The organism is Dactylosporangium sp. NPDC050688 (genome assembly GCF_040654515.1).
Classification (GTDB): domain Bacteria; phylum Actinomycetota; class Actinomycetes; order Mycobacteriales; family Micromonosporaceae; genus Dactylosporangium.
The window spans coordinates 1-53,939 of the sequence record NZ_JBFAIC010000064.1 but is presented as its reverse complement, the minus strand read 5'-3'; the positions used below and the strand labels follow the sequence as shown (position 1 = coordinate 53,939).

61 protein-coding genes and 3 pseudogenes (1 of these 64 running past the window's edge) are annotated in these 53,939 nt (G+C 72.3%); 19 read left to right on the top strand and 45 right to left on the bottom strand.

All coding sequences use genetic code 11. From position 1 onward, the window contains the following. Positions 1-601, bottom strand: the 5' portion of a protein-coding gene (locus AB0H83_RS40750; protein ID WP_360105358.1) for a redox-sensing transcriptional repressor Rex. Its footprint begins 146 nt before the window's first position; 601 of the gene's 747 nt are visible here — the first part of the coding sequence; it begins with the start codon at positions 599-601; the stop codon falls past the left edge of the window. Positions 602-1,005: 404 nt separating this feature from the next. On the opposite strand from AB0H83_RS40750, the gene AB0H83_RS40745 reads away from it, so the two are divergent. Then, a complete protein-coding gene (locus tag AB0H83_RS40745; protein WP_360105355.1) occupies positions 1,006-2,298 on the top strand; it encodes a sensor histidine kinase in 1,293 nt (430 codons plus the stop codon). Positions 2,299-2,357: 59 nt separating this feature from the next. Here the strand turns inward: AB0H83_RS40745 and AB0H83_RS40740 are convergent, their stop codons facing one another. From AB0H83_RS40740 to AB0H83_RS40725, 4 genes are all read right to left on the bottom strand, one after another. Next, positions 2,358-3,011: a response regulator transcription factor gene (locus AB0H83_RS40740; protein WP_360105352.1), complete on the bottom strand. Its 654-nt coding sequence runs from the start codon at positions 3,009-3,011 to the stop codon at positions 2,358-2,360. 85 nt (positions 3,012-3,096) lie between these two features. Further along, the gene (locus AB0H83_RS40735) at positions 3,097-3,726 is read right to left on the bottom strand and encodes an HAD hydrolase-like protein (RefSeq protein WP_360105349.1); all 630 of its coding nucleotides are present in this window, start codon (positions 3,724-3,726) and stop codon (positions 3,097-3,099) included. Beyond that, positions 3,723-3,968, bottom strand: a complete 246-nt coding sequence (locus tag AB0H83_RS40730) for a glutaredoxin family protein (RefSeq protein ID WP_360105346.1) — start codon at positions 3,966-3,968, stop codon at positions 3,723-3,725. The genes AB0H83_RS40735 and AB0H83_RS40730 overlap by 4 nt, the downstream gene beginning before the upstream one ends. Then, positions 3,965-5,473, bottom strand: coding sequence for an AMP-binding protein (locus tag AB0H83_RS40725; protein WP_360105343.1), 1,509 nt, complete (start codon positions 5,471-5,473; stop codon positions 3,965-3,967). Before AB0H83_RS40725 ends, AB0H83_RS40730 begins: the two co-directional genes overlap by 4 nt. Before the next feature lie 522 nt (positions 5,474-5,995). On the opposite strand from AB0H83_RS40725, the gene AB0H83_RS40720 reads away from it, so the two are divergent. The 3 genes and pseudogenes from AB0H83_RS40720 to AB0H83_RS40710 all read left to right on the top strand — a co-directional run bounded on the left by AB0H83_RS40720 (position 5,996) and on the right by AB0H83_RS40710 (position 9,147). Continuing rightward, positions 5,996-6,874 carry a sigma-70 family RNA polymerase sigma factor gene (locus AB0H83_RS40720; protein ID WP_360105403.1) on the top strand — a complete coding sequence of 293 codons (879 nt, stop codon included), beginning with the start codon at positions 5,996-5,998 and terminating at the stop codon, positions 6,872-6,874. Positions 6,875-7,043: 169 nt separating this feature from the next. After that, positions 7,044-7,907, top strand: a pseudogene (locus AB0H83_RS40715) (DUF5667 domain-containing protein); the annotation flags it as partial. A 397-nt stretch (positions 7,908-8,304) separates the two neighbouring features. Then, positions 8,305-9,147, top strand: a complete 843-nt coding sequence (locus AB0H83_RS40710) for an HAD-IB family hydrolase (protein WP_360105400.1) — start codon at positions 8,305-8,307, stop codon at positions 9,145-9,147. A gap of 234 nt (positions 9,148-9,381) precedes the next feature. On the opposite strand, the gene AB0H83_RS40705 is transcribed toward AB0H83_RS40710, so the two are convergent. The 9 genes and pseudogenes from AB0H83_RS40705 to AB0H83_RS40665 form a co-directional block, all read right to left on the bottom strand. Beyond that, the gene (locus AB0H83_RS40705; protein ID WP_360105340.1) at positions 9,382-10,428 is read right to left on the bottom strand and encodes a lysophospholipid acyltransferase family protein; all 1,047 of its coding nucleotides are present in this window, start codon (positions 10,426-10,428) and stop codon (positions 9,382-9,384) included. Next, entirely contained in the window at positions 10,425-11,480 is a 1,056-nt protein-coding gene (locus AB0H83_RS40700) for an NAD-dependent epimerase/dehydratase family protein (RefSeq protein ID WP_360105337.1), read from the bottom strand. The genes AB0H83_RS40705 and AB0H83_RS40700 overlap by 4 nt, the downstream gene beginning before the upstream one ends. Positions 11,481-11,703: 223 nt before the next feature. Next, a complete protein-coding gene (locus AB0H83_RS40695; protein WP_007465623.1) occupies positions 11,704-11,805 on the bottom strand; it encodes an AURKAIP1/COX24 domain-containing protein in 102 nt (33 codons plus the stop codon). A gap of 122 nt (positions 11,806-11,927) precedes the next feature. Next, positions 11,928-12,143 carry a helix-turn-helix domain-containing protein gene (locus AB0H83_RS40690; protein WP_033363444.1) on the bottom strand — a complete coding sequence of 72 codons (216 nt, stop codon included), beginning with the start codon at positions 12,141-12,143 and terminating at the stop codon, positions 11,928-11,930. Between the two features lie 140 nt (positions 12,144-12,283). Continuing rightward, the gene (locus AB0H83_RS40685) at positions 12,284-13,468 is read right to left on the bottom strand and encodes an ABC transporter permease (RefSeq protein ID WP_360105333.1); all 1,185 of its coding nucleotides are present in this window, start codon (positions 13,466-13,468) and stop codon (positions 12,284-12,286) included. Beyond that, positions 13,468-14,139, bottom strand: a pseudogene (locus AB0H83_RS40680) (ABC transporter ATP-binding protein); the annotation flags it as partial. The pseudogene AB0H83_RS40680 and the gene AB0H83_RS40685, both read right to left, overlap by 1 nt. After that, positions 14,136-15,494: an HlyD family efflux transporter periplasmic adaptor subunit gene (locus tag AB0H83_RS40675; RefSeq protein ID WP_360105331.1), complete on the bottom strand. Its 1,359-nt coding sequence runs from the start codon at positions 15,492-15,494 to the stop codon at positions 14,136-14,138. The gene AB0H83_RS40675 and the pseudogene AB0H83_RS40680, both read right to left, overlap by 4 nt. Before the next feature lie 35 nt (positions 15,495-15,529). Then, positions 15,530-17,443, bottom strand: a complete 1,914-nt coding sequence (locus tag AB0H83_RS40670; protein WP_360105397.1) for a basic secretory protein-like protein — start codon at positions 17,441-17,443, stop codon at positions 15,530-15,532. 91 nt (positions 17,444-17,534) lie between these two features. Next, positions 17,535-18,455 carry a proline dehydrogenase family protein gene (locus AB0H83_RS40665; RefSeq protein ID WP_360105328.1) on the bottom strand — a complete coding sequence of 307 codons (921 nt, stop codon included), beginning with the start codon at positions 18,453-18,455 and terminating at the stop codon, positions 17,535-17,537. A 78-nt stretch (positions 18,456-18,533) separates the two neighbouring features. Here AB0H83_RS40665 and AB0H83_RS40660 point away from each other — a divergent pair, with 78 nt between their 5' ends. Further along, positions 18,534-19,121, top strand: a complete 588-nt coding sequence (locus AB0H83_RS40660) for a CGNR zinc finger domain-containing protein (protein ID WP_360105325.1) — start codon at positions 18,534-18,536, stop codon at positions 19,119-19,121. A 202-nt stretch (positions 19,122-19,323) separates the two neighbouring features. After that, positions 19,324-19,524 carry a cold-shock protein gene (locus AB0H83_RS40655; protein WP_033363450.1) on the top strand — a complete coding sequence of 67 codons (201 nt, stop codon included), beginning with the start codon at positions 19,324-19,326 and terminating at the stop codon, positions 19,522-19,524. 104 nt (positions 19,525-19,628) lie between these two features. Here AB0H83_RS40655 and AB0H83_RS40650 read toward each other — a convergent pair whose 3' ends face one another. Together AB0H83_RS40650 and AB0H83_RS40645 are read right to left on the bottom strand one after the other, a co-directional pair. After that, entirely contained in the window at positions 19,629-20,429 is an 801-nt protein-coding gene (locus AB0H83_RS40650) for a sugar phosphate isomerase/epimerase (RefSeq protein ID WP_360105322.1), read from the bottom strand. A gap of 40 nt (positions 20,430-20,469) precedes the next feature. After that, entirely contained in the window at positions 20,470-21,399 is a 930-nt protein-coding gene (locus AB0H83_RS40645) for a Ppx/GppA phosphatase family protein (RefSeq protein ID WP_360105320.1), read from the bottom strand. 43 nt (positions 21,400-21,442) lie between these two features. On the opposite strand from AB0H83_RS40645, the gene AB0H83_RS40640 reads away from it, so the two are divergent. Continuing rightward, on the top strand, positions 21,443-22,276 hold the full coding sequence (locus tag AB0H83_RS40640) for a hypothetical protein (protein WP_360105317.1): 834 nt from the start codon (positions 21,443-21,445) through the stop codon (positions 22,274-22,276). A 72-nt stretch (positions 22,277-22,348) separates the two neighbouring features. Here AB0H83_RS40640 and AB0H83_RS40635 read toward each other — a convergent pair whose 3' ends face one another. After that, the gene (locus AB0H83_RS40635; RefSeq protein WP_360105314.1) at positions 22,349-22,564 is read right to left on the bottom strand and encodes a hypothetical protein; all 216 of its coding nucleotides are present in this window, start codon (positions 22,562-22,564) and stop codon (positions 22,349-22,351) included. Positions 22,565-22,656: 92 nt separating this feature from the next. Between AB0H83_RS40635 and AB0H83_RS40630 the strand changes: the two genes are divergently transcribed. Next, positions 22,657-23,304 carry an acyltransferase gene (locus AB0H83_RS40630; RefSeq protein ID WP_360105311.1) on the top strand — a complete coding sequence of 216 codons (648 nt, stop codon included), beginning with the start codon at positions 22,657-22,659 and terminating at the stop codon, positions 23,302-23,304. 44 nt (positions 23,305-23,348) lie between these two features. After that, positions 23,349-23,978, top strand: coding sequence for a PilZ domain-containing protein (locus tag AB0H83_RS40625; protein WP_360105308.1), 630 nt, complete (start codon positions 23,349-23,351; stop codon positions 23,976-23,978). A gap of 44 nt (positions 23,979-24,022) precedes the next feature. Here the strand turns inward: AB0H83_RS40625 and AB0H83_RS40620 are convergent, their stop codons facing one another. Both AB0H83_RS40620 and AB0H83_RS40615 read right to left on the bottom strand, forming a co-directional pair. Continuing rightward, complete coding sequence (locus AB0H83_RS40620) at positions 24,023-24,706, bottom strand: response regulator transcription factor (RefSeq protein WP_360105305.1); 684 nt, start codon at positions 24,704-24,706, stop codon at positions 24,023-24,025. Positions 24,707-24,783: 77 nt separating this feature from the next. After that, on the bottom strand, positions 24,784-25,872 hold the full coding sequence (locus tag AB0H83_RS40615) for an ATP-binding protein (protein WP_360105394.1): 1,089 nt from the start codon (positions 25,870-25,872) through the stop codon (positions 24,784-24,786). Positions 25,873-26,065: 193 nt separating this feature from the next. Here AB0H83_RS40615 and phoU point away from each other — a divergent pair, with 193 nt between their 5' ends. Then, complete coding sequence (gene phoU / locus AB0H83_RS40610; protein ID WP_360105302.1) at positions 26,066-26,722, top strand: phosphate signaling complex protein PhoU; 657 nt, start codon at positions 26,066-26,068, stop codon at positions 26,720-26,722. Between the two features lie 60 nt (positions 26,723-26,782). Here phoU and AB0H83_RS40605 read toward each other — a convergent pair whose 3' ends face one another. Further along, positions 26,783-27,535 (bottom strand): phosphoglyceromutase, encoded by a 753-nt coding sequence (locus AB0H83_RS40605; RefSeq protein ID WP_360105299.1) that lies wholly within the window; start codon positions 27,533-27,535, stop codon positions 26,783-26,785. Positions 27,536-27,717: 182 nt separating this feature from the next. On the opposite strand from AB0H83_RS40605, the gene AB0H83_RS40600 reads away from it, so the two are divergent. Both AB0H83_RS40600 and AB0H83_RS40595 read left to right on the top strand, forming a co-directional pair. Beyond that, on the top strand, positions 27,718-28,983 hold the full coding sequence (locus AB0H83_RS40600) for an MFS transporter (protein WP_360105296.1): 1,266 nt from the start codon (positions 27,718-27,720) through the stop codon (positions 28,981-28,983). A gap of 32 nt (positions 28,984-29,015) precedes the next feature. Further along, positions 29,016-29,342: an STAS domain-containing protein gene (locus AB0H83_RS40595; RefSeq protein WP_360105293.1), complete on the top strand. Its 327-nt coding sequence runs from the start codon at positions 29,016-29,018 to the stop codon at positions 29,340-29,342. A 79-nt stretch (positions 29,343-29,421) separates the two neighbouring features. On the opposite strand, the gene AB0H83_RS40590 is transcribed toward AB0H83_RS40595, so the two are convergent. From AB0H83_RS40590 to mshA, 4 genes are all read right to left on the bottom strand, one after another. Then, a complete protein-coding gene (locus AB0H83_RS40590; RefSeq protein WP_360105290.1) occupies positions 29,422-30,456 on the bottom strand; it encodes a chlorophyllase in 1,035 nt (344 codons plus the stop codon). A gap of 323 nt (positions 30,457-30,779) precedes the next feature. Further along, positions 30,780-32,237: a glycosyltransferase family 39 protein gene (locus AB0H83_RS40585; RefSeq protein ID WP_360105287.1), complete on the bottom strand. Its 1,458-nt coding sequence runs from the start codon at positions 32,235-32,237 to the stop codon at positions 30,780-30,782. A 13-nt stretch (positions 32,238-32,250) separates the two neighbouring features. Then, positions 32,251-32,748 (bottom strand): YbjN domain-containing protein, encoded by a 498-nt coding sequence (locus AB0H83_RS40580; RefSeq protein WP_360105284.1) that lies wholly within the window; start codon positions 32,746-32,748, stop codon positions 32,251-32,253. Next, positions 32,745-34,061, bottom strand: coding sequence for a D-inositol-3-phosphate glycosyltransferase (gene mshA, locus AB0H83_RS40575; protein ID WP_360105281.1), 1,317 nt, complete (start codon positions 34,059-34,061; stop codon positions 32,745-32,747). Before mshA ends, AB0H83_RS40580 begins: the two co-directional genes overlap by 4 nt. Positions 34,062-34,190: 129 nt before the next feature. Between mshA and AB0H83_RS40570 the strand changes: the two genes are divergently transcribed. Together AB0H83_RS40570 and AB0H83_RS40565 are read left to right on the top strand one after the other, a co-directional pair. Continuing rightward, a complete protein-coding gene (locus AB0H83_RS40570; RefSeq protein ID WP_360105278.1) occupies positions 34,191-34,946 on the top strand; it encodes an SDR family oxidoreductase in 756 nt (251 codons plus the stop codon). Next, complete coding sequence (locus AB0H83_RS40565) at positions 34,946-35,698, top strand: class I SAM-dependent methyltransferase (RefSeq protein WP_360105391.1); 753 nt, start codon at positions 34,946-34,948, stop codon at positions 35,696-35,698. Before AB0H83_RS40570 ends, AB0H83_RS40565 begins: the two co-directional genes overlap by 1 nt. A 7-nt stretch (positions 35,699-35,705) precedes the next feature. Here the strand turns inward: AB0H83_RS40565 and AB0H83_RS40560 are convergent, their stop codons facing one another. Then, positions 35,706-36,749 carry a UDP-N-acetylmuramate dehydrogenase gene (locus AB0H83_RS40560; protein ID WP_360105275.1) on the bottom strand — a complete coding sequence of 348 codons (1,044 nt, stop codon included), beginning with the start codon at positions 36,747-36,749 and terminating at the stop codon, positions 35,706-35,708. A 65-nt stretch (positions 36,750-36,814) separates the two neighbouring features. Here AB0H83_RS40560 and AB0H83_RS40555 point away from each other — a divergent pair, with 65 nt between their 5' ends. Further along, on the top strand, positions 36,815-37,573 hold the full coding sequence (locus AB0H83_RS40555; RefSeq protein ID WP_360105272.1) for a maleylpyruvate isomerase family mycothiol-dependent enzyme: 759 nt from the start codon (positions 36,815-36,817) through the stop codon (positions 37,571-37,573). A 135-nt stretch (positions 37,574-37,708) separates the two neighbouring features. On the opposite strand, the gene AB0H83_RS40550 is transcribed toward AB0H83_RS40555, so the two are convergent. Genes AB0H83_RS40550 through AB0H83_RS40540 form a run of 3 tightly spaced genes read right to left on the bottom strand, consistent with a single transcriptional unit; the run spans position 37,709 to position 39,104 of the window. Continuing rightward, positions 37,709-38,512, bottom strand: a complete 804-nt coding sequence (locus AB0H83_RS40550) for an EI24 domain-containing protein (protein WP_360105269.1) — start codon at positions 38,510-38,512, stop codon at positions 37,709-37,711. A gap of 56 nt (positions 38,513-38,568) precedes the next feature. Beyond that, positions 38,569-38,919, bottom strand: a complete 351-nt coding sequence (locus AB0H83_RS40545; protein ID WP_360105267.1) for a hypothetical protein — start codon at positions 38,917-38,919, stop codon at positions 38,569-38,571. Further along, positions 38,919-39,104 carry a hypothetical protein gene (locus AB0H83_RS40540; protein WP_360105264.1) on the bottom strand — a complete coding sequence of 62 codons (186 nt, stop codon included), beginning with the start codon at positions 39,102-39,104 and terminating at the stop codon, positions 38,919-38,921. The genes AB0H83_RS40545 and AB0H83_RS40540 overlap by 1 nt, the downstream gene beginning before the upstream one ends. 125 nt (positions 39,105-39,229) lie before the next feature. Between AB0H83_RS40540 and AB0H83_RS40535 the strand changes: the two genes are divergently transcribed. After that, positions 39,230-39,637, top strand: a complete 408-nt coding sequence (locus AB0H83_RS40535) for a GntR family transcriptional regulator (protein ID WP_360105261.1) — start codon at positions 39,230-39,232, stop codon at positions 39,635-39,637. 113 nt (positions 39,638-39,750) lie between these two features. Here AB0H83_RS40535 and AB0H83_RS40530 read toward each other — a convergent pair whose 3' ends face one another. The 11 genes and pseudogenes from AB0H83_RS40530 to mtfM form a co-directional block, all read right to left on the bottom strand. Further along, the gene (locus AB0H83_RS40530; protein ID WP_360105258.1) at positions 39,751-40,485 is read right to left on the bottom strand and encodes an alanyl-tRNA editing protein; all 735 of its coding nucleotides are present in this window, start codon (positions 40,483-40,485) and stop codon (positions 39,751-39,753) included. A 200-nt stretch (positions 40,486-40,685) separates the two neighbouring features. Next, entirely contained in the window at positions 40,686-41,573 is an 888-nt protein-coding gene (locus tag AB0H83_RS40525) for an alpha/beta hydrolase (RefSeq protein WP_360105255.1), read from the bottom strand. Between the two features lie 10 nt (positions 41,574-41,583). Next, entirely contained in the window at positions 41,584-41,910 is a 327-nt protein-coding gene (locus AB0H83_RS40520) for a DUF2516 family protein (protein WP_360105252.1), read from the bottom strand. A 107-nt stretch (positions 41,911-42,017) separates the two neighbouring features. Continuing rightward, positions 42,018-42,545: a hypothetical protein gene (locus tag AB0H83_RS40515; protein ID WP_360105249.1), complete on the bottom strand. Its 528-nt coding sequence runs from the start codon at positions 42,543-42,545 to the stop codon at positions 42,018-42,020. A gap of 77 nt (positions 42,546-42,622) precedes the next feature. Then, positions 42,623-42,955: pseudogene (locus AB0H83_RS40510) on the bottom strand (helix-turn-helix transcriptional regulator); the annotation flags it as partial. A gap of 69 nt (positions 42,956-43,024) precedes the next feature. Continuing rightward, the gene (locus tag AB0H83_RS40505) at positions 43,025-43,972 is read right to left on the bottom strand and encodes an asparaginase (RefSeq protein WP_360105246.1); all 948 of its coding nucleotides are present in this window, start codon (positions 43,970-43,972) and stop codon (positions 43,025-43,027) included. Then, positions 43,965-44,801 (bottom strand): 3-keto-5-aminohexanoate cleavage protein, encoded by an 837-nt coding sequence (locus AB0H83_RS40500; RefSeq protein WP_360105243.1) that lies wholly within the window; start codon positions 44,799-44,801, stop codon positions 43,965-43,967. Before AB0H83_RS40500 ends, AB0H83_RS40505 begins: the two co-directional genes overlap by 8 nt. Positions 44,802-44,809: 8 nt before the next feature. Further along, positions 44,810-45,877, bottom strand: a complete 1,068-nt coding sequence (locus AB0H83_RS40495; protein ID WP_360105240.1) for a folate-binding protein — start codon at positions 45,875-45,877, stop codon at positions 44,810-44,812. Between the two features lie 3 nt (positions 45,878-45,880). Next, positions 45,881-46,306 (bottom strand): transcriptional repressor, encoded by a 426-nt coding sequence (locus tag AB0H83_RS40490; protein WP_360105237.1) that lies wholly within the window; start codon positions 46,304-46,306, stop codon positions 45,881-45,883. 54 nt (positions 46,307-46,360) lie between these two features. Beyond that, positions 46,361-46,945 carry an FABP family protein gene (locus tag AB0H83_RS40485; protein ID WP_360105235.1) on the bottom strand — a complete coding sequence of 195 codons (585 nt, stop codon included), beginning with the start codon at positions 46,943-46,945 and terminating at the stop codon, positions 46,361-46,363. Then, a complete protein-coding gene (gene mtfM, locus AB0H83_RS40480) occupies positions 46,942-47,046 on the bottom strand; it encodes a small membrane protein MtfM (RefSeq protein ID WP_360105232.1) in 105 nt (34 codons plus the stop codon). Before mtfM ends, AB0H83_RS40485 begins: the two co-directional genes overlap by 4 nt. 12 nt (positions 47,047-47,058) lie before the next feature. On the opposite strand from mtfM, the gene AB0H83_RS40475 reads away from it, so the two are divergent. Beyond that, on the top strand, positions 47,059-47,433 hold the full coding sequence (locus AB0H83_RS40475) for a DsrE family protein (protein WP_360105229.1): 375 nt from the start codon (positions 47,059-47,061) through the stop codon (positions 47,431-47,433). Between the two features lies 1 nt (position 47,434). On the opposite strand, the gene AB0H83_RS40470 is transcribed toward AB0H83_RS40475, so the two are convergent. The 6 genes from AB0H83_RS40470 to AB0H83_RS40445 all read right to left on the bottom strand — a co-directional run bounded on the left by AB0H83_RS40470 (position 47,435) and on the right by AB0H83_RS40445 (position 51,731). Beyond that, positions 47,435-48,220 carry a hypothetical protein gene (locus tag AB0H83_RS40470; RefSeq protein ID WP_360105226.1) on the bottom strand — a complete coding sequence of 262 codons (786 nt, stop codon included), beginning with the start codon at positions 48,218-48,220 and terminating at the stop codon, positions 47,435-47,437. Between the two features lie 176 nt (positions 48,221-48,396). Then, positions 48,397-48,708, bottom strand: coding sequence for a DUF1416 domain-containing protein (locus AB0H83_RS40465; RefSeq protein WP_360105223.1), 312 nt, complete (start codon positions 48,706-48,708; stop codon positions 48,397-48,399). Positions 48,709-48,721: 13 nt separating this feature from the next. After that, positions 48,722-49,573 carry a sulfurtransferase gene (locus AB0H83_RS40460; protein WP_360105220.1) on the bottom strand — a complete coding sequence of 284 codons (852 nt, stop codon included), beginning with the start codon at positions 49,571-49,573 and terminating at the stop codon, positions 48,722-48,724. A gap of 214 nt (positions 49,574-49,787) precedes the next feature. Continuing rightward, the gene (locus AB0H83_RS40455; RefSeq protein ID WP_345006453.1) at positions 49,788-49,862 is read right to left on the bottom strand and encodes an Ms5788A family Cys-rich leader peptide; all 75 of its coding nucleotides are present in this window, start codon (positions 49,860-49,862) and stop codon (positions 49,788-49,790) included. A gap of 70 nt (positions 49,863-49,932) precedes the next feature. Further along, positions 49,933-50,703: a DUF2993 domain-containing protein gene (locus AB0H83_RS40450; RefSeq protein WP_360105217.1), complete on the bottom strand. Its 771-nt coding sequence runs from the start codon at positions 50,701-50,703 to the stop codon at positions 49,933-49,935. An 89-nt stretch (positions 50,704-50,792) separates the two neighbouring features. Beyond that, positions 50,793-51,731 carry a hypothetical protein gene (locus AB0H83_RS40445; RefSeq protein WP_360105214.1) on the bottom strand — a complete coding sequence of 313 codons (939 nt, stop codon included), beginning with the start codon at positions 51,729-51,731 and terminating at the stop codon, positions 50,793-50,795. Positions 51,732-52,003: 272 nt separating this feature from the next. On the opposite strand from AB0H83_RS40445, the gene AB0H83_RS40440 reads away from it, so the two are divergent. Together AB0H83_RS40440 and mshD are read left to right on the top strand one after the other, a co-directional pair. Then, on the top strand, positions 52,004-52,705 hold the full coding sequence (locus AB0H83_RS40440) for a response regulator transcription factor (RefSeq protein WP_360105211.1): 702 nt from the start codon (positions 52,004-52,006) through the stop codon (positions 52,703-52,705). 14 nt (positions 52,706-52,719) lie between these two features. Next, complete coding sequence (gene mshD / locus AB0H83_RS40435; protein ID WP_360105208.1) at positions 52,720-53,670, top strand: mycothiol synthase; 951 nt, start codon at positions 52,720-52,722, stop codon at positions 53,668-53,670. Positions 53,671-53,939 lie beyond the last annotated feature (269 nt).

Sequence of the window (53,939 nt, the reverse complement as noted above, 5' to 3'; positions counted from 1 at the left end):
GCACGTCGACGCCCTCGGGAACGTTCAACACACATGGTGCGAAGTTCAGGACACTGGTGACGCCGGCGGCGACGAGGCGGTCCGCCACGTGCTGCGCGGCGTGCGCCGGGGTGGCGATGACGGCGATGGAGATGGACTCCTGCTCGACGACTTCGGGCAGGTCGTCGACGTGGCGCACGATGAGGCCGTTGATGTGCTCGCCGACGCGGCCGTGGTCGGCGTCGAAGAGCGCGGCGATGCGGAAGCCGCGGGTGCCGAAGCCGGCGTACCCGGCGAGGGCGTGACCGAGATTACCCACGCCGACGAGGGCGACGGCCCTGCGGTGGGTGAGGCCGAGGACCTGCTCGATCTGGTCGATGAGCAACGTCACGTCGTAGCCGACGCCGCGGGTGCCGGTGCGGCCGAGGTGGGAAAGGTCCTTGCGGAGCTTGGCGGAGTTGACGCCGGCGGCCGCTGCGAGGCCCTCCGAGGAGACCGTGTCGTGCCCGTCCTCCGCGAGGTGGTGCAGGGCACGTAGGTACTCCGGAAGCCGGGCGACGGTCGCCTCCGGAAGGTCCGGAAAGTCCGGTCCGTCGGTGGGGCCGGTGCGCTGCTGGCTCATGAGTCTCCGTGACGACGACGGTATGCGAGGCCGCTCGCGATGGCTGTGACCGCCTGTGCTAGCGGGGTTCGTCGTTGCAACAGAGTAGGCGCTTGTGAAGCCGTGCACAAATCGCGATCTTGATGGGTCCACGCCAACCATGCAGAGGTCAGCGCCCGCCCGTGCGGCCCACGTACCCGTGAAATGCCCCCGCGGCACCTGTGTGCCCCTCTCCCCGGACCAGACCGGCAGCGGGCGGGCGCTCGATTGAGTATCGCCACAAAACCGGGCATAACGCCGCCGACACGCTGGAGTCGTTTTCTCCACCGGTAGGCAAACTACACGTGCCGGTAGGGTTGCCCCTACCGCCGAGTGGCCGGGCGGCGGGATGGGACGGGAGCAGCGTCGTGCATAGCGTCGATGACATGACAACGACCATCACCCCCCGCCGCAGCGGCATCTTCCGTCAGCTCGCCGTAGACACCCAGTACGTGCTGCTCGGCTTCCCCCTGGGCCTCGTGACCGTGGTGCTGTTCCTCGTCGGCTTCAGCCTCGGCGTGGGGCTGCTCGTGACCGTGCTCGGCTTCCCGATCCTGGTCGCCACCCTGTTCCAGGCCCGTGGCTTCGCCACGGTCGAACGCGCCCGCATCGGGCCCGTCCTGCGCACCCGGCTACCACATCCGTACTACAAGAAACCCGACCCGGACGACGGCTTCTGGCGCAAGATGCTGGTGCCGCTCAGCGACGGGCAGTCGTGGATGGACCTGCTGCACGGGATCCTGCGCTTCATCCCGAGCACGATCGCCTTCGCGTTCGTCATCACCTGGTGGGCCGGCGCCCTCGGCGGGGTCACCACCATCCTATGGGACTGGTCGATCCCCCGCCCCCCGGACAACACGGACCTCAACGAGCTCATCGGCCTGGGCAGCGGTGACGACGTGCGGATCCTGCTGTACACGGGGATCGGTGTGGTCTTCGCGCTGACCCTGCTGCCGGTGGTGCGCGGCGCGGCGCAGCTGGAGGCGCAGTTCGCCCGGGCGCTGCTCAGCGGCGTCAACGAGCTGCGGGAGCGGGTCGCGGAGGCCGAGGCCGGCCGCGACGCCGCCCGCGCCCAGCGGGAGGCCGCCGTGTCCGCCGAGGCGACCGCGCTGCGCCGGCTCGAACGCGACATCCACGACGGCCCGCAGCAGCGCCTGGTGCGGCTCGCGATGGACCTCGGCCGGGCCGACCTGCAGTTCGAGTCCGACCCGCAGGCGGCGCGGGCGACGGTTGCCGAGGCCCTCGCCCAGACCCGGGAGACGCTCGACGAGCTGCGCGCCCTGTCGCGGGGCATCGCGCCACCGATCCTGGTCGACCGGGGGCTGCGGGCCGCGCTGACCGCGCTCGCCGGCCGCTCACCGGTCCCCGTGGACCTGGACCTGCCGAAGGCCGACGACCGGCTCGCCGAGCACGTGGAGACCACGACCTACTTCGTCGTCGCCGAAGCGCTGACGAACGTGGCGAAGCACAGCGGCGCCCAGGAGTGCCGGGTGCGGCTGCAGCGCTCCGCGTACGGGCTGCTCATCACCGTCGAGGACGACGGGACCGGCGGGGCGAGCCTCGCCAAGGGCCACGGCCTGACCGGCCTCATGGACCGGGTCAAGGCCGCCGGCGGCGAGATGACCGTCACCAGCCCCGCCGGCGGCGGCACCCGCCTCACCGCGATCCTGCCCGCTTAGCGCTCTGACCACGCACGTTCACGGTGGTCCGGCCGGCGCGGGGAGCCACCGACACAGCCCTAGCTCTGCAGGTACGTCAGCACCGCCAGCACCCGGCGGTGCTGCTCGTCGTCCGGGGGCAGGTCGAGCTTCGTGAAGATGTTCTTGACGTGCTTCTCCACGGCGCCGTCGGTGACGACGAGCTTGCGGGCGATCGCCGTGTTGGACCGGCCCTCCGCCATGAGCCCGAGCACCTCCCGCTCGCGCGGGGTGAGGCTGCGCAGCGGGTCGTCGCGGCGGCGGCGGACCAGCAGCTGCCCGACCACCTCCGGGTCCAGGACGGTCGCGCCGGTCGCGACCCGCTGCATCCCGTCGAGGAAGTCCGCGACCTCCGACACCCGGTCCTTGAGCAGGTAGCCGACGGCGCCGGCCCGGTCGGCGAGCAGGTCGTCGGCGTAGGAGACCTCGACGTACTGGGACAGCACGAGGATCGGGGTGCCCGGCACCCGGCGGCGGGCCTCGACGGCGGCGCGCAGCCCCTCGTCGGTGTGCGACGGCGGCATCCGCACGTCGACGATCGCGACGTCGGGCCGGTGCTCGACGACGGCCTCTACGAGGCTCGGGCCGTCACCGACGGCGGCGACGACCGTGTGGCCGCTCTCGGTGAGCAGCCGCACCAGCCCCTCCCGCAGCAGCACCGCGTCATCCGCGACAACCACCCGGAGGCCGCTCATGCCGCCACCTCCGCTGCGCTCCGGCGCCGACCTGAGCCCCACCCTGAGCTGCTGATTCGCAGCCCTCCGCTGCGCTCCGGACCGCTCATGCCGCCAGCTTGATGGCTTCGAGCAGCGTGGACGCCACCGGCAGGCCGGTCGCCTTGAGCAGGGACACGTCGGTGAAGCCGCCCGCGTACAGGACGCAGGAGGCGCCGAGGGACGAGGCGGCCTCGCCGTCGTCGACGGAGTCGCCGACGAGGACGACGTCGGCGGGGTCGAGCTGGAGGGCCTGCAGATGCCGCTCCAGGTACGCGGCCTTGCGGTGGCCGCCGACCGTGCCGGGCAGGCCGTCGACGCGGACCAGGTGGGCGCCGAGGCCGTGCCGCTCGACCTCGATGAGCAGCTCGTCGTGGAAGAACATGGACAGCAGCGACTGCGTGCCGGCCCAGCGGCCGATCGCCGCCATGGCGTCGGGGGCGAGCCGCACGTCGGCCATGCCCAGCCGGTACGCGTCGTGGAACGCGTCGTCGAGCAGCTGGAACTCGACCTCGTCGACCGGGCGGGCCAGCACGTGGGCGTAGTAGTCGAGGATCGGGCGGCGGAAGTCGCGCCGGTGGTCCTCGGCGGTGATCACCGGCCCGCCGACGATGGCCAGGCAGACGTTGGTGGCGTCGACGACGAGCTTCAGGTCGTCGAGGAGGGTGCCGTTCCAGTCCCAAACGAGGTGCTTCACCCGGGTGAGGATAGCCGTATGTCGCGCAGCAGCCGGTCCTCCTCCACCCGCCAGTAGCCGTGCTCCTTGCCGTCGAGCATGACCACGGGGATGCGGAAGCCGTACTCGTCCTCGAGGGCCTCGTCGCCGGTGATGTCGATCTCGGTCCAGTCCTCACCGGTGGCGGCCGCGACCCGCGCGATCGCCTCCTTCGCGACGTCGCACAGGTGGCAGCCGGGCCGGGTGTACAGGGTGAGCCTCATTGCAGCGCCGCCTTACGGATCTTGCCGGTGGCGGAGTGGGGCAGCTCGTCGACGAACTCGACCGCGGTCGGGCACTTGAAGCGGGCGAGGTTGCGTTCGCAGTGCGCGATCAGCTCCTCCGCGGTCACCTGCGACCCGGGGCGGCGCACGACGATCGCCTTGACGGTCTGGCCGGTGTACGGGTGCGGCACGCCGACCGCCGCCGCCTCCACGACCGCGGGGTGCCCGGCGAGGACGAGCTCGACCTCGTGCGGGTACACGTTGAACCCGCTGACCAGGATCAGCTCGCCGAGCCGGTCGACGATGAACAGGTCTCCGTCCTCGTCGGCGTAGGCGACGTCGCCGGTCGCCCACCACCCGTCGGGGTCGGGCGCGCCGGACCGGTCGGGCCAGTACCCGTCGAAGAGGTTCGGACCGCGCACGACGATCTCACCCGGGTCGGTGCGGACCTCGTCGTCCTCGTCGAGCAGGACCTCCTCGCCGCCGGCGTCGACGAGCTTGAGCTCCACGCCGGGGATCGGGCGGCCGATCGAGCCCGGTTTCACGGCGCCGCCGGCGAGGGTGCTGGTGAGGACGGGCGCGGCCTCCGTCAGCCCGTACCCCTGATGCACCGGCTTGCCGGTCGCCTCGGCGAAGCGGCGCTCGGCGGCGGGGTCGAGCGGCGACGCGCCGCAGACGGCGAGGCGGACCCCGGCCCAGGCGGCGGCGAGCCGCTCACCCATCAGCGACCAGGCGACGAACATCGGCGGGACACCGACGATGCCGGTGACGCCGTGCCGCTCGATGACCTCGAGGGCGTCGGCGGGGTCGAAGCGCTCGACGAGCACGCCGCACGCGCCGTGGTAGGCAACTGCGCCGAGGCCGCTGTTGAGCCCGTACGCGTGGAAGAGCGGCACGGCGAGCAGCAGCACGTCCTCGGGGCCGACGGGCGGCGGGTCGATGGCGGCGAGCTGCTCGTGGTTGGCGAGCAGGGCCCGGTGCGACAGCATCGCGCCCTTCGGGGCGCCGGCGGTGCCGGACGTGTAGAGCAGGATGGCCAGGTCACCGCCGCGACCGTCGGGGCCGGCGGGGCCGGCGGCGGGCGGGGTGAGCAGCTCCTGGAGGTTGCCGCCGAGGGTGTACTGCCGGGCCGGGCCGCCGGCGCCGACGGCGCTGATGACGGCCTGGGTGCCGACGAGGACGGCGGCGCCCGAGTCGGCGAAGACGTGGGCGAGCTCGCGCGGGGTGTAGGCGGGGTTGACGGGGACCGCGACGAGCCCGGCGCGCAGGATGCCGAAGAACACAGCGGCGAACTCGGGCACGTTGGGCAACGCGACCGCGACCCGGGCCGGGCCGAGGTCGTCGGCGGGCAGGCCAAGCCCGGTGAGCTGGGCGGCGACCGCGTCGACCTGCCGGTCGAGCTCGGACCAGGTGATCAGGGTGGCGTGTGATCGCAGGGCCGGTCGGGCGCCATGGGAGGCGGCGGCGCGCCGGACCAGATCGGCGAAATTCGTGACGTCCTGCACGATCGATCAGTCTGCCACGCCGAGGGTGAGTTGCCGTCAACAGAGAGATCACCCGTCACCAATCACCCTCGGGTCACCTGGCCTTGTGCCAGGGTGCTTACGCATCCGACACGCCCACTGAGTAAAGGTCCACCCGTTCGTGTGGGTCCGGCGTGTCGTGCCCGAGTAAGACCGGCGCGTGTACGTCCCGTTTGCCCAGATAATCGGCGTGTTGCACGGCGTGTTGTGAGCAAGTGACGGACAGCATGTGCGCCGGGACGTCCCCGATCTGTGGGAAGAATTGTGCCCTCACGCCAGAGACTGCCCACATGCGGGTGACGCCGGACCTATCATCACCCAAGTCAGCTCACCCCATTTGTTGCGAGTTGACACCCCTCACCCCGAGGAGGCCGAAGTGCCCGTGATCGCGCCGAATAAGCCGTGTGGTCTGGATTGCGACGCATGACCGCGATCCAGCACGTGTTCGACGCCGAGCACGCACTCGCCGATGGGCTGTCGATGCTGCGCGACTCGATGCGCGACATGTTCAGCACGGTGATCCGCGGTGAGGGCGGCAGCGTCCCACGTACCCGAGGCCGCCCCCACACCAACGAGGCACCCACCCGTCAGGGTGCCGGCCAAGGTTCCGGCACAAACGTCAGACCGAATGCGGGCACCAACGGCAAGCCCGTGCCCGGCACCGGCCTCATCGAAGAGGACACCGTCCCGATCTCGAAGGTCGCCGTGACCGGCACGCTCGTCGACGCCTGCCCGCCCGGCGGGACCGGCCAGCCTGGCGAGCCTGGCCAGCCCAGCGCGCAGGAGCCGGCGAAACCGGCCCGGCCGGACCGCAGCGACCCGGCGTCGGAGGTGTGGGCGCTCATCGAGCGTGCCCAGGCCGGCGACGGCGCGGCGTTCGGCCTGCTGTACGACCGGTACTTCGACACCGTCTTCCGGTTCGTGTACTTCCGGGTCGGCAACCGGCAGCTGGCCGAGGACCTGACCGCCGACACGTTCCTGCGGGCGCTCAAGCGGATCGGCAGCTTCACCTGGCAGGGCCGCGACCTCGGCGCCTGGCTGGTGACGATCGCCCGGAACCTGGTCGCCGACCACTTCAAGTCCGGCCGGTACCGCCTGGAGGTCACCACCGGTGATGTCCTGGACGCGGACCGCCCGGACCGGGGCCCGGAAGGCAGCCCTGAGGCGGCGGTCATCGACCACATCACGAACGTGGATCTGCTCAAAGCGGTCAAGCAGCTCAACCCCGAGCAGCAGGAGTGCATCGTGCTGCGCTTCCTGCACGGGTTCTCCGTCGCCGAGACCGCCCAGGCCATGAACAAGAACGAGGGCGCGATCAAGGCGTTGCAGTACCGCGCGGTCCGCGCCCTCGCGCGCCTGCTCCCCGACGGATTCCAGCCGTGACCGCTGTCACCTTCCGTTGCAGTGCCCCCTCCGGCGCCGTAACCAGCCTCCGCTCTGCACCGTTGGTCCGGGTGCGACCGTCGGCTTGGCGCACGGCGGACGCGGTGGCACACCATCCCGCTACCCTGCCGCGCCTGAGTGACGCGATCAGCGAAGGGGGGTGCCTCAGGTGATCGGCTCCGTCTTCCACCGTCGCCGGGCTGAGCGTTTCGCGCAGCTCGTGGACGAGGCGGCAGGAGCCCGCAGGCACCGCATGAGGTCCACGCTCGACGACTCCCTGACCGACCTGGTCTCAGTCAGCCAACGGCTGACTGACCTGCCGGTCAAGGTGGAGACGCAGCAGGAGTTCAAGGACGGACTGCGGGCCATGCTCCTGGCCACAGCAGAACGCGAAGGCATCGGCATCACCGCCAAGGACCCTGAGCCCGAGGTGACCCGCAGAGGGCTGAGCTCCCTGCGCCGCCCGGCGGGCAGCAGGCCCGCGGTCAGCCGCCGGACCCGCACCCGCGGCGCGATCGTCGTCGGCCTCGCCGCCGGCACCCTCGCGCTGTCGGGCATGTCCGCGGCGAGCGGCGACGCCATCCCCGGCGACGCCCTCTACACGGTGAAACGGTCCACGGAGAAGGCCCAGCTGGCGCTCGCCGGCTCGGACATCAGCCGGGGCCAGCTGTACCTGGAGTTCGCCCGGACCCGGCTCGACGAGGCCCAGGCGGTGAAGGACCCGGGCGGTCTGACCGCGGTCCTCGACGACATGGACAGCGAGACGCTCGAAGGCGTGCGCCTGCTGACCTCGACCGCCGTCAGCCGCAAGGACCCCGCCGCACTGGACGCCATCGACGCGTTCACCAGCACCCAGCGCGCCGGTGCCGAGAAGCTCCGGGCCGGCGTCAACGGCGACGCCAAGGCCCGCGCCGCCCAGTCCGTGACCCTGCTCGACGAGATCGACCGGCGGTCCAAGGCGATCCGCCCGCTGATCAAGTGCGGCTCCGCCGCGGTCTCCGCCGCCGACCAGCTCGGGCCGGTGCCCAACAGCACCGCGTGCAAGCCGGCCGGTCAGAAGACCTCGGGGTCCACCACGCAGCAGCCGGGCAACACCCAGCAGCAGAACAACCCGGGCCAGACCGGCGCCCCGGCCGGCCAGCGTCCCGTCCCCAGCGGCTCGGCCGACGCCGGTGCGACCGAGTCCGCACCGGCGGCACCCAGCGAGGGGCCCACGCCTTCCCCCACGAAGAACCAAGGTCTGCTCGACTGGCTGTTCGACTGAGCTGCACATCATGCGAAAGGCCCGGTGTCGGACACCGGGCCTTTCTCGTTGTTCATGCCGGTACGGTTGGTCAGTCCGGGGGAAAGCAGAGGGGGTTTCGCGCATGCCGATCCGACCTTCGACCGCCGCGCTCGCACTGCGGCGCCGCCGGCAGTCCGGCCGCATCATGGCGTCCTCAGCCGGCTGGGCCGTCGCCGAGGTCGAAGCCGCCCTCGAGGTCCCCGCCGACCCGTCCGCCGCCGCCTTCTTCGACGTCGACAACACGATGATGCAGGGCGCGTCGATCTACTACTTCGCCCGCGGCCTCGCCAAGCGCAAGTACTTCACCAGCGGCGACCTGGTCCGCTTCGCCTACCAGCAGGCCCGCTTCCGCCTCCTCGCCTCCGAACACGCCGGCACCGTCGCAGGCGCCAAGTCCACGGCGCTCGCGTTCATCGCCGGCTGGCAGGTCGAGGACATGGAGCGCCTCTGCGAGGAGATCTTCGACGAGCTGATGGCCGACCGGATCTGGTCCGGCACGCGCGCCCTCGCCCAGCTGCACCTCGACGCCGGCCAGCGCGTCTGGCTCGTCACCGCCGCCCCCGTCGAGCTCGGCCGCATCATCGCGCAGCGCCTCGGCCTGACCGGCGCCATCGGCACCGTCGCCGAGATCTGCGACGGCGTCTACACCGGCCGCCTCGTCGGCGACCTCATGCACGGCCCCGAGAAGGCGGCCGCGATCACCGCCCTCGCCGAGGTCGAGCGCCTGGACCTGCAGCGCTGCGCCGCCTACAGCGACTCGGTCAACGACACCCCCATGCTGTCCACCGTCGGCTACGCCGTCGCCGTCAACCCCGACCCCGCCCTGCGGCGCGAGGCCCGCAAGCGTGGCTGGGAGATCCGCGACTTCCGCACCGGCCGCAAGGCCGCGAAGATCGCCGTGCCGGCGGCGCTCGCGACCGGCGTGCTCATGGGCGGGGTCGCGACGGCCGCCGCCCTGCGCCGCCGGCGCCGCGTGCCGACCACCTGATCACTGCCGGCGGTGGGCTGGCGCTTCGGTGCGTGCGCGCCAGCCGGACCACCGTGGTGGTCCAGTCGTGTCCTGGTCATCTGGACGACCACGACGCGACTTCGATCAACCGGGCAAGGTCACAAGTGAGCCAGTCGCGACCGCGACGGAACACCCTCACCGCCCTCACATCGATCCGCCGGGCCCACCCGGACGGCGGCCTGACCGACACCGTGCGCGTTCGTGGTCAGCGCATCAGCTGGAGAAGGCGTCCGGCCGGCGGTCGAGGAGTTTGTACAGGGTCTGCTGGATCGTCTCGCGGACCTGGTCGGCGAGGTTGAACACGACCATCGGGTCGTCGGCGGAGTCGACGAAGTCGGCGGTCGGGATGGGTTCGCCGAACTCGATGAGCCACTTGCTCGGCAGGGGGACCATGCCGAGCGGGCCGAGCCAGGGGAACGTCGGGGTGACCGGGAAGTACGGAGCGCCCAGCAGGCGGGCGAGCGGCCGCAGGTTGCCGATCAGGGGGTAGATCTCCTCCGCGCCGACGATGGAGACCGGGACGATGGGGGTGCCGGTGCGCACGGCGGCGGAGACGAAGCCGCCCCGGCCGAAGCGTTGCAGCTTGTACCGCTCGGCGAAGGGCTTGCCGATGCCCTTGAAGCCCTCGGGGAAGACGCCGACGAGCTCGCCCTCGCCGAGGAGGCGTTCGGCGTCGGGGTTGCAGGCGAGGGTGGCGCCGGACTTGCGGGCCATCTCCGACAGCACGGGCAGGCGGAAGACCAGGTCGGCGCCGAGCAGGCGCAGGTGGCGGCGGGCGGCGGTCTCGTCGTGGACGGCGACGGAGAGCATCAGGGCGTCGAGGGCGACGGTGCCGGAGTGGTTCGCGACGACGAGGGCGGGGCCCTCCTTGGGCAGGTGCTCGACGCCGAAGACCTCGGTGCGGAACCACTGCCGGTACAGGGGGCGCAGCAGCGGCAGGAACACGCCGTCGGTGAGGTGGCGGTCGAAGCCGAAGTTGTCGACCTCGTAGTCGCCGGTGAGCCGCTCGCGCACGAAGGCGAGCGCCCCGGCCACCCGGTCGTCCCACTCGTCAGGGAGACCGGCCTCGGCGGAAGCGCCGCCGCCGGCGTCGCGGGAAGCACCGCCGCCGGCCTCGCCGGAAGCACCGGCGTCGCGGGAAGCGCCGCCGGAACGGTCGGCGTCGCCGGAACGGTCGGCGTCGCCGGACGGCGCGGACGGGGCCGGCTCGGGAAGACCAGGATCAGGCAGACCAGGGTCGAAGCGACCAGGGTCGGTCATTTGCCCGCCTCCAACGCGGCGCGTGCCGCACGGGTCCGTCGGAAGCCTTCGAGCAGGGTCTGTTCGAGGGCGCGGATGCGCTCGGCCGGGAGTGCCTCGCCGGAGCGGCGGCTGCGGACGAACTCGTCGAAGGCTTCAGCGGTGGTGCGCGGGGTGAAGCCGAACTCGCGGATGAGCCTGCTCGTGTCGACGACCCGGCCGTGGACGAACAGGTCGAGCTGGTCGAACGACACGTTGCCCCGGCCGAGGCCGGCGGCGGCGCCGAGGCCGGGCTCGACGACGGGGAACGTGATCCGGCCGGCGCGGCGGACGGCCTGGGACAGCGTGAGGGTGCCGCCGCCGGCGACGTTGAACGTGCCTGGGTGCGACTCGGCCACGGAGCGGTGCAGGACCTCGAACGCGTCGTCGACGTGCAGGAACTGCAGCCGCGGGTCGCGACCGAAGACGGTCGGCACGACGGGCGCGGCGAAGTACCTGGTGAGGCTGGTGTCGACGGTCGAGCCGATGAACGGCGCGAAGCGCAGCACGGTGGCGGCGACGTCGGGGCGGCGCCGGCGGAACCCGCGGACGTAGCCCTCGATGTCCAGGACGTCCTTGGCGAAGCCGCCGCGCGGGATCTCGCGCGGCTCGGTGTCCTCGGTGAAGATCGCCGGGTCGCGGAACGACGCACCGTAGGCCGCGGTGGAGGAGCGGACCACCAGCTTGCGCAGCCGGGACGCCTGCTGGCAGGCGGCGAGCAGCTGCATCGTGCCGATGACGTTGAGTTCCTTCATCGCGGCGCGGCCGCCGTGCTGGTCGGCGGCAGTGGTCACGGCGAGGTGCGCGACCGCCTCGACACGGGCGTCGACGAGCACCCGCAGCACCCCGGGGGTGCGCAGGTCGATCTGGTGCACGTCGACGTCGTTGAGCACCGCGGCGAGCTCGCCGGACGGTGCCGTGCTGTCGATGCCGACGACCCGCTCGATCCGGGGATCGGCGGCGAGCCGGGCGGCCAGATGTGCGCCGAGATACCGGCCGACCCCGGTGACCAGGACGACCCGTGGCGTGTTCACGCCGTCACCTCCGCTGCGCTCCGGTGCCACCGCGAGCCGAACTGCGCCCATGGTTCGCGGCTCCTCCGCTGCGCTCCGGCCCGCTCACGCCATCACATCCGCGGCGCCGCCCCCGAGCGGGCCCGCACCTGTGGTGCCGGCCCGGACTCGTGGTGAGCGACCGCAGCGTTGCGCTGCTGTGGATGCGAGTGCGAGCGAACCGGGGTGGATCGCCGACGCGCTGCTACTTGCCGAGACGACGACGCTGGACGCGGGTCTTGCGCAGCAGCTTGCGGTGCTTCTTCTTGGCCATACGCTTGCGGCGCTTCTTGACCACCGAGCCCATACGGGTATCTCCTCGAAACAGCGGAACGCGTGCCATCGCTGGCACGCCGAAGACATGGTTAGCGGCTCCAGCGTAGCCGCACCCCCGCGTGATCGGAAAAGCGGGCCCACCGGTGGTGGTGATCAGGCCGTCTCGCGGAACGCTTCGCGTAGGTATGCGTCGACCGCGTGCTCCGGCACCCGGAACGACCGGCCCACCCGGACGGCGGTCAGGTCCCCGGCGTGGACCAGGCGGTACACGGTCATCTTGGACACCCGCATCAGGGTTGCCACCTCGGCGACCGTGAGAAACCTGACCTCGCCCAACCGGCCTTCGGTGGTATGTGGCGTGCTAGACATCGCGACCTCCGACCAGCGTGCGCGCCGAACTGATGAATCAGCGTGTTATCAGTACGGTAACGGTACTGCTGTGACTTGCGCCCTGGCTTCGTCGGATTCTTTCCTCCCCAAGGTCAAGTCGGCGCCCCGCCGGAGCCGGATCACTCCGTGCGCAGCGCGACGACGGGGTCCAGGCGCCCGGCGCGCTGCGCGGGGACGACGCCGAAGATGATGCCGACGGCCGCGGAGACGCCGAAGGCGAGCGCGAGGGACCACCAGGTGATCGCGGCCGGCACCGGGGACAGGGCGGCCACGACGAGGGCGGCGCCGATGCCGAGGGCCATGCCGACGCACCCGCCGAGGGTGGTGAGCAGCACCGCCTCGAGCAGGAACTGCACGCCGATGTCGCGGGGCCGGGCGCCGACGGCCTTGCGCAGCCCGATCTCCTTGGTCCGTTCGCGGACGGAGACGAGCATGATGTTGGAGACGCCGACACCGCCGACGAGCAGGGAGATGCCGGCGATCGCGGCGAGGACGCCGGTGAGCACGCCGAGGATGTCGCCGAGCACGCCGAGGATCTGCTCCTGGGTGACGGCGCTGAACTCGGTGCCGGGGTGGCGGCGGGCGAGCTCGGCGATGATGCGGCCGCTGAGATCGTCGATCTCCGCCCGGTTCGGGGCCTTGATCGCGATCCCGTCGACGCGGTTGGTGCCGAGGAGGCGCTGTGCGGTGGTGATCGGGACGTGGACCTCGTTGTCGCGGTCGACGCCGAGGCTCTGCCCGAGCTGGGCGAAGACGCCGATGACGCGGAAGCGGACGCCGGCGATGGTGATCTGCTGGCCGACGGCGTCGCGGTCGCCGAAGAGGGTCTTGGCGACGCTCCAGCCGAGCACGGCGACGCGGCGTTGCGTGTCGACGTCGCTGCGGCTCAGGTACGTGCCGCGGGCCAGGCTGCGCACGAACACCTGCGGGGTGGTCTCGATGACGCCGTTGATCGTGGCGAACGTGTCGACGGTGCCCGCGGCGACGGTCTCGCCGGAGGCGACGGTGACGGCGACCCGGTTGCGGTCCCCGACGATCTTCGCCACGGCGTCGACGTCGTCGAGGTCCATCCGCGACACCGACGGTGCCGAGCCGAGGCTCACCTGCCCGGGCAGGACGATGAGCAGGTTCGAGCCGAGGCCCTCGACCTGCCGTTCGATCTGTTGTTTGGTACCGGTGCCGATGGCGACGAGCACGACGACCGCGGCCACGCCGATGATCACGCCGAGCATGGTCAGCGTGGAGCGGAGCCGGTTCGCGCGCAGCGCGTCGATGGCGACCCGCCAGGCCTCGGCGAACCTCACGACACGATCTCGCCGTCGCGCATGACGATCTTGCGGTGGGCGCGGTCGGCGACCTCGTTGTCGTGGGTGACGATGACGAGGGCGACGCCCTGCTCCCGGTTGAGCGCCTCGAGCAGGGCGAGGACCGCCTGGCCGTTGCGGGTGTCGAGGTTGCCGGTCGGCTCGTCGGCGAGGAGCACCTGCGGGTCGGTGACGAGGGCCCGGGCGATCGCGACCCGCTGCTGCTCGCCGCCGGACAGCTGGTTGGGCCGGTGGTCGAGGCGGTGGGCGAGGCCGACCCGCTCCAGCATGGCCGCCGCGCGGCGGCGCCGCTCGCCGGCCCGCACGCCCCGGTACACCAGCGGCAGCGCCACGTTGTCGACGGCGCTGGTGCGGGCGAGCAGGTGGAAGGACTGGAAGACGAACCCGATCGTCTCGTTGCGCAGCTTCGCGAGGGCCTGCGGGTCGAGGTCGGCGATCTCGCGGCCGCCGATGCGCAGCGAGCCGGCGGTCGGGCGGTCCAGGCCGCCGAGCAGGTGCATGAGCGTCGACTTGCCCGACCCGGACGGGCCGATGATCGCCACGTAGTCGCCGGCGTCGATGGTGAAGCTGACCCCGCGCAGCGCCGGGACGGTGACGCCGTCGAGGGCGTACTCCCGGGTGACGTCCCGCGCGACGAGGGCCGCGGTCATCGGGGCAGGTCCATGCCCTGGGTGACCTTGTCGGTGCCGCGGACCACGACCCGGTCGCCGTCGGCGACGCCGCTGAGGACCTCGACCCGGTCCTGGCCGGCGACGCCGATGCTGACGGTGGCCTGGACGGCCTTGCCGTCGCGGACGAGCCACACGACGTCCTTGCCGCCGACGTTGAACACGGCCGCGGCGGGCACGGTCACGGCGTCGCGGATCTGGCGGACCTGCAGGTGTGCGACCGCGTTCATGCCGGGGCGCGGCGCCGGGGCGGGGCGGCCGTCGGCGAAGGTGCCCTTGCCCAGCGTGAGCCGCGACCGGTACGACACGCCGCCGCGCGCCGACGTCGACGGCAGCACGTCGGCGGAGGTGACGGTCGCCTCGTAGGTGGCGCCGGGTGCGGCGTCGAGCTCGACCCTGGCGGTGACGCCGGGCTGGACGAGCAGGACGTCGGTCTCGTCGACCTCGGCCATCAGCCCCAGCTCGGACACGTCGACGACGGTGAGGATGGCGGTGCCGGCGGTGACCTGCCCGCCGACGGGCACGGCCGGGTCGACGCCCGGACCGGCGGCGCCCCCGGCGGCGGTGGCGGCGCCGGCCGCGGCGGGCGCCTGGCCGCCGGCCGCGGCGCCGAGCAGGTCCGTGATCGACGGTGCCGCGGCGGCGGAGGTGCCGCCGAGCTGCACGATGCCGGCGACGGGGGCGCGCAGCGTCAGCGCGTCGACGGTCGACTTCGCCAGGTCGTACGCGGCCTGTGCCTGGCTGCGCTGGGCGGCGGTCAGCGCAGCCATCGCCTTCGTGACGCTGGCCAGGCCGCGCTGGACGGCGGCGATGACCGCCCGGGCGGACGCGGCGGCCTCCTGGTAGGACTTCTCGGCGAAGTCGATCTGGGCGAGGAGCCCGGCCCGTACCCCGGCGTCGGCGATGACCTGGGCGGCCTTACGGGCCTCGCCGAACGCTTTCGCGGCGGCGGCGTCGGTCTTCTGCTGCGTCGCCGAGAGGTTCTTGACGCCGCCTCCCCCGCCGCCGGCGCTCCTGAGCGCGTCGAGGGCCTCCTCGGCGCTGCGCAGCCGCTGCTGCGCGGACGGGGAGTCGACGACGGCGAGGACCTGCCCGGCCTGCACCGTGTCGCCGGGGCGCACGGCGAGGGCAGCGAGGGTGCCGTCGGCGGCGGCCGTCAGGGTCGCCGCGGCCCGCGCGGTGACGGTGGCGGGGGCGTCGACGACCTCGACCACGTCGCCGCGGCCGGCGGTGCCGAGCCCGATGTCGTCCTGCTCGTCGCCGCAGGACGCGCCGGTGAGCGAGAAGACGGTGAGGACGGCGACAAGCAGCTGGACACGCGGGGGGACGCGATGCACGCCCGCAAGTCTGCCACGCCGTGCACGGGCGTCGATCAGGCGTGGCTGCGCACGTACTTCACGCAGTCGGTGGCGACGCCGTCCCAGGACACGCCGTAGACCTTCATGGCGGCGTCCTGCAGGGCGTCACCCTGCCGGGCGGTCCGGTCGAAGAACTCGAGCATCTTCTGCTCGCCGAAGCGCTCCGCCATCCGGTTGACCGCCAGGTAGGCGATGCCGTACCGGCCACTGACGTCGGCGGCCGTGCTGCCCTCCGGCGGGTCGTCCATCGCGATCTCGTTCTGCCAGCGGCCGCTCTGCACGTACTTGCGCACCGAGGCGACGTCGTCGAAGCGGCCGCCGAGGCCCTGCACGCGCACGTACTCGGCGATGCCCTCGACGAGCCACCACGTCTGGTCGTAGGCGCGCTGCACGGTGGCGAGGGTCACCACGTGCGTGAACTCGTGCCGCAGCACGTCCAGGGTCTCCTTCGTGTCGACCCGGTTGGCGTTGAGCACGATCTCGGTGGCGTCGGCGGTCAGCGGCAGCGCGAAGCCGGCGACCCAGCTCTCCTGTTTGATGCCGTACCAGGTGGACCACTCCTCCGGCCCGGCGAGGTACACGACGTACCGGGACGGCGGCGGGCTCCACTTCGCGTAGCGGTCGGCCAGCTCGGCGGCCTTCTCCGCCGCCGAGAGCAGGGTGCCCAGCCGCGACGCGTATTTCGGGGTGGTCGCCATGATGACCCGCTTGCCGACCGAGACCCGCAGCTCGCTGCGCTCCCAGGGGCGCGGGCCGAGGTCCTCGGCGACGCCGAACTCGAGCAGTTTCACGCCGGCGCCGGTGACGTTCCACTTCGTCTTCGACTCGATGTTCATCGGGTCGCAGGTGGTCACGACGTAGCAGTACTTGACGTAGACGATCACGTCGGCGGTGTTGTCGGCGGCGACCTCGACGGCGTCGAGGACCGTCGGCTCCCACACCTTGACCTGCAGCTGGCGCAGCGAGTTGAACCGCCGGGTGAGCTCCTCGCGCAGGGCGCCCGCGGACGGGTCGACGGCGGCGACGAACCCGGCGGTGTCGCCGCTGAGCAGCGCCTTGCCCTGGTCGGCGAGGGCCTGCTTGACCTTGCCGTCGACGGACGCCGGCGCGGAGCCTTTCGGGGTGCCGCTGGTGCCGGGCCGGCCGCCGGTCTCGCCAGCGGCCTTGCCGCCCGGGTCGACGCCCTGGGCGGTGCCGGCCGCGGTCCGCTCCCGGCGCACCGTCTCGAACGCGATCGCCGCCGGCGGCGTGACCAGCACCAGTGCGAGCGCGACGAGCAGCGCGGCGCGCAGCCCGGTGATCTTGGAGCGCCGTGGCGGGGCCGGCGGCGGGTAGGGCTGGTAGCCGCCGAACCCTGGATAGGTCTGCGGCGGATACGGCGGTCCCGGGTACGGCGGCTGCGGCCGGTACGTCTGCGGCCCGGGCTGCGGCGGGTACATCTGCGGCCCGGCCTGCGACGGCACGCCGAGGTGCGGCCCGGCCGGGAAGGCCCCGGTCTGCGGCGCCCCGCCCGGCGTCGGCCGAACGGGCTCGCCGGGCATCGGCTGCGGCGGTGGGTGGCCCGCAGAGGTCCGCGGCTGGACGACCGGGTGCTGGCCGGTGTCGCCGACCCGGGGCCGGACGATCGGCTGCTGGCCGGTGTTGCCCATCCGCGGCGGGAACGGGCCGACCGGCGGCCACGGCGCGACCGGCTCGGCGGAGGTCGCCGGTCGCAGGGGCGTGGACGGCTGCGGCGCGGACGGCTGCGGCGCCGGCGGCGCCCAGGTCCACGGGGTCGAGGTGGGCGCCGCGACCTGCTCGGCGGGCTGCTCTGCGGGGGTGCGCTGCTGCGGCAGCGGGGCGCGGGCGGGCGCCACGGAATCCGCCACCTGGCCCGGTGCGGTGTCCGGTCCCGGGTGGCGGGTCGCGTCAGACTCATCCCCCTGCATCACTGCCGGAACGTACGCGACCCGGTCAAGGTGCCGCGTCGCCCATACGGACGAGATGCTGGGTAAGCCCGTAACCTCCGGCTATGTCCGTCTAGCCGCGCGAGGAGACCGCCCGGGCGAGGAACCCGAGGTTGGCGGGGCGTTCGGCGAGGCGCCGCATCATGTACGCATACCACTGGGTGCCGTACGGCAGGTACACCCGCACGGTGTACCCGAGGCGGGCGAGCCTGAGCTGCTCGTCGGGGCGCACGCCGTACAACATCTGGAACTCGAACTCGTCGGGGTTGCGGTCGAACCACTTGGCCCGGTCCTCGCCGATCGCGACCAGCCGCGGGTCGTGCGTGGCGAGCATCGGGTAGCCGGCGCCGGACATGAGCACGTTGAGGCAGCGCACGTAGGACTTGTCGACGTCGAGCCGGGACTGGTAGGCGACCGACTCCGGCTCCTTGTAGGCGCCCTTGCACAGCCGCACGCGGGACCCGGCGACGGCCAGCTCGCGGCAGTCGGCCTCGGTGCGGCGCAGGTACGACTGCAACACGGCCCCGGTGGTCGGGAACTCGGCGCGCAGCCGGCCGAGGACCTCCAGGGTGGAGTCGGTGGTGGTGTGGTCCTCCGCGTCGAGGGTGACGGTGGTGCCGGCCTCGCTCGCCTTGGCGCAGATGGCGCGGGCGTGCTCGTAGGCGACCTTCTCGTCGAAGACCTGGCCGAGGGCGGAGAGCTTGAGGCTGACCTCGGCGGCCGGGGTCAGCTCGGCGGCGTGCAGGGCGTCGAGCAGGCGCAGGTATTCGTCCCGGGTCGCCTCGGCCTGCTGGGGGTTGGTGGTGTCCTCACCCAGGTGGTCGATGGTGACGGCCAGTCCGTCGGCGACGAGCTCGCGGGTGCGTTGTAACGCGTCGTCCACGTGCTCGCCCGCGATGAAACGGCGAACGATGCTCCGGCTGACCGGGGCGGTTTCAACGATCCGCTCGACCCGATGTGAGCGGGCCGCGGCGAGGATGACCGATCTGAGCATGTGCCGAGCGTAGACAGAACCACCCGCCACCGGTGACGCCTGGTCGCCAGTGTGGCATTTCTTGACTACCTTGGTCGGGTGGACTTCGACGCGTATGCGCGGACCGCTGTCGACATCGTCAACGCGCCGCTCGAGAGCATGCAGGATCTCGCCGCGCTGTTCGGCGAGGACAGCTGGCAGACCGCCGAGGCGACGGAGCGCGACCTGATCGCGTTCCGGCGCGCCCGCAAGCGGCTGCGGGAGGTGTTCGAGCACGGTTCCTCCGGCCGGGACATCGCGGCCGTCGCCGAGCTCAATGCGCTGCTGGAGGCGTATCCGATGCAGCCGCGCATCTCCGGGCACGACACCCATGACTGGCATATGCACGTCACCGGCCGCGGCTCGTCGGTCAGCTCGGAGCTGCTGGCCGGCGCGGCGTGGGGGCTGGCGGTGTGGCTGTGCGAGCACGGCAGCTCGCGCTTCGGCGTGTGCGCCGACGAGCGCTGCGGCAACGTCTACCTGGACACGTCGTCCAACTGTTGCCGCCGGTTCTGCTCGGAGCGGTGCGCGACGCGGTCGCACGTCGCGGCGCACCGGGCCCGCAAGCGTGCCGCGGAAACGGGCACCACACGGGCACCGTCGCAGGTCGGGGCCGGCGAGGCGGACCGGGCGGTCGTCACCGCGTAAGTGCTGGAAACGGCCACGGACGCAGCCGACTTCGGCATATCTTGCGTGATGTGGTTCGCTTTCCCGCGCACCCGACACGACCGAAATTTCGGATATGTCGGATGTTTGGGGCAGGGCGATGTTGGGTCGTGGCACCTGTATACGGCCGTCGACACCGGGTACCGCACCGGATCACAACGCCCTACGAAGGAGAAACAGCACCATGGCACAGGGAACCGTGAAGTGGTTCAACGCTGAGAAGGGCTTCGGCTTCATCAGCGTCGACGGCGGCAACGACGTCTTCGTCCACTTCTCCGCGATCGCCGAGGACGGGTACCGCAGCCTCGACGAGAACCAGCGCGTCGAGTTCGAGATCAAGCAGGGTCCGAAGGGGCCGCAGGCCGAGGCCGTCCGCAAGATCTGACCGTCGACTTCACGGCCCGGCGCGCAGCGGCGTGCCGGGCTCTTTCCCTGCCGCCGCCGCTCCGGGCCTTTCCCTGCCACCGCCGGCCGCGCGGCCGGGACCGCTCAGACGACCGACGGGGTGGCGAGGTGCTGGCGGGCGAAGCGCAGCGACTCGGCGAGGTCCGCCTCCCGCTCCGCCCGGCTGCCCGCCTTACGCGTGCCGACCTCGACCGCGACCGACCCGGTGAACCCGCGCCTCCCCAGCGACTCCAGCAGCTCCGCGCACGGCTGGGTGCCCCGGCCGGGGACCAGGTGCTCGTCGCGGCCCTTGCCGGTGCCGTCACCGAGGTGCACGTGGGCCAGGCCCGCCCCCATCGTGTCGGCGAGGCCCAGCGCGTCGGTCCGTGACGCCGCGCAGTGCGACAGGTCCAGGGTGTACGCGTCGAAGCCGATGACCGTCGGGTCCCAGCCCGGCGCGTAGGGCACGAACTCGCGCCCGACGCCGCGCAGCGGGAACATGTTCTCCACCGCGAACCGGATCCCGGGGAACGCCTTGCCGAGGCGGGCCAGCCCGGTCTCGAACGTCCGCGCGTAGTCGCGCTGCCAGGCGAACGGCGGGTGCACCACCACGACCGGCGCGCCGAGGGTGTCGGCGAGCAGCGCGGCCCGCCGCAGCCGCTCCCACGGGTCAGGACTCCACACCCGCTGGGTCACCATCAGGCACGGGGCATGCACGGACCGGACCGGCACCCCGTAGTGCCTGGACAGCCCGGCGAGGGCGCCCGCGTCCTGGCTCACGGCATCGGACCAGACCATCACCTCGACGCCGTCGTAACCGACGGCGGCGGCCATCTCGAACCCGGCCGCGGTGGGCTCGGGGAAGACGGACGAGGTGGACAACAGGACCGGCACTCGAGGACTCACTCCACCAGGCTAACCCCGGCCCGGTAGCGTCTCCCGTCGATCAACCCGACTCCAACACCTCCAGCCGGCGAAGAATCACCCCTTCGCGCAGCGCCCACGGGCAGATCTCGATCTCGTCGATGCCGAGGCTGCGCATCGTGACCTCGGCCACGACCGCGCCGGCGAGGATCTGGTGCGCCCGGCCCGGGCTGACCCCGTCGATCTCGGCCAGGGCCGCCGACGGCATCCGGCGGATGAACGACAGGACCTGGTGCACGCCCGTCCTGGTGAGCCGCCGCGGGACGCGCAGCCCGGCGCCCGACGGCGCGGCGCCGGCCAGCCGGGCCAGCGTCCGGAACGTCTTCGACGTGGCGACCGGCCGGTCCCAGCCGGTGTCCAGCAGCCGCTTCGCCGGCCTCGCGACCTCGGCCTCCACGTAGTCGCACAGCGCGTCGACCGACGCCTTGCTCGGCGGGTCCCCGTCGAGCCGCTCCCGGGTCAGCCGGCCCGCGCCGAGCGGCACGGACAGCGCCACGTCGGGCTCCTCGTCGATGCCGCCGGCCAGCTCCAGCGAGCCGCCGCCGATGTCCATCACCAGCAGCCGCCCGGCCGACCAGCCGAACCAGCGGCGGACCGCGAGAAACGTCATGATCGCCTCGGCCTCGCCGGACAGGACCTGCAGGTCGACGCCGGTCTCCTCGCGGACCCGCCGCAGCACCCGGGCCGAGTTGGTGGCGTCGCGCACCGCCGAGGTGGCGAACGCGAGCAGGTCCTCGGTCTCCAGCGCGGCCGCCGCGTCGCGGGCCTCGGCGCAGGCGCCGACCAGGCTGTCGGCGCCGGCCCGGCTCAGCTCGCCGTCCTTGCCGATCTTCTCGGCGAGCCGCAGCTCCGCCTTCTGCGAGTGCGCCGGCCACGGATGGGCACCGTGATGGGCGTCGACCACCAGCAGGTGCACCGTGTTGGAGCCGACGTCGAGCACACCGAGCCGCATCCCATCACCGTAATGCCGCGGTCCACCGCGTACGCTTTGTCAAATGGAGATTCACGTCGCGGTCGACAGCATCGGCGACTCCGACACGCCGCGCGACCTCGAGGTCGACCTCGACTTCCCCCGGGAGTACCTGGAGTTCTCCGACCCCGCGGACGCCGACCATCTCGTGCGGGCCGACCTGACCTGGCTGCTGTCGAACTGGACGTGTGTGTACGGGCGCGGCTGCCACGGCATCATCGAGGGCAAACCCGAGGAGGGCTGCTGCTCCCACGGCGCGTTCTTCACCGACGCCGACGACGAGAAGCGGGTCCGGGCCGCCGCGAAGCGCCTCACGCCCGAGCACTGGCAGCACTACCGGCGCGGGTTCAAGCAGTACACGGAATGGGACACGATCGACGGGGAGTCCAAGGCGCTGCGCACCGCCACCCGGCCCGGCGCCGGGTGCGTGTTTCAGAACGACACCGACTTCCCCGGCGGCGGCGGGTGCGCCCTGCACGGCCAGGCCCTCCGCGACGGCGTGCACCCCCTGGAGTACAAGCCGGACGTGTGCTGGCAGCTGCCGGTGCGCCGCGACCAGGACTGGCGCAAGCGGCCCGACGGCACCAAGGTCCTCGTGTCCACGCTCGGCGAGTTCGACCGGCGCGGCTGGGGCGAAGGCGGGCACGACCTGCACTGGTGGTGCACGTCCTCGCCGGAGGCGCACGTCGGCACGAAGCGGCTGTACCAGGAGTACGCGGCTGAGCTGACCGCACTCATCGGCGCGGCGGCGTACGCGAAGCTGGCGGCGCTGTGCGCGGAGCGCGCGCAGCAGGGCATGATCGCGCCACACCCGGCCACGACGGTCGCGCTGACCCTGCTGCCGACCCGCCGCGCCTGACGCCCAGGGCGCCGGCCGGCGGTGCGGGTCATGTCGCCGGGGCGGAGCCGGGGCGGGTGCGGGCGGTGCGGGTCAGTCGTCGTCGCCTGGGGCGGAGCCGGGGCGGGCGCGGCGGGACCTTGCGAACAGCGAGTAGCCGACTGCCGTCAGTGACAGGCCGACGAGGATGCTCGGCAGGGCCTGGGGCCAGTGGGTGCGGGTGATCGCGGTCCAGGTCGAGCTGGCGGCGAGAAGCACGCCGATCAGCATCATGATCGTCCCGGCGGTGCCGGAGTTCAGGCTGCGCACCTCTGCAAACGCTACGGGGTCGCGGCTGTCGAGTGTGCGACAACGCGGGAACTCGCCACCGGATCTGCGCGGCGGTGCAATAGGTTCATGCGGTGACCGAAGAGATCTTCCCCGGGGTTGAGCTGGGCGAGGGCACCGTGGTGGAGCCCGGTGCCCGGATCGGGGTGCCGCCGCGCGGCGCGGCGCCCGGCGAGCTGCCGACGATCATCGGGCCAGGCAGCAGGATCCGGTCCGGGACCGTGATCTACGCGGGGGCGCGGATCGGGGCGCGGTTCCAGTCCGGGCACGGCGCGATGATCCGGGAGAACAACGTCATCGGTGACGGCTGCTCGGTGGGCACGAATGCGGTGCTGGAGCCCGGCAACCGCATCGGCGACGGCAGCCGGGTCCACTCGCACTGCTTCCTGGAGAACGTGACGCTGGGGCGCCGGGTGTTCCTCGGGCCGGGCGTGGTCTTCACCGACGACCCGCACCCGCCATGCCCCCGGTACGACGAGTGCGTCGGCGGCGCCACGGTCGAGGACGACGCCTCGATCGGCGGCAACGCCACCATCCTGCCCGGCGTGCGGATCGGCGCCCGGGCGCTGGTCGGGGCGGGGTCGGTGGTGACCAGGGACGTGGCGCCGGACACCGTGGTCGCGGGCAGCCCGGCCCGGGAGAAGCGCAAGACGTCGGAGCTGGTGTGCGCCCCCGGGCACTTCGCCCGGCCGTACGAGTGGCGCGAGGCACTGGACTCGTAACACGTCCACCTCAAGTCGGCGGGCGATCGGCCGAATCTGCAGATGTGACCCTGCCCGCGATCAACGCTCTGGTCGACGTGGTGCTGATGGACGGCGAGGCCTATCAGTCCCGTGTCGAGGACGTCGCCGGTAAGCGGCTGATCGTCGCCGCGCCGTTCGGCGTCAACGGCGCCGACATGCCGAAGCTCGGCAGCTCCGTCGAGCTGGCCTGGGTGGCCGGCGACCGCCGGCAGGCGGTGGACGTGCGGCTGGTCGAGCTGAGCCGGGAGCAGCCGCCGCGCTGGTCGCTGGAGGCGGTCGGGTCGGTGCGGCTGCAGACGCGGCGCAACTACGTGCGTGGCGGCGGCGGCGAGGGCGTCGAGGTGTCCAAGGACGGCACCGCGTTCGCCGGGCGGGTCGTCGACCTGTCCGAGGGCGGCGTGCGGTGCCGGATGCACGAGGACCGCTTCGACCGCGACGACCGGGTCGACCTGCGGATCGCGCTGGACGACGAGACGATCGCGATCCGCGGCACCGTGCTGTTCGTGCGCCGCGACCCGGAGAACGAGGCGTTCGACGTGATCATCACGTACGAGACGACGGAGCTGATGGGTCGCGCGATCCGCGGGTACGTCCTGCGGCGCGAGATGGAGGAACGCCGCAGGGCCCGCGAGTCGGTGGCGAACGCCGGATAACCCCTGAGTGCCTCACGCAACGGCGCATGGGCCCGCGGGTGGGCTTACGGCTCGAACTTGTAGCCCAGGCCGCGCACGGTGACGATGAAGCGCGGCGCCGAGGGCTCCGGCTCGATCTTCGAGCGCAGCCGCTTGACGTGCACGTCGAGGGTCTTGGTGTCACCGACGTAGTCGGCGCCCCAGACGCGGTCGATCAGCTGGCCGCGGGTGAGGACCCGGCCGGCGTTGCGCAGGAGCAGCTCGAGCAGCTCGAACTCCTTCAGCGGCAGCTGTACGGCGTCGCCGGCGACCGTCACCACGTGCCGGTCGACGTCCATGCGGACCGGGCCGGCGGACAGGGTCGGCGGGGCGAGCTCGCCGACGGCGTCGACCTGCCGGCGCAGCACGGCCCGGATGCGGGCGACCAGCTCGCGCGGCGAGTAGGGCTTCGTGACGTAGTCGTCGGCGCCGATCTCCAGGCCGACCACCTTGTCGATCTCACTGTCCCGCGCGGTGATCATGATGATCGGCACGTTGGACTTGGTGCGCATCTGGCGGCAGACCTCGGTGCCGGACATCTCCGGCAGCATCAGGTCGAGCAGGACGATGTCGGCCCCGGTGCGGTCGAACTCGGTGAGGGCCTCGGTGCCGGTCGCCGCGACGGAGACCTCGAAGCCTTCCCGGCGGAGCATGTATGACAACGGGTCGGAGATGGACTCTTCGTCCTCGACCACGAGTACGCGCGCCAACGTGCTGTCCTTTCGTAGCTGCCGGGGAACCGCACTGCGCTGCGAACCGCGGGTCAGATGTTGCGATTGGGTCACAATCATGGGGTGCCTCCGATCTCAACGGACGGCGGTATCGCCAACGCGGCCTCCGTCGGACGCGCGGGCAGCCGCAAGGTGAACGTCGAGCCAACTCCGACGGTGCTGACCACGTCGACCTGGCCGCCGTGATTGGTGGCGATGTGCTTGACGATCGCCAGGCCGAGGCCGGTCCCGCCGGTCGCCCGCGAGCGTGCCCGGTCGGCCCGGTAGAACCGCTCGAAGATCCGGTCGAGATCACGGGGCTCGATGCCGATGCCCTGGTCGACGACGGCGATCTCGACGTGCCCGGCGTCGGGACCGGTGTCGGCCGAGCGACCGGCGTCGGGGGCGGCCGAGCGGCCGGTCGTGATGGTGACCGTGGTCGACTCCGGCGAGTAGGCGATCGCGTTCTCCACCAGGTTGACCACGGCGGTGACGAGCTGGTTCTCGCTGCCGTAGACGGTGAGGCCGCGCACGCCCCGCGACGCGACCTCGATGCGCTTGGCCGAGCCGGGCGTCTTGGTGCGGTCCAGCACCTCGGCGACGATCTTGTCGACGTCGACCGGCTCCGGCTCGGGCAGCGGCTCGGCGCCCTGCAGGCGGGACAGCTCCAGCAACTCCGAGACGAGCCGGCCGAGCCGCGCCGACTCGTGCTTGATCCGCTCCGCGAAACGGATCGCGGCGGCCGGGTCCTTGTCGGTCGCGTCCAGCAGCGCCTCGGCGAGCAGCTGCAGCGCCCCGACCGGGGTCTTGAGCTCGTGGCTGACGTTGGCGACGAAGTCGCGGCGGACCCGGGCGACCCGGTGCGCCTCGGTGACGTCGGCGGCCTCGATCGCGACCCGGCCGCCGTCGAGCGCGACCGCGCGCACATTGACGCCGAGCGGGTCGCCGGGGGTGAGGCGGGGCAGGTCCAGCTCGACGACCCGGGTCACCCCGCTGCGGCGCACCTGGCCGGCGAGGGTGCGCACGATCGTGTGCGCCTCCTCCCCCACGCCCTGGCGCTGCCGGATGAGACCCATCTCGCGGGCCGCCGCGTTGGCCAGCACGGGCCGGTCGGCGTCGTCGAGGACCACGACGCCCACGAGCAGCGCGTCGAGGATCTCGGTCATCGCCGCGCCGTCGGCCTTCGCCTGCCGGAACTTCCACTCCACGACCTGATCGTAGGAGGTCGCCTACCCGACGGACGGTGGTCCAGGGCACGAAACGGGCGCACATCATCCAGTGTTCACCCAGCGGCGGGGTGAAGTTCACCGGGCGCCCCGGACCGCGACCTACCGTGAGGGACACCACGATAGGAGAACCATGCGCGACGAATACCGTGCCGACCTGTTGCAGGTCAACCGTCTACTGGTATCGATGGCCGACGCTGTGCGCAGCGCCATGATCCGGGCCACCAAGGCCCTGCTCACCGCCGACCAGACCGAGGCCGAGGAGGTCGTGGCCCGCGACGCGGAGGTCAACGCCCTCTACCGGCTCGTCGAGGACAAGGTGTACGACCTGTGCGCCCGCCAGGCCCCGGTCGCCTCCGACCTGCGGGTGGTGCTGACCGCGCTGCACCTCGCGACCGACCTCGAGCGCATGGGTGACCTCGCCGACCACGTCGCGAAGACGGCGCTGCGGCGGCTGCCCGAGGTGGCCGTGCCGGTCCCGCTGACCGAGACGTTCGAGCAGATGGGCTCGGTCGCCGACCGGATCGCGGGCAAGATCTCCCGGGCGATCTCCAGCCTCGACGTGGTCGCCGCGGGGCAGCTGGACCGCGACGACGACGAGATGGACCGGCTGCACACCAGCCTGTTCGAGACGATGTTCGGCCCGAAGTGGACCGAGAGCACCCAGGCCTCGGTCGACACCGCGCTGCTCGGCCGCTTCTACGAGCGGTACGCCGACCACGCCGTCAACGCCGGCCGGCACGTGGTGTTCCTCGTCACGGGTGAGGCGTTCGACACCGCCCAGGCCTGAGACACCTGCAACACCGAAGGAGGGGGTCCCGCGTGCGGGCCCCCTCCTTCGTCGGGTCGGTCAGCGGCCCTGGTTGGCGACCGCGGCCGCGGCCTCCTTGGCCGCCTCCGGGTCCAGGTAGGTGCCGCCGGCGGTGACCGGCCGCAGCGCCGCGTCGAGGTCGTAGCGCAGCGGGATGCCGGTGGGGATGTTGAGCTTGGCGATGGCCTCGTCGGAGATGCCGTCGAGGTGCTTCACCAGGGCCCGCAGCGAGTTGCCGTGGGCCGCCACCAGCACCGTGGCGCCGGCCAGCAGCTGCGGCACGATCTGGTCGTACCAGTACGGCAGCATGCGCTGCACGACGTCCTTCAGGCACTCCGTGCGGGGGCGCACGTCCGGCGGCAGCTTCGCGTAGCGCGGGTCGGCGATCTGCGACCACTCGTCGTCGTCGGCGATCGGCGGCGGCGGCACGTCGTAGGAGCGGCGCCAGAGCATGAACTGCTCCTCGCCGAACTCCTCGAGCGTCTGCTTCTTGTTCTTGCCCTGCAGGGCACCGTAGTGCCGCTCGTTGAGCCGCCAGCTGCGCTGGACCGGGATCCAGTGCCGGTCGGCGGCGTGCAGGGCGATCTCGCTGGTGCGGATGGCACGGCGCAGCACTGACGTGTGCACCACATCCGGCAGCAGACCGGACTCACGGAGCAGCTCGCCGCCCCTGCGGGCCTCGGCCTCTCCTTGGGCGCTGAGGTCCACGTCGACCCAGCCGGTGAACAGGTTCTTCGCGTTCCACTCGCTCTCACCGTGCCGCAAGAGCACCAGTGTCCCGACTTCACTCATGCCGCCATCTTCCCGCACGGAACCACTTCGCCAGCACCGGACCTCCGATGTAAGGGTGCGAACCTCTTCCGCTACTTACCGGGCGGGAGCCGGGTGGCCGATCCGGCCACCGCCGCCGGGACCGCGGACGAGCTGGCTACGATCTAACTGTTAATAACGTTAACCATTACTGGAGAACCATCGTGCGCGACTGGTACCGGTCCACCGTCGGTGGGCTGCCCAGGATGTACTGGCTGCTCTGGACGGGCATGCTGATCAACCGGGTCGGCGGGTTCGTCGCGCTGGTGCTCTCCCTGTACCTGACCTCCGAACGCGATCTCAAGCCCAGCGCCGCAGGCCTCGTCGTCGGCCTCTACGGTGTCGGCGGCATGGCCGGGGTCCTGCTCGGCGGCGTGCTCGCCGACCGGTGGGGGCGCCGGCCGACGCTCCTGCTCGCGCACTTCGGCGCCGTGGTGTTCCTCGGCGGGCTCGCGGTGACCGAGGACGTCCCGGTGATCGCGGCCCTCGCCGCGCTACTCGGCCTCATGCACTCGATGCCCGGCCCCGCGTTCGTCGCCGCGATCGTCGACGTGGTGCCCGCGCCGGACCGCAGCCGGGCGTTCAACCTGCAGTTCTGGGCGTTCAACCTGGGCATGGCCGCGGCGTCGCTCCTCGCCGGGCTGCTCGCCGAGGTCAGCTTCACCCTGCTGTTCACGGTCGACGCGGCCGGCACGCTGGCCACCGCGGTGCTGCTGCTGTGGAAGGTCCGCGAGACCCGGCCCGTGATCAGCCCTGTGATCAGCTCTGTGATCAGCTCTGACCGGGCCGGCCGGGAGCCGCGGGGCGGGCTGCACACGGCGCTGACCGACCGCGCGTTCGTGTCGTTCGTCGGGCTGAGCCTGCTCCTGGCGGTCGTCACCCTGCAGAGCTCGACGATCCTGCCGCTGGCGATCACCGCCGACGGGCTGCGCCCCACCGTGTACGGCTCGGTCGTCGCGTACGCCGGCCTGCTCATCGTCGCCGGGCAGCTGTTCGTGCCGAGGCTCATCGACCGGTGGCGCAAGGGCACCACGCTCGCCGTCGCCAACGTGTTCCTCGGTCTCGGGTTCGCCTGCGTGGCGCTCGCCGACGACGCGCCGGGCTACCTGCTCGCCGCGACCGTGTGGACGGTCGGCTCGATGCTCGCCGCGCCGCCGAACGCGGCCGTCATCGCGGAGCTGTCGCCGGAGGCGTTGCGCGGGCGGTACCAGAGCGTCTTCTATCTCGTCTTCCCGGCGGCGAGCTTCATCGCGCCCGCGGCCGGCGGCGCCGGGCTGGAGTTCCTCGGCGACTGGCACTGGGTGATCTGCGGCGGGCTGGGCCTGCTCGCCGCGGCCGGGCACCTGCTGATCCAGCCGGCCCGGGAGCGCCGCGCCGCGCTGCGCCGCAAGGAGGAACGGCACAGGTTAGAAGTGCCCGCCGCGGGGTAGACGCCGCCTTCCGACGTGACAGGGGGCGAGCAGTGGACGGTCTGTCGGCGAGGCTCGAGGCGCCGGACCCCGGCACGGTCCTCATCCGGCTCGACGGGGAGCTGGACCTTGCCACCCGCGACCAGCTGATGCTGGCGGTGCGCGCGGTGCTGCCGACGTTCCACCCGCAGACGCTGGTGCTGGACCTGGCGGGCGTGTCGGTGCTCGACTCGGCCGGCATCGGCGCGCTGGTGAGCTGCTGGAAGCTGGCCCAGGACACCGGCTGCACGCTGCGCCTGAGCAACCCGCGCCCGCTCGCCTACGCGCAGCTGCGCCTGACCGGCCTGCTCGACGTGTTCGCCCTGGCCGGCACGGCCTGACCCCCGGCGCGGCCGAAAACCCAGCGGCCTGACCCCCGGCGCGGCCTGAAACCCAGCGGCCTGAAACCTGGCGCTGCCGCTACAGGGTGCCGTCGTACCTGGCGGCGCCGCTGACGGTCGCGTCGGAGCGCAGCCGGCCCTTCGCCGCGCCGTCGCCGTACAGCGTGTAGCGCAGGAAGTCCAGCATCGTCCTGGACACCGCCTGGTTGGCCGGCGCCGAGCCGAACAGCCCGCCGCCGTGGTCGCCCTTGAGCAGCGTCAGGAACGCCTTCGGCCAGGTGCAGGCGTCGTACAGGGAACGGCCGCTGCTGTAGGGCACCGTGCCGTCGGCGTCGCCGTGGATGAACAGCACGGGCGTGGCCGCGCCGCTGAACTTCCCGCCCATGCCGCCGCCGGCCACGATGATGCCTCCCTTGAGGCGGCTGTCGCGACCGGAGCCGGACAGCAGGCCGGCGGTGGTGTACCCGCCCGCGGAGTGCCCGCCGGCGGCGACCCGGCCGGTCTCGATGTGCCCGGCCAGCGGCGCGCCCGCCTTCGTGTCGAGCTTGAGCACCTCGGTGATCACGGCGGAGGCGTCGGCGGGCTGGTTGCCCATGTCGTTCTGGTTGAACGGGTTTGCCTTGTCGTTGGTGTACGGGTACGCCGGCGCCGCCACGACGAACCCGGCCGCGGCGATCTTCGCGGTCACGCCCTGGTAGCCCTCCGGCGAGCCGTGCAGCCCGTGGCTCCACAGGACCAGCGGGAACCGGCCGGCGGCGACGGCCGCGCCGCTCTTCGGCGAGCCGCCGGCCGAGCCGGTCGCGGGGTAGAGGACGAGGGTGCGCAGGGTCCGGCCGGCGCGGGTGAACGTGAACTGGCTGACGCCGACGGCGAACGTCTGCGTGGGCGCCTTGATCGCGGGCGGCGCCGCGCTCTTCGAGGCGGACCCGGAGGCCGGCGGCGTGGCCCCGGCGGCACCGAGCGCGGCCGCGTCGGCACCGGTCGCGGGGTCGGCGGACCCGGCCGCCTCCGCCGCGGCGACGTCCTGCTGCTGCCCGGCGGCGTCCGTCCTGCTGCCGCAGCCCGCCAGCGCGACGACGAGCACGAGACCGGCGACAGCACCCCGCATCCGCATGCGAGGAAACTACGGCTTTGGGGACCCGTGCGTCTTTACGCGCGACTTAAGTTTGGGGCTCGTGCCGGCGGCAGCGGGTGGCGTGCACCCCCAGTCCACGACCACCCGCTCTGCTGCGGTCTTTCGACCGCGCGGTGCCGCCGGTTGCGATGGTCGCCCCGCCCGGACAGACCACCGCGAGTGGGCCGTGAACGGCCCAGAAACACCCCCGTCGCTCCCCAACTTCAGGAATCGCCGGATCCGTCATTGACGGTACGCGGCGAGGAAATGCACCGACAAGTAACGGGACTGTCGGCTCCCTCACACAATTGAAACAATTGAAATTAATCGAAATGCTGGAAGCTCGGCCACAGCTCGGTCCAGGTGCCCCTGAGGTCCCGGCAGACGAAGACGCGGGCTGCCTGCTCCTCGTTCTCCACGCCGTAACCGTTGTCGAGGTCGGCCTTGTGCTCACAGGACCCGAACGCGGTGGACCGGCCCGGGTCGCCCTGCGTCACGAGCACCACCACGGTCGCCGACGGCGGCGGCGGGCCCAGCCACCACAGCTCGTTCTGTCCACTGTAGACATCGGGCAGGCCGAGCGCCCGGCCGTAGCGGTCCAGGGCGCCGGCCTCTCCGTAGTTTCCGGTGAGCAGGATGGTGTTGGGCTTGTCCCCCGCCGGGAGGGCCTCGTAGACGCCGGCCACCTGCCGTACGTACCGCCGCCATCCGATCTGATCCGAGATGCCCTGGTTGATGGCGGGGATCGGGGTGCCGCCCACGACCCCGACCGGCAGCACCGGCAGCGAGGTCAGGATCGCGAAACCGGCGTTCACGGCCGCGCCGGCGACCAGGATCCAGCGGCGGGTGACGCGCCGCTCGACGGGCACCGTGCCGATCGCGAAGAGCGCGGCGAGCAGCCCGACCGTGTAGTACGGCTGGCCGGCCACGACGAACAGCAGCACCAGCATCAGCGGGTACGCCAGGGCGAACGCGCGGACCGGGCGCAGCGCGGGGTCGCGCAGCAGCGTCACGATCCCCGCGACCCACACCGGCACGAACAGCGGCCCCAGCCACGCCAGCTGCAGCGGGAGCAGGGTGATGCGGGCCTCCTCGCCATTGTTCTCGGCGAGGGCCGCCGCCATGTCCAGCTGCGGGTAGTCGTTGGCGATCTGGTACAGCAGGTTCGGCAGGCCGACGACGAGCGCGATGCCGAGCCCCGCCCACAGCCACCGCGACAGCAGCACCCTGCGCGGCCCCAGCACCAGCACCCCGGCCGCGAACGTCAGCAGCAGCAGGACGACCAGGTGCTTGTTGTACAGCGCCAGCCCGACCAGCAGGCCGGCGAGCAGCCAGTACCGCTCCCGGCCGCGCAGCATCGCGCGCATCACGCACAGGATGACCAGCAGCCACATCAGCAGATCCGGCGCGGCGGTGAGGCTGACGTGCGTGGCCACCAGGATGAATGTGGTCAGCACGCCGCTCGCGGCCAGGGTCTGCGCGACGGCGCCGCCGCCGGCCTCGCGGGCGAGCAGGGCGAGCAGGAACGCGGCGGCCACGATGTAGGCCACGCCGGGCAAGCGGATCGCCCACACCGTGTCGCCGAAGACCTCGACGCACAGCCGCAGCAGCAGCGGCGTGAACGGCGGCTGGTCGACGTAGCCCCACTTCGGGTGCGCGCCGACCATGCGGAAGTACAGCTCGTCGCGGTGGTAGTCGTAGCGGTTGATCGTCAGCAGGAGCGCGGCGGCGGCCGCAGCGGCCACCGCACCGACAGGTTTCCAGGCCAGCCGCTCGGTCACCGGCACAGGTTAGCTAAGCGTCGCGCTCCACGAAGGCCGCGAATGCCTTGAGGTTGTCGAGCGGCTCGCCGCGCTTGACCCGCCACTGCCACTCACGGCGGATCGCCGAGCCGAAGCCGATCTCCAGCATCGGGTCGAAGCTCTCGTCGGCGTAGGTCAGCACCGCGCCGAGGAGCCGGTCGAGCTCGTCCTCCGTCACCGCGTGCAGCGGCAGCCGGCCCATCAGGTACACGTCGCCGACCTGGTCGACGGAGAAGGCGACGCCGTACATGCGGGCGTTGCGCTGCAGCAGCCACTGCCACAGCTCCTCACGGCGCTCGTCGGGGTGGCGCATGACGAACGCCTCGACCCGCAGCGTGTGCTCGCCGACGATGAGGTTGCAGTTGGTCTTCTGCTTGTGGGTGCCGGGCAGCACCGCCACGTAGGAGCTCTCGCCGGTCTTCTCCCAGGCGATCTCGCGCTCGTCGCAGACCCGCTCGATCAGCTGCCGCACGTCCTGTGCCGTGGTCATGACATCACCGCCAGCAGCTCGGTGTCGCGGTGGGTGGTGAGCGCGTCGCGGTACGCGGCGAGCAGGCCGCTCGCGGTGTGGCTCCAGGAGAACTCGTGGGCGTGCCGCACGGCACCCGCCGACAGCTCGAGCCGCCGGGCGGGATGGCCGAGCAGGTCGCCGAGGACCGCGGCCCAGTCGGCCGGGCGGTGGGTGTCCACCAGGATCCCGGACACGCCGTCGCGCACGGCGGTGACCAGGCCACCGACGGCCGCGGCGACGACCGGGGTGCCGCACGCCTGCGCCTCGATCGCGACGAGGCCGAACGACTCGTTGTAGCTCGGCACCGCCACCAGGTCCACGGCGCGGAACAGCTCCGCCAGGTCCTCGCGCGGCTGCGGGGGAAGGAACCGCACGCAGTCGGCGAGGCCCAGCTCGGCGGCGAGGTCCATGAGCGCCGTCGGCCGGTCCAGGCCCGAGCCGCTCGGCCCGCCGCAGATCGCCACGATGAGCTTCGCGCCCAGCTCCGGGTCGCGGGCGCGCAGTTCGGCGGCGGCGCGCAGCAGCACGTCGGGGGCCTTCAGCGGCTGGATGCGGCCGGCGAACGCCACCACCAGCGCGTCCTCGGGCAGGCCGAACTTCGCGCGGTTGCGGGTCTGCGACGGCGTGAACGTGTCCAGGTCGACGCCGGGCGGCACCACGCTGACCCGGCGCGGGTCGGCGGCGTACAGCTCGATCAGGTCGGCGGCCTCGGCCGGGGTGTTGGCGACCAGGCCGTCGGCCGCGGCGACGACCTGCTCCTCGCCGATGACGCGGGCGATCGGCTCGGGCTTGTCACCGTCGGCCAGCAGCTGGTTCTTCACCTTCGCCAGGGTGTGCGCGGTGTGCACCAGCGGCACGCCCCAGCGGTCCTTCGCCAGCCAGCCGACCTGACCGGACAACCAGTAGTGGGAGTGCACGAGGTCGTACCAACCGGGCGCCCGGGACGCCTCGGCCCGCAGCACGCCGGTGGTGAACGCGCACAGCTGCGCCGGCAGGTCCTCCTTCGCCAGGCCCTCGAACGGCCCGGCGATGACGTGGCGCACGAGCACGCCCGGCGCCATCTCCACCACCGGCGGCAGCTCGCTGCAGGTGGCCCTGGTGAAGACCTCCACCTCAACGCCGGCCCGGGCGAGGCGCTCGGCGACCTCGACGATGTACACGTTCATGCCGCCGGCGTCGCCGGTGCCCGGCTGGTCGAGCGGCGAGGTGTGCACGGACAGCGTCGCGACCCTCCGGGGAAGCGAACGACGGGACTGCGGGGTGTGCCTGTGCAGCGAGTCGACCCGCGCCACGTCGGTGCTCCTTCATCTGTTGCCGGACGGTTACATCTTCCCAACCGTCCATGTTCCCTCGCGGGCGGCCATCTACCCACCGTTGCGTTGGTCACTGCGCCCCGCGGGGTTTGCGGCAGGATTGACCTCATGTCTTCTCCCATCGCCGTTGTGACCGGGGCCTCCAGTGGCATCGGTGCTGCCACCGCCCACCGGCTCGCCAAGGAGGGCTTCCACGTCGTCGCGGTGGCGCGCCGCGCCGACCGGCTCGACGCCCTCGTCGCGGCCCTGCCCTCGGCGACCGCGGTTGTGGCCGACATCACCTCCGATGCGGACATTGCACGGCTTGTCGACACGGTGTCCGGCCTCGGCGGCCCGGTCGAGCTGCTGGTCAACAACGCCGGCGGCGCGATCGGCGCGGAGACCGTCGAGGAGGCCGACCTCAGCGACTGGCAGTGGATGTTCGAGGTCAACGTCCTGGGCACCGTCCGGGTCACCAAGGCACTCCTGCCCCTGCTGTCCGAATCGGGCCGGGCGACCATCGTCGTGATCAGCTCCACCGCGGGTCTCATCGTGTACGAGGGCGGCGGCGGCTACACGGCGGCGAAGCACGCGCAGACGGCGGTCGCCGAGACACTGCGCCTGGAGCTCAACGGCCGCCCCATCCGCGTGGTGGAGATCGACCCCGGCATGGTGAAGACCGACGAGTTCGCCCTCAAGCGCTTCGAGGGCGACGCGGAGAAGGCCGCGGCCGTCTACCGGGGCGTCGAGTTCCCGCTGGTCGCCGACGACATCGCCGACTGCGTCGCGTGGACCGCGACCCGGCCGCACCACGTCAACATCGACCGGCTCGTCGTCCGCCCGCTCGCCCAGGCCGCCCAGCACAAGGTGCACCGGGTGCAGTGATGCGGCCGATCGGCGCCATCACGCGGGGCACCACCAACCCCAACCGGCTCCGGCGGGTCGACAACTGGATCGTGGCGACCCTCGGCGCGGTGCTGGCCCGCGCCGAGGCGCCGCTGGTCGTCGACCTCGGCTACGGCGCCTCGCCGATCACCACCCTGGAGCTGCACCGCCGGCTCGGCCCCGGCATCCGGGTCGTCGGCCTGGAGATCGACCCGGCGCGGGTCGCGGTCGCCCAGCCCTTCGCCGACCCGCCCGCGCTGGAGTTCCGCCGGGGCGGCTTCGAGCTGGCCGGGCTCGCCCCGACGGTCGTGCGCGCGTTCAACGTGCTGCGCCAGTACGACCTCGACGCCGTCCCCGCCGCCTGGTCGGCGATGACCGCGACCGGTGCGGTCCTCGTCGAGGGCACCTGCGACGAGCTCGGCCGGCTGGCGTCCTGGGTCACCGTCGAGGCCGGCGCGCCGCGGACCCTGACCCTGGCCAGCCGGCTGTCCACGTTGGACACCCCGGCGACCCTGGCCGAGCGGCTGCCGAAGTGCCTCATCCACCACAACGTGCCCGGGCAACCGATCCACGCCCTGCTGTCCACACTGGACACCGCGTGGCGGGCCGCGGCGCCGCTGTCGGCGTTCGGCCCGCGGCAGCGCTGGCGGCGCACGGTCGAGGCGACCCGGGACGCCGGCTGGCCGGTCCTGGACCGCCCGGCCCGCTGGCGGCTCGGCGAGCTGACGGTGCCCTACTCCTGCCTGTTGTAGAGCTTTTTCAGAGCGAGCAGTTCACCAGGACGGGCTCGGGGTGCAGCTCGACGCCGAACTTCGCCCGCACCCCCGCCTGGATCTCGCGGGCCAGGCCCAGCAGGGCGGCCGTGGTGCCGGTGCCGCGGTTGGTCAGCGCCAGGGTGTGCTTGCCCGACAGGGCCACGCCGGTGCCCGGGGCGCCGTAGCCCTTGCTGAAGCCGGCCCGCTCGATGAGCCACGCCGCGCTGAGCTTGACCATGCCGTCCTGGGCCGGCCAGGCGGGGGGTTCGCCGGCGGTGGCACGTACCGTGGCGACCGCATCGGCGGCAACGACCGGGTTGGTGAAGAAGGAGCCCACCGAGAACGTGTCGCGGTCGGTGGGGTCCAGGACCATCCCCTTGCCGGCGCGCAGCTTCAGCACCGCGGCCCGGACCTCGTCGAGCGGCGCGGCCGCCCCCTGCTCCACCCCGAGCGTGCGGGCGAGCTCGGCATACCGGACCGGCGTCGACAGCGGCGACCCGGCGAGCGCGAACGTCACCGAAAGCACCACGAACCGGTCGTTGTGCTTGAACACACTCGTGCGGTACGCGAACCCGCACGCGCCCGCCGGCATGGTGACCACCTCGTCGCGGACCCGGTCGTAGACCCGCACCGCGGTGATGGTCTCGGCGACCTCCTGGCCGTACGCGCCGACGTTCTGGATCGGGGTCGCGCCCGCCGAACCCGGAATGCCCGACAGCGACTCGATCCCGGACCAGCCGTTGGCGACCGCGGTCGCCACCACGTCGTCCCACGGGTGCCCGGCCGCGACAGTCAGATGCACGACCCCGCCGGCCTGGGTCTGCGCCTCGATCCCGCGCTGGCGCAGCAGCACCACGGTGCCCGGGAACCCCTCGTCGGCGACGACGACGTTGCTGCCACCAGCGAGGATGAGAAGGTCGTCGCTGCCGCGCACCGCGGCCACCGCCTCCTCATCCGAGGTCACCTCGACCAGATGATCGGCAGGGCCGCCGAGACGCAGCGTGGTGAGCTCGGCAAGGGTGGACACTGGCGTGGCTGCTTCGGACACCGCACCAGAGTAAGGCGTGCCCTAATGTTGGACCTGCAGCGTCCGGACCGGGAGAGGGATCGTCGATGAGCAAGCCGCAGCTCACCAAGGAGTTCTGGCTGACCGCGCTGCGCACCGAGGGCGACGCGTTCCGCGCCGCGCTCGGCGCCGTCCCGCTGGACGCCCCGGTGCCCACCTGCCCCGGCTGGCAGCTGCGCGACCTCGCCTGGCACCTCACGCAGATCTACGTCTGGGTCAACGGCGTCGTCCCGCGCGGCGTCACCGACCGCCCCGACCCGCGCCCCGACGAGCCCCTGCCCGCCGGCGTCGACCCCGTGGTCGCCTGGACCGACGCCTTCACGGAGCTGGTCGCCACCCTGGACGCCGTCGACCCCGACCTGCCCGCGTTCAACTGGGCGCCACAGGCGAAGAAGGCCTCCTTCTGGCACCGCCGCATGGCCCACGAGACCGCCGTGCACCGCTGGGACGCCCAGATGGCCGGCGGCCTCAGCGAGCCCATCGAGCCGAAGCTGGCCAGCGACGGCGTCACCGAGGTCCTGGACAGCTGGCTCCCCGCCGGCCGCCGCAGCGGCCCGACCAACCGGGCCGGCATGATCGCCCTGCACGCCACCGACGTCGACCACATCTGGTATGTCCGCCTCCGCGGCGCCGGGGTCGCCCTGCTGGACACCGACACCCTGCTGGACACCGACAACCACCACGAGCGCGCCACCGCCAGCGGCCCGGCCAGCGACCTGGTGCTGGCGCTGTATGGGCGGGTCGCCTTCGACACGCTGCTCGTCAGCGGCGACACCAGCCTCCTGGAAGGCCTGCGCACCGGCTGACGGCGGCGCTGTCTGTCATTGGTCCGCGGCCTTCGGCGCCGGTCGCGGTCCCGTCCGTGGGCTTTCCCGGCCACCGCTCGTCCGCGGACGCTGCACCCGCCTCGTTCGTCACCGCCCGCTTGACCCTGCCTGTCGCTACACGCGGACGAGCTTGTCGGCGGGCTCGGCGGGCTTGTCGACCGGCAGGCCGAACAGCTTCCGGGTGAGCAGGGTGCTGCCGGCGACCGCGGCCGGCACGACCAGCACCGCGGCGAACGGGATCAGCAGGATCACGAAGACGGGCATGCCGAAGCCGAGCGCCAGCGGGCGGTTGGCGCGCAGCATGGCCCGGCGTTCTTTGAGCCGCAGGCCGCGCCGGTTGAACGGCACGCCGGTCAGCTCGACCGCGAGCAGCCACCCGCCCACGACGGCGTCGAGGACCGGGACAACCGTCTGCCCGAGGACCGGCACGAAGCCCAGCAGGAACAGCGGCACCGCCACCACGATCCCCAGCACGATCAACCTGATCGAGTCGGCGGCGTTCTTCAGGATGGTGCGGTACCAGGGCAGATCGCTCATCCCGGGCGTGCCGCCGAGCCGCTCCTCGATCCGCTCCGAGATGACCTCGTAGAACGGATCCCCGATGAGCAGCGTCAACGCCGTGTACGTCAGCACCGACACCAGCGCCGACACGATCACGATCCCCGCGCCGGCGCCGAACCTGGTGAGCCCCCGCCACGGCGACCCCCAGTCGTCGGCGAACCAGGTCACCGTCGCCGACAGGTCCCGGATGAACCACAGCAGGAAGAACCAGGCGGTGCCGAGCAGCAGGAACGAGATGACCGCCGGGACCAGACCGAGGACGAGGAGGCGGGAGCTCCGGCCGTACATGGCGAATCCCCGGCCGAGCAGCCGCGCCCCTTCGGCAAACTCCGCCCACATCGTCTTCAACGCCGCCACCCCGCCATCTTTCACGACCCCGGAGGCCTGAGGTAACAGGCTCCCGGGATCGTGCGCTAGACGGTGTGCAAGTGAGCGCCGGCCCCATACAGGTCGGGCTCGCGGGTCAGCACCGGCCATCCGGTGGCGGCCGACTCCCAGACGGCGTGCCGGGCCGCGAGGGATCCGGTCTGGACGCCGAGTTGCTTGGCGGCGGCCTCGCCGAGCGGCAGCACGAGCATCGACGTCGACCAGAGCAAGGGGTCCCAAGCAGTTGAGCGAATGCCTGCCCGCTCGCTGGCCTCGATCATCGCCCCGACGGGGAACCCCAGGGGCATTTCGCCGCAGTCGGCGCGCGACCACAGCTCGAGCAGTGGGTCATAGGCATCAAACAGGGCAACTATCGCGCTCGCGTCGAGAACGAACATCAGGCCGCCTGTCCGCGGCGCTCGGCGATGGACTGCTGCGCCCGGGCGATCAGTTCGTCGACCTGGCGTTTGACCTCGGGCGACGCCTCCGGCACCCGGTCAGGCCCCCACAGCTGCCGCAGCAGTGCCTTGCCGGCGCCGGGCGTGTGGGGTGGCAGCGCCGGGCTGTCCTCGGACGTGTCCATTTCGTCAGAATACCGTGGCATGGCCTCCCCCGATCGAGCTTCGCTGATGCTCATGAGCCAGTATAGGGCCATGTGCGCATAGGACGGCAAGCGGACAAGATCGGCGGGCTATCTACGGTTGTCGCATGATCGACCGGAGTTCGGATCGGCCGCTGTACCAGCAGCTGGCGGACCTGCTGCGTGAGCAAATCAAGTCGGGGGTGCTGGCGCCCGGGGCGTTCGTGCCGTCGGAGAGCAGCCTCATGCAGGAGTACGCGCTGGGGCGGCCCGCCGTCCGCAACGCGGTGTCGGTGCTGCGGCAGGAAGGGCTGGTCGTGTCGGCCCGGGGAGCGCGGACGCAGGTGCGGCCGGCGCCGCAGCGGGAGGTCGTCGAGCTGCGCACCGGCGACGAGGTGATCGGGCGGATGCCGACCGATCCGGAGCGGCGGGACCTGGGGATCGACCCGGGCGAGCCGATCCTGGAGGTGACCCGGGCGGACGGGCAGAGGTTGATCCTGCCCGCCGGCGCCCATCACCTGAAGGTCGCCCGCTGAGCCCGGCCCGCACGCGCTGAAGCGCCGGCCGGGTCAGTTCGTGAGGCGGACCGCACGCGCTGAAGCGCCGGTCAGTCCGTACGGCGGACCCGTACGCGCCGAAGGGCGGCCGGTCAGTCGGTGAGGCGGACCCGCACGCGGCGGTTGGCCTTGCCCTTGCTTTCAACCTTGACGACCTGCATGCGGCCGATCTGTGCGGTCGAGGCGACATGCGTCCCGCCGTCCGCCTGGGCGTCCAGGCCGACGATGTCGACGATGCGGATCTCCTGCTCGTCGGGCGGGATCAGGTTGGACTGGGTGCGGATGATGTCGGGCAGGGCGAGCGCCTCGTCGCGGGCGAGGACCTTGGTCACGACCTTGCGGTCGGCGACGACCTCGGCGTTGATGAGCTCCTCGAGCCTGGCCTTGAAGTCGGCCGGCACCTCGGGCAGGTTGAAGTCCATGCGGGCCTCGGCGGGCTCCATCGAGCCGCCGGTGACGAGGGCGCCGAAGTCGCGGAACACCACACCGCCCAGGACGTGCAGGCCGGAGTGGGTGCGCATCAGCTTGGTGCGGCGGTCGTCCTCGACGGCGCCGATGACCTCGGTGCCGGCAGGCGGGAGCGGGTCGCCCTCGGCGGGCAGGAGGTAGAGGTCGTCGCCCTTGCGGGTCCCGGTGATCCGGGTCTGGACCCCCTGCCACAGCAGCACCCCGTGGTCCGGGGGCTGACCGCCGCCGCCGGGATAGAAGGCGGAGCGGTCGAGCACGATGCCGTCGGCATCGGCGTTCAGGACGACGCACGTCCACTCGCGCAGGCTCGGGTCGGCGAGGTCGAGGCGGGCGGTCCTGCCGTGTTGCGTGACACCCATGCCGGAGACTTTATGCCGGTCCGGCCCAGCGGCGCAGCGCGGTCATGGTCCGATCCTCCCAAGCAGGTCGTCGCGAAGTGCCCATCCGTTGGACAGACGCGCGACGGGACACCCCTGATACGCGGCGCGGGTCACCCGTTCGGTCAAAACCGCAGCGGCAGAGTCAAAACCGAAGCAGCAAACCGGACGAACCGGCCCGGTCAGTTCAAGAACGACGAGATCCGGCCGCGCAGGTCGGCCCGCTGGGTCCACACGACGCCGGGGCGGTCGTAGATGTGCAGCTCGGCGTCGGGGAGGGACTCGGCGAGCTGCTCGGCGACGGTGACCGGGTGCAGGTCGTCGCCCCGGGCGCCGATGACGAGGCACTTCGCGGTGACCTTGGCGAGGTCGGCGCGGTCCTCGACGGCGACCTGGGCGGGCAGGTTGCCGAGGCCGGCCGCGAGCCCGTCGCGCATCAGCTGGTCGAGCCGCTGGCGCAGGAACGCCCACACCGGCGGCGAGTTGCGCACCTGGGCCGGGACCTCCAGGGAGATCACGTCGGCGACGGCGGCGGCATCGCCGGCCTCGATCGCCTCGAGCAGCGCGGTGAGGCGCTCCTGCGCGGCGGCGGGCCGGGCCGTGTCGAGCACGGCGGGCAGGAAGAACACGGCGCGCTCGAAGCGACCCGGGTTGTCGGCCAGCAGCCGGCAGAGCGCGCCGGCGCCGAGGCTGACGCCCAGGGCTCGGGTGGCGCCGGACAGGTCGGCGACGGCGCGCAGGTCGCGGGCGAGGTCGGCGTAGGTCCACACGCCCCCCGGCGAGGCGGAGTGCCCGTGCCCGCGGAACTGGAAGAACACCTTGCGGCCGGCGACGGCGCTGCCCAGCGGGCGGGTCTCGGCGATGCCGCTGCCGAGCCCGTGGGCGAAGACGGTGACGGGGTCACCGTCGCCGGTGACGAGCCACTCCAGCTCGACACCGTGCGGGGTGGCGACCTGCTCGGTCGGCGGCGCGGGAAGGGTCGGCCGGCCGGTCTGCGGCCCGCGGGTCACGGGTGGGCGGAACCGGTCGGGCCTGCCGTCGGGCGGCGGCGGCCAGCGGAAATCCATCAACGGACCGCCATCACCACGAACCGTGGCCGTCAACCGCGTCGCGCAGCGCGGGTCTGATGTCGAGCAGGTACACGGCGAAGATCCCCGCGGCGATCAGCAGGAAAATGCTCAGATAGCCCAGGCGCAGCTGCGGCGCCAGGGCGGTGAGCAGTAGACCGCCGCCGGTCATGGCCAGCCAGACGGTCTTGGACATCGTGCCGATCGCGGCGAACGCGTCGGCGCGCTGGACGAGACAGTGCAGCACCGCCGCGGCGCCGAGCACCAGGCAGAAGATCCACACCGCCAGGTCGATGTAGAGCTCGACCCGTTCGTAGAACATCGGCACCGCAGTCACCATCCCACGAGCTTATTCCGAAGCCCCCCGGCCCGTGCGAGACGGTGCCGGAGGGCCTCCGACAAAACTCCCAGCCGAACTCCCAGCCGAACTCCTGACAAACTCCCCGGCTACTTCTTCGCGGCCGCGGTCTTCTTCGCCGCAGCCCGCTTGGTGGGCGTCGCGGCAGCGGGCGTCGCGGCAGCGGGCGGCACGGTCGACACCGCGGCCTCCGGCTTCGGCACGACGGCCGGCGCCACGTCGGCCGGCGTCGGGGTGACGGCGACCTCGGCGGTCACGGTCTGGGTGGCCGGCTCGATCTCGATCTTCGCCTCGGTGGTGCGGCCGCCGGCGACGACCTTCTCGCCGCGGTGGACCAGCTCGGTGTAGACGGCGACGGCCCGGTCCTGGGCGACCTGCGCGCCGGCCTGGGCGTTGGCCAGGATCGACTCGGCGTTGCGCCGGGCGGCGCCGCGCAGCCGGTCCAGGTCCGCGCGCAGATTCACGTCAGTGACGGCCGGGCGCAGGTCCTCGACCCGGGCCCGCAGCTGGGCGACCTGCGCGGGCAGCTTGCGCAGCTGCTCGTAGGCGAGGTCACCGGCGCCGGCCGCGGCGATGAGCGGCGTGGGGATCTTGCGGGTGGTGGTGCTGGTGGTCATGGCGACTCCTCTGACTTCGTCGTCGGTGCCGGATCGGCGTCGAGCCCCGCCCCCGAGGCGACGGCGTCCGGGTCCTGGCGCGCGTTCTCGCGCCGGAAGGTTTCGTAGATCTGGGTAAGGGACTGCTTCTGGGCCACGGTGAGCTCACTGTCCGCAGCGATCGCGGCCAGCACGTCGTGCCCTTCGCGCTCGAGCAGGCCGGCTCGCAGGTACATCAGCGGGGTCGACACCCGCAGTGCACCGGCGATCTGCGCGAGCACCTCGGCGCTCGGTTTACGCAGGCCACGCTCGATCTGACTGAGATACGGGTTGCTGACCCCGGCCTGCTCGGCGAGCTGGCGGAGCGAGATGCGCGCGTTACGGCGCAGGTCACGAATGAACCCACCCAGGTCGCGCGGCTCTTCAGTCACGTCACCGACGGTAGCTCGCTCTGCTAACTCTTGCAAGCAAAACGCTTGCAGCAGCTAGCGTGAAGCGGGTCACCAGACGCTGCGGACCTGGCCTACCCGCGCGCCGCCACCCGAAACCGGCATGTCGGCGTGTCGGCCCAGTGAGACGCCGAGCCGGGCCAGCGCCGCCCCGAGCACCGGCAGCCGCGGGCGCATCGCGCCGTCGTCGATCTTCAGCGCCACCGCGCCGGCGCCCGGCAGGGCTGCTGCCAGTACACCTTCCGCGCCACCCTTCACGAGCAGCCCGGGGAACGCCCGCATGAGATGCGTGTCGTGCCCGTCGGCGTCGGTGCCGGAGACCAGGTCCGGGTGGGCTCGCATGGCGTCCGCGACCCGGCGCGGGGCGGTGCCCGGCTCGGCGGTCACCAGGCGCAGGAACGCCGCCGCCAGCCCGCGCAGCGACACCGCGAGCAGCGGCGCGCCGCACCCGTCGACGCCGACCGCGGCGGGCGGCTCGCCGGCGAGCGACTCGACCGCCTGCCGGATCGCCACCTGCACGGGGTGGGCGGGGTCGAGGTACCCGGCGAGGGGCCAGCCGTTCGCCGCGCAGGTGCGCAGCATCCCGGCGTGCTTGCCGGAGCAGTTCATGAACAGCGGCTGCCGCAGCTCACCCGCCCTGACCACGGCGTCGCGGGCGTCGTCGGACAGCGGGTAGTCCGGCGGGCAGCCGAGCGCGGCGGGCGGGACGTCGGCGAGGACCCCGCGGACCGCCTCGATGTGGACCGGCTGACCGCGGTGGCTGGCCGAGATGATCGCCAGCTCCGCGGGCGTGGCGACGAGGCCGGCCGCCAGCATCCCGGCGGCCTGCATCGGCTTGTTGGACGAGCGCGGGAAGACCGGGCCGAGCACGTCACCGGCCCACGCCGTGACCTCGCCGCGGGCGTCCAGGACCACCACGGAGCCGCTGTGCCGGCTCTCCACGAACCCGCTGCGCACGACCTCGGCGAGCGGCTCGCCACCCAGGTACAGGTCACTCACCGCGGATTCCGAGCAGCGTGCGGGCCTCGGCCGGGGTCATCGGAGGGCGCTGGGCGAGCCTGGCGAAGGCGGAGGCCCGCGCGACCAGCTGCGCGTTGCTCTCCACCGGCACGCCCTTGGCGTAGGTGACGGTGTCCTCCATGCCGACCCGCAGGTGCCCGCCCGCGGACAGCGACGCGAGCATGACCGGCAGCGTGCCGCGGCCGATGCCGGTGGCCGAGAACGTGGTCCCCTCCGGCAGGTCGCGCATCGCCTGTACGCAGGCGACGAGGGCCTCGGCGGTGCCGGGCATCCCACCGAGGACGTTCATGACGAGGTCGAGGTGGACGTGACCGCCGAAGGGCAGGCCGTGCCGGTCGAGCAGGCGGCGCAGCGCGGTCAGCTGGCCGAGGTCGAAGATCTCGTACTCGGGGACGATCCCGCGGTCGCGCATGCGCGTGTGCAGCTCGACGATGAACGACCACCGGTTGAGGAACACGTCGTCGCCGAAGTTGACCGTGCCCATCGTGCAGGAGGCCATGTCGGGCTCGGCGTCCAGGACGCGCAGCCGGTCCTCTTCCGGGTCGGTGACCGCGCCGCCGCTGGAGAGCTGGACGATCAGGTCGGTCTCGGCCCGCAGCGCGGCGACGGCCTCCTTGAGCCGCCCCAGGTCCAGGGTCGGCTCGGCGGCGTCGTCGCGCAGGTGTACGTGGATGACGCTCGCCCCGACCGCCTGGCACTCCTTGCCGGTCGTGACGAGCTCCTCCAGGGTGACCGGCAGGGCTGGCACGTCGGACTTGCGGGACTCGGCGCCGGTGGGCGCAACCGTGATCAACGTCGTTGTTGTCATGGCTCTTTCTACAGCGGGTCGATCGCGGCGGTGGACGGGCCCACCTGCAATTGACCGCCGTCGTCGGCCCGCACGTTCTGCCGGAGCACCGCGAGCGCGATCTGGCCGAGCTCGTAGTGGCGCACGGCGGTGCCGACGAACCCGACCGCCCGGCCGTCCCTGACGACCTCGGTGTGCGGCGCGGGCAGCTCGTCGGTGGCGATGCCGTCGAGGTGCAGCAGCACCAGCCTGCGCGGCGGGCGGCCCAGGTGGTGCACCCGGGAGACCGTCTCCTGGCCCCGGTAGCAGCCCTTCTCCAGGTGCACTGCGTGCGCCGTCCACCCGACCTCCGCCGGAAGGGTCTTGTGGTCGGTCTCGAAGCCGAAGCGCGGCCGCCGCGCCGCGACCCGCATCGCCTCATAGGCCCAGATGCCGGCGAGCGGCAGCCCCGCGGCGGCGACCACGTCGGGCACCGCGGCCCGCGGCACCAGCAGGTCGGCACCACCCTCGACCCGCCGGACGAGGCCGTCGAAGCCGGGCAGCGCCGCGGCCGCGTAGCGGGCGGTGGGGCGGCTCGGCACGGCCCCGGTGGCGAACTTCGCCGGCGGCACCGGCACGACGTCGGCCGGCGCGAGCGGGCCCGCGCCGAGGGCGCCGAGCGCCTCGTCGGTGTGCGGGCCGACGATCGACAGCACCGCCCGGTCCGCGGTCACGCCGGCGGGCTCGACCCGCATCATGAAGCGCATCCGCTCCAGGAACGTCAGCAGTCCCGCGCCCGCGCCGGGCTCCAGGTCCAGCCAGGTGGTGGTGCCGTCGTCCAGCAGCACCGCGTGGTGCTCGACGTGCCCGTGCGGCGACAGGACGAGCAGCTCGGAGCCGGTCATCGGGGGCAGCCCGGTCAGGTGCTGGGTGGTGAGACTGTGCAGCCAGGTGAGCCGGTCCTCGCCCGGCACCGCGAGGACGTCGCGGTGGCCGCGGTCGACCAGCCCGGCCTCGGTGTCGAGGATCTTCTGCTCGCGGCTCGGGTCGCCATAGTGCGCGACCGCCCCGGCGTCGACCGACGACGGATCGATGGACCCCACGCTGACGGGCTTCACGGGTTACTCCTCTTCGGTGCCGCAGTTGCCGCACACGCCGAACAGGGCCACGTGGCCGATGTCGAGGCGGAAACCGCGGGTGGTGCGCAGGTCCTCGGCGAGGCCCTCGAGCGTGGGTGACGGCAGCTCCTGCACGTCGCCGCAGCCCCGGCACACCAGGTGGGCGTGCTGGTGCTCGCCGAGCGGGTGATAGGTGGGTGCGCCGTGCGACAGGTGCGCGTGCGTCACCAGCTGCAGCTCCTCCAGGAGCTCCAGCGTGCGGTAGACGGTGGTGATGTTGACGCCGGCGGCGCGCTCGCTGACGTCGGCGTGGATCTGGTCGGGCGTCGCGTGGCGCAGCCGGTACACCGATTCCAGCACCAGCTGCCGAGGCGCGGTCAGCCGCAGCCCCCGCGACCGGAGCACCGCGGCCAGATCATCGAAACCCACGACATTCAGGGTAGCCCGGAGCCGGAAATCCTTCCCAGGCCCCGAGCCCCCTTCCTAGCCCGCGACCCGCTCCAGCCGGGCGGACAGGTGCGGCTGCAGCGGCTGGCCGACGGCGGCGAGGTCGAACGCGTAGAGCAGCGCGCCCTCGACGATGCCGTAGAGCCGCTGGGCGCCGCGGACCTCCTTCGCGGTCGAGGTGCGCACCACCGCGTCCGTGGCCATCTGCCACTGCGTGGTGCCCTTCGCCTGCCCGATGTAGAGCTCCATGATCCCGGTCGGCTGGCTGAGCAGGACCTCGACCTCGTCGGTCGCCTTGCCGTCCTGGAGCACCGGCCGCCACCAGCCGGTCTCCCGGTTGCTGGGCTTGATCGGGTTGCCGTCGACGTCGATCACCCACGCCCGCGACTCGTAGAACAGGAACGGCCGGCCGTCGTGGCTGAACCGGATCTCCTGTGCGTAATGGAAGCCCTCGATCGTCGGGTAGTCGCCCTGGCCGCGCCCGCGCCACACCCCGACCAGCGGCAGCAGGCCGAGCAGCGCGGGGTGGAGGTCCGGGCCGACCCTCAGGTCGTGCGTCTCCTCATACGGGTACTCCCCGACCTGCGCCAACCCCGCCCACGGCGGCTGTACGTCCGTCACCAACGCCCCCTCGAGACCCTCACCGCGAGATAGATCAGGCCGCCGGCCAGTGCGCCCATGGCGGCGACCAGCAGACTCACGAACCCGATCTCGGTAACCATCGCCCGAATCTTATGCTGCGAGACATGGGACGCTCGCTGGTCATCAAGACAACCGCCGGAGCGGACGCGCCGGAGCGCTGCTCGCAGGCGTTCACCGTGGCCGCCACCGCCGTCGCCGGCGGGGTGCCCACCTCGCTGTGGCTGACCGGGGAATCGGCGTGGTTCGCGCTGCCGGGCCGGGCCGCCGAGTTCGAGCTGCCGCACGCGGCGCCTCTCGTCGACCTGCTGGAGGCCCTCCTGGTGGGTGGCACGGTGACCCTGTGCACCCAGTGTGCGGCCCGCCGGGGCATCGGCCCCGACGACGTCATGCCCGGCGTGCGCATCGCCGGCGCGGCCGTCTTCGTCGAGGAGGCGCTGCGGGAGGGCGCGCAGGCGCTGGTGTACTGACTCAGCACCCAGCGGTCGAGGTGATGCGCAGCGCGTCGCCCTCGGTCCGCAGGGCGACCCCGGCCTCGCCGGCGCGGTAGGCGAACAGCTTCGGCTCGTCGAGGATCACCGCCGTGGCCGGCACCGTGCCACGGGCCGCGGCGCCGTCGCCGCCGGTGACCGCCTCGACGGTCCACAGCGTGCCGCCGCCGGGGCAGGTCAGCCGGTGGGTGCGCCACTGCGACGCGGTCTGCCGCAGGGTGTCGAGGACCGCCTGGACGGGGGCCCGGTTGGCGTTCTGCGACTGCGGGGTCGCCTCCTGCACGGGGGCGTCCTGCACCCGGCAGCCCGTGTCGGCGGTGAACCGCACCTGCCCCGGCTGCACCACGGCGCCGCGCAGGGTGACGAAGTCACCGGCGTCCGCGGTCAGCAGGTGGGTGTTCGGGCCGCTCACCAGATGGGTCTTGTACGCCGGGGGCAACGCCGCCTGCACCCGATCCAGGACGGCGGGCTCGGTGTCCTTCTTGACGTACACCAGCAGCACCCGCTCGAACCGGGTACCCTCGCGCGCCGAGGTGACCCGGCAGCTGCTGTCGGTGCGGGTGTACCCGCCGAGCGCCGCGACGGAGGTGGCCGGGTCGAGCGCGGCGGCGACGCGGGCGAGCGCCCCGTCGACCACCGGCAGGCCGTCGGCGATCGTGGTCTGGTCGCGCGACGTCGGCGGGTCGTTGCGCGAGGAGTAGTAGGCGAGCCCGGCGATGACGAGGGCCCAGGCGATCACCCCGGCGACGATCCAGCGACGCTTCACGGCCGCCATCCTCGCAACCCGCGGCAACGACGCCGCCCTCCGGGGTTGGGCCCGGAGGGCGGCATCACAAACTCGCTCCGGGGTTGGGCCCGGAGGGCGGCATCACGCGCGCACCCCGGGGTGTGCCCGGGATACGGCGTGCCATGTGCGCTCCGGGGGTGACCCGGAATGCGGCGTCAGGCGACCGCGACCGCGATCTCGTTGATGCCCCGGTCGGCGGCGACGGTGGCGTCGCCGTTGCCCTGGCGGGACAGGGCGCGCAGCGTCCAGTTGCCGGGCGCGGCGAAGAACCGGAACTGCCCGGCCGGCGAGGTCACGACCTCGGCGGTGAACTCGCCGGTCGAGTCCAGCAGGCGCACGTACGCGCCGCCGACCGGACCGTCGCCGGAGCTGACCACGCCCGTGATGACGGTTTCCTTCTCGACGTCCACGGAGGCCGGGATCGGCGCGCTCTGCTCGGGTGCGCCGCAGCTGTCAACAGCACTCATGATGATCTGCCTTTCACGCGTTGCCGGGCTCGTCGCCCACGGCGACGGGGACACCGACGAGGGAGCCGTACTCGGTCCAGGAACCGTCGTAGTTGCGCACGTCGCTGTGCCCGAGGATCTCCTTGAGCACGAACCAGGTGTGCGAGGAGCGCTCGCCGATGCGGCAGTACGCGATCGTCGCCTTGCTGTCGTCGAGACCGGCGGCGGCGTACAGCTCGCGCAGCTCCTCGTCGGACTTGAACGTGCCGTCCTCGTTGGCGGCCTTGCTCCACGGCACCGACACGGCGGTCGGGATGTGGCCCGGACGCTGCGCCTGCTCCTGCGGCAGGTGCGCGGGGGCGAGGAGGCGGCCGGCGAACTCGTCGGGCGAGCGGACGTCGACCAGGTTCTGCACGCCGATCGCCTTGACGGCGTCATCGCGGAACGCGCGGATCGACAGGTCCTGGTCGTGCGCGGCCACATAGCTGGTCGCCGGGCGGATGACCTCGTCCTTGGTCAGCGGGCGCCCGTCGAGCTCCCACTTCTTGCGGCCGCCGTCGAGCAGCTTGACGTCGCCGTGGCCGTACAGCTTGAAGTACCAGTACGCGTACGCGGCGAACCAGTTGTTGTTGCCGCCGTAGAGCACGACGGTGTCGTCGTTGCCGATGCCCTTGCTGGACAGCAGGGCCTCGAACTGCTCCTTGTTGACGAAGTCCCGGCGGACCTGGTCCTGCAGCTCGGTCTTCCAGTTGATTTTGACGGCACCGTCGATGTGACCGGCGTCGTAGGCGGCGGTGTCCTCGTCGACCTCGACGAAGACCACGTTGTCGGCACCGATGTTCTGCTCGGCCCAGTCGGCCGTGACCAGGGCGCTCTCGCGACTCATGAGTGTTTTCTCTCCCAGGGAACGATTGGGGTGGGTCGAGTCGACACACGGGTCGGGGTGTGCACCACGCCGCGCGCGACCCGAGGGGACGGATCACGGTTTCGGCGATGGGTCTGGTGTCGTGCCGCGGACTTGAAGAATCGCCCGCCAGACCCATCGGTCTGGGGCGCCGCTGCCTCGAGCCGTTAGAAGAGCACGCTGCAGGGCCGCACCATCAGGGGCGGCAACACAGGCAGGTGGCCACGCGGCACAGGTCGACCGCGCGCCGTCTGGTGAGCAGCATGCTCATGGTCAGGCAGCCTAGCACCGTGTAACCGCCCGGCCCAGGGTCCGCTCGGTCACTGTCCCGCGGAGGGTGGTTACTGACCGGTCAGGAGGACGTCCTTGGCGGAGGCGATGACCAGCAGCCCCGCGTCGGTGGTCTCCGCCGAGTTGATCACCAGGTTGTAGGGCAGGCCGGGAAGCCTGACGGTGACCTGGAGGCGGCTCTTGTTGGCCTGGATGAAGTCGTTGACGAACTTCGGCAGGTTGCCCTGGTCGGTGGTGACCGACTCGAGCTTGAGCCGGACCTTGCCGGCCTCGACGACCATGTTGCCGTTGGCGATGATCGTCACCTTGAATCCCTGGTACTGGAACGGGATGCGCAGCTCGATCTTGTTGTTGACGACCTTCACGTCGACGGCGGAGGGGTCCACCCCCTGCGGCAGGTTGGTGAACTCGAGCAACTTACGGACGTTGTCCCAGGTCATGGCGGCGCGGCCGGTGACCTCGCCGGCGACGACCTCGCCCGTGCCGTTCATCAGGTCGCGGGCGTCGGCCTTGACGCTCTTGGCGTCGACGGTGAGGGTCTCGAGCTTCACGTTCTCGATCTGCGGCCTGGTCAGCGCGATCGTGATCTTCTCGTACTTCCCGGCGAGCACCTGGGTCAGGAACGGGAAGCCGGCGATCTTCACCGCGGGGCCGGCCTCGTAGGTGACGGAGTTGGCCGCGAGTTGCTTGCGGGTCTCGTCGGCGATGCGGTCCCGTGCGGTGCTCGCCGCGACACGGTCCGCAACGAAGAGCACGCCGACCAGGATGACGGCCAGCACGACCAGGACGATGCCGATCTTGGCTCCTCGACTCGCCGCCACGGCGCTCCTTCCTGATCCTGTGGGTGTTTTGCGGGACGTACCCAGTCATCAGGATTTCCTACCCTGGCAACCCGCCGCGCGGCCGGGGGCTACAACAGCAGCAGGGTGCTGGCGACGTAGGCGGCCGGCGCGGCGAAGGCGAAGGCGCCGAGCGGCCCCTGGATGTGCCGGGCCAGGTACAGGGCAGGCTCGTCACCGGCGATGACCCGGCTGGCCTCGGCGTAGCCGACGGACAGGTCGACCATGACCGCGACGATCGCGGTGGCCAGCCCGGCGAGGGCGCTGTACAGCGGAGAAATGCCTTCGAGCAGGTTGCCGATGACGCCGGCGGCGGCCGTGCCGACCATCGCGCCGAGGACGACGCCGGCGCCGCCGCGCGGCACCTGAGGCGCGATGCGGGGCAGCGCGACGATCGCGTCGGTGAGCCGGGCGACGAGGATCGCGATGCCGGCCGCGGCAAGACACGCGACGATCGCCTGGGTGCCGCGCGGGATCCGGCCGAGGACGATCAGGCTGGCGAAGGCCACCACACCGAGGGTGACCACCAGCGACGAGCCGAGCGACTCGGTGACCCGCTGCCGGCCGGCGGGGCGGGTGAGCTGGCCGACCACGCCGACGATGAACCCGGCGGCGGTGACGTACGCCAACGGTGCGAGGGACGCCGGACGGGTGAGGACGGCGGCGACGTCGGTGCCGATCGCGACCGCGAGGCCGACGGCGCCGACGACGCGCGGGGCGGGCGGGCCGCTGGCGATCACCCAGACCCCGACGAACAGCACCTGGACCCCGAAGATCACCACGGCGTAGGACTCGTGCGTGGTCTGCGCGCCGACGACCAGGCCGACGGTCAGCAGGGCGGCGAAGCCCGCGATGCCGAGCGAGACCATCCGCCGTACCGGGGGCCATATCTCCGATTTGTCGGAGATTCCCGAATCGTCGACCTCCTCGCGGCGCCGGCGACGGGGCGCCTGATCGGCGGCCGGGGGCCAGGCGCCGTGATCCTCGGCGGAGGGCGGGGTAGCGGGCACGCCCCGATGGTGCCAGAACGTCCCCGGGACGGGCAGCACCGGGCCGAGGAAACCGGGCGGGTCGACGGCGGAAGGGGCGGGTGTGGCTCACCCGACTGTCTCTATCTGGATTCCGGCTGGCCGCAAAACGTGAATACTCAGATATTCTGCTGCTGGGATATACCCACAACCCCTCCCGTCAGAGTGGCCGGGACGTAACCAAGCCGCCGCCCTGTCCCAGGGGCGCCACAGCGCCCACTGCGAGAGGTGCGCCGCGGCCACGGAGGTGACTCGTGGAGATTCTGCTGCTGACCGCGGCTCCCGCGGGCCAGGTGGTCCTGCCCGGCCTGGACCTGCTGCCCCACACGGTGCGCACCGCCCCCCGTGACGTCCGCACACTGGTGAGCGGACCGAGCCCAGACGCCGTTATCGTCGATGCCCGCGCCGAGCTGGCCGACGCCCGCGCGACTTGCCGCATGCTGCACGCCACCGGCCTCGGCGTCCCGCTGCTGGCGGTCGTCACCGAGGCGGGCCTCGTCGCCCTGCACGCCGACTGGGGCCTCGACGACGTCATCCTGGCCAGCGCCGGCCCCGCCGAGATCGAGGCCCGCCTGCGCCTCGCCGTCGGCCGGCTCAACTCGGCCGCCGCCGCGAGCGGCGGCATGATCAAGGCCGGCGAGCTGACGATCGACCCCGACACCTACGCGGCGAAGCTCAAGGGCCGCCCGCTCGACCTCACGTACAAGGAGTTCGAGCTGCTCAAGTTCCTGGCCCAGCACCCCGGCCGGGTCTTCACCCGCGACCAGCTGCTGCGCGAGGTCTGGGGCTACGACTACTTCGGCGGCACCCGCACGGTCGACGTGCACGTCCGGCGCCTGCGCGCGAAGCTCGGCTCGGAGTACGAGTCGATGATCGGCACGGTGCGCCAGGTCGGGTACAAGTTCGTGGTCCCGCCGTCCCGCCCGCTGCACGAGTCCGAGCCGGTAAGGGTCTGACCTAGACTTCACCCGTGACCGTCGAGCGCCTGGACCATCTTTCCGCCCCGCAGATCGACCAGGTGCTCGCGCTGAGCCAGGCCGCCGGCGACACCGACGGCGCGCTGCCGCTGTCCGAGCACGTCGTGCTGCACCTGCGGCACGGCGGCGAGGCCCAGGCGGTCCACCTGCTGGCGCGCGACGCCGGCGGCACGGTCGTGGGCTACGCGCACGTCGACACGACCGACGCGGTCGCGGGCGCCTCGGCCGAGCTGGTGGTGCATCCGCAGCACCGGCGCCACGGGGCCGGGCGCGCCCTGGCCACCGCGGCGATCGCGGTCGCCGACGAGCGCGCCGGCGGCCGGCTGCGGCTGTGGGCGCACGGCGACCACCCGTCGGCCTCGGCGCTGGCGGTCGGCCTCGGCTTCGACCGCGCGCGGGTGCTGCTGCAGCTGCGGCGGTCGCTGTACGCGCCGCTGGACGAGGTCGTGCTGCCCGAGGGCGTGACCCTGCGCGCGTTCCGGCCGGGCGAGGACGACGACGCCTGGCTGGCGGTCAACGCGGCCGCGTTCGCCGACCACCCAGAGCAGGGCAAGTGGACCCTGGACGACCTGCGCGTGCGGCTGCGGGAGCCGTGGTTCGACCCGGAGGGATTCCTGCTGGCGTTCCGCGGCGACGACCTCGTCGGCTTCCACTGGACCAAGATCCACGGTGATGTCGAGGACCACGCGCACGAGCCCATCGGCGAGGTGTACGTGCTGGGCGTCGCACCCGGCGCGCACGGCGGCGGCCTGGGCCGGGCGCTGACCCTGGCCGGCCTGTGGCACCTGCGCTCGCGCGGGCTCGCGCAGGTCATGCTCTACGTTGACGAGGACAACCGGCGGGCGGTGGCGCTGTACCAGCGGCTCGGCTTCGTGCGCTGGACCAACGACGTGAGCTTCCAGCGGGCGGCCGATCCCGTCACGGCCCCGACCGGCCCACATTGATCTTGCTCGGTTGATCGAAGTCGCGCCGTGGTCGTCCGGATGGCCGGGACGCGACTTCGATCACCACGGTGGTCCGGCCGGCGCGACCGCGACCACCGGATGCCGACGCGCGCGAGGCCGCCGCACGCCGGCACAGGCAGTGCCAACGGCAACGAGCATGGTGGAGTTCCGGGGCGCGGCCGATCCGGTCGCGGCCGCCCTCGCCGTGCCCGCCGCCCTCGCGGCCGAGGACACCACCGTCCGTGCCGCGCTGCAGGAGCTGCGCGCCC

What these genes read in the sequence shown, in the direction of transcription:
- AB0H83_RS40745 (WP_360105355.1), top strand. Translation starts at nt 1,006, where the DNA reads ATGACAACGACCATCACCCCCCGCCGCAGCGGCATCTTCCGTCAGCTC.
- AB0H83_RS40740 (WP_360105352.1), bottom strand. Translation starts at nt 3,011, where the DNA reads ATGAGCGGCCTCCGGGTGGTTGTCGCGGATGACGCGGTGCTGCTGCGG.
- AB0H83_RS40730 (WP_360105346.1), bottom strand. Translation starts at nt 3,968, where the DNA reads ATGAGGCTCACCCTGTACACCCGGCCCGGCTGCCACCTGTGCGACGTC.
- AB0H83_RS40720 (WP_360105403.1), top strand. Translation starts at nt 5,996, where the DNA reads ATGTTCAGCACGGTGATCCGCGGTGAGGGCGGCAGCGTCCCACGTACC.
- AB0H83_RS40710 (WP_360105400.1), top strand. Translation starts at nt 8,305, where the DNA reads ATGGCGTCCTCAGCCGGCTGGGCCGTCGCCGAGGTCGAAGCCGCCCTC.
- AB0H83_RS40705 (WP_360105340.1), bottom strand. Translation starts at nt 10,428, where the DNA reads ATGACCGACCCTGGTCGCTTCGACCCTGGTCTGCCTGATCCTGGTCTT.
- AB0H83_RS40695 (WP_007465623.1), bottom strand. Translation starts at nt 11,805, where the DNA reads ATGGGCTCGGTGGTCAAGAAGCGCCGCAAGCGTATGGCCAAGAAGAAG.
- AB0H83_RS40690 (WP_033363444.1), bottom strand. Translation starts at nt 12,143, where the DNA reads ATGTCTAGCACGCCACATACCACCGAAGGCCGGTTGGGCGAGGTCAGG.
- AB0H83_RS40670 (WP_360105397.1), bottom strand. Translation starts at nt 17,443, where the DNA reads ATGCAGGGGGATGAGTCTGACGCGACCCGCCACCCGGGACCGGACACC.
- AB0H83_RS40665 (WP_360105328.1), bottom strand. Translation starts at nt 18,455, where the DNA reads ATGCTCAGATCGGTCATCCTCGCCGCGGCCCGCTCACATCGGGTCGAG.
- AB0H83_RS40655 (WP_033363450.1), top strand. Translation starts at nt 19,324, where the DNA reads ATGGCACAGGGAACCGTGAAGTGGTTCAACGCTGAGAAGGGCTTCGGC.
- AB0H83_RS40645 (WP_360105320.1), bottom strand. Translation starts at nt 21,399, where the DNA reads ATGCGGCTCGGTGTGCTCGACGTCGGCTCCAACACGGTGCACCTGCTG.
- AB0H83_RS40640 (WP_360105317.1), top strand. Translation starts at nt 21,443, where the DNA reads ATGGAGATTCACGTCGCGGTCGACAGCATCGGCGACTCCGACACGCCG.
- AB0H83_RS40615 (WP_360105394.1), bottom strand. Translation starts at nt 25,872, where the DNA reads ATGACCGAGATCCTCGACGCGCTGCTCGTGGGCGTCGTGGTCCTCGAC.
- phoU (WP_360105302.1), top strand. Translation starts at nt 26,066, where the DNA reads ATGCGCGACGAATACCGTGCCGACCTGTTGCAGGTCAACCGTCTACTG.
- AB0H83_RS40605 (WP_360105299.1), bottom strand. Translation starts at nt 27,535, where the DNA reads ATGAGTGAAGTCGGGACACTGGTGCTCTTGCGGCACGGTGAGAGCGAG.
- AB0H83_RS40590 (WP_360105290.1), bottom strand. Translation starts at nt 30,456, where the DNA reads ATGCGGATGCGGGGTGCTGTCGCCGGTCTCGTGCTCGTCGTCGCGCTG.
- AB0H83_RS40580 (WP_360105284.1), bottom strand. Translation starts at nt 32,748, where the DNA reads ATGACCACGGCACAGGACGTGCGGCAGCTGATCGAGCGGGTCTGCGAC.
- AB0H83_RS40570 (WP_360105278.1), top strand. Translation starts at nt 34,191, where the DNA reads ATGTCTTCTCCCATCGCCGTTGTGACCGGGGCCTCCAGTGGCATCGGT.
- AB0H83_RS40565 (WP_360105391.1), top strand. Translation starts at nt 34,946, where the DNA reads ATGCGGCCGATCGGCGCCATCACGCGGGGCACCACCAACCCCAACCGG.
- AB0H83_RS40555 (WP_360105272.1), top strand. Translation starts at nt 36,815, where the DNA reads ATGAGCAAGCCGCAGCTCACCAAGGAGTTCTGGCTGACCGCGCTGCGC.
- AB0H83_RS40545 (WP_360105267.1), bottom strand. Translation starts at nt 38,919, where the DNA reads ATGTTCGTTCTCGACGCGAGCGCGATAGTTGCCCTGTTTGATGCCTAT.
- AB0H83_RS40540 (WP_360105264.1), bottom strand. Translation starts at nt 39,104, where the DNA reads ATGGACACGTCCGAGGACAGCCCGGCGCTGCCACCCCACACGCCCGGC.
- AB0H83_RS40535 (WP_360105261.1), top strand. Translation starts at nt 39,230, where the DNA reads ATGATCGACCGGAGTTCGGATCGGCCGCTGTACCAGCAGCTGGCGGAC.
- AB0H83_RS40530 (WP_360105258.1), bottom strand. Translation starts at nt 40,485, where the DNA reads ATGGGTGTCACGCAACACGGCAGGACCGCCCGCCTCGACCTCGCCGAC.
- AB0H83_RS40520 (WP_360105252.1), bottom strand. Translation starts at nt 41,910, where the DNA reads ATGGTGACTGCGGTGCCGATGTTCTACGAACGGGTCGAGCTCTACATC.
- AB0H83_RS40515 (WP_360105249.1), bottom strand. Translation starts at nt 42,545, where the DNA reads ATGACCACCAGCACCACCACCCGCAAGATCCCCACGCCGCTCATCGCC.
- AB0H83_RS40500 (WP_360105243.1), bottom strand. Translation starts at nt 44,801, where the DNA reads ATGACAACAACGACGTTGATCACGGTTGCGCCCACCGGCGCCGAGTCC.
- mtfM (WP_360105232.1), bottom strand. Translation starts at nt 47,046, where the DNA reads ATGGTTACCGAGATCGGGTTCGTGAGTCTGCTGGTCGCCGCCATGGGC.
- AB0H83_RS40475 (WP_360105229.1), top strand. Translation starts at nt 47,059, where the DNA reads ATGCTGCGAGACATGGGACGCTCGCTGGTCATCAAGACAACCGCCGGA.
- AB0H83_RS40465 (WP_360105223.1), bottom strand. Translation starts at nt 48,708, where the DNA reads ATGAGTGCTGTTGACAGCTGCGGCGCACCCGAGCAGAGCGCGCCGATC.
- AB0H83_RS40460 (WP_360105220.1), bottom strand. Translation starts at nt 49,573, where the DNA reads ATGAGTCGCGAGAGCGCCCTGGTCACGGCCGACTGGGCCGAGCAGAAC.